A 56,362-nucleotide genomic window follows, 5' to 3' on the forward strand; every position below is an offset into this window, starting at 1 on the left:
AGGGGGCGCTCCGCGAGGCCGGCACGCACGGCAGCGTCGGGCGGCATCTGGTCGACAGCGGCAGGCTCTCCGGCGGGGAGCTGGAGATCTGCCACCTCGGGGCGCTGTTCGACGCCGCGTACTTCGCGCTCGCGCCCAACAGCGGGCCCTCGCGGTTCCGTTACGGGGTCGCCCACTGGATGGGGGCAGTGCGACCCGTACCGGCGGACGCCGTCCAGCGCGAGACCCTGCGCCGCAGGGCGCTGCTCGACCGGCTCTGGGCGCACCCGGAGACCGACACCGCTCCTGTCGTCCCCATCACCCGGCACCCCGGCGACCGGGTCGTCCCGCGCCGGGCCGCCGTGCTCGAACTGGCCGACGGCGTGCGGACCCCGGGCGACATCGCCCGGGCCCTGGGCAGGCCCGCCTTCCACACCCTCGTCGACGTACGCCGGCTGGCCGCGGCCGGGCTCGTCGAGACCCCCGCCACCGCCGCCCCGCCCGAACCGCCACCCGAAGTCGCACGGGTCATGGAGATGTCCGCGGACCCGGACGTCGCCCTGCTCCGCCGACTGCGTGACGCCCTGGAGGCAACGCTGTGATGCGCACGCTGAGGCAGCGCGCCGAGAGGAGACAGCTGATGACCGCGAGCCCCGGAGTCCTCGACGAACTCAAGCGGCTGAGGACCCGGTTACCGCAGCTCACCGGTGCCCTCGCGGCCAGCGTGGACGGCCTCGTCCTGGCCCGGGACACCCCGGACTCGGAGGCGGAGACCGTCGCCGCCCTCACCGCGGCGGCCCTCGGCGTGGCCGTGCGCCTCACCGATGCCACCGGCCAGGGCGGGTTCCGCGAACTGCTCGTGCGCGGTGAGAGCGGATACGTGGCGACGTACGCGGCCGGGGCCGCGGCCGTGCTCACCGTCACCGCCGAACCGCGCGTCAACGTCGGGCGACTGCACCTCGAAGCCCGCCGCGCCGGGGCGCGCATAGGCGAACTCGTCGAGAGCGCGCTCGACCGCCATGACCGTCATGACCCCGACACCACACAACCCAGATGAGTCCATCGAGAAGGAAAGGCACCACCATGGCCAACACCGAAACCGCCCTCAAGGAAGCGATGACCTCGATCGAGGGCGTCATCGGCGTCGCGCTCGTCGACTACACGAGCGGCATGGCGCTCGGCACGCTGGGCGGCGGCAAGCAACTCGACCTGTCCGTTGCCGCCGCGGGCAACACCGACGTGGTGCGGTCGAAGCTGCGCGCCATGGAGATGCTCGGCATCCAGGACCAGATCGAGGACATCCTCATCTCGCTCAGCACGCAGTACCACCTGATCCGTCTGCTCAAGGCGCGTGGCGGCAACGGGCTGTTCCTGTACCTGGCCCTGGACACCAAGCGCGCGAACCTGGCGATGGCGCGCCACCAGCTGAAGAAGATCGAGGCGGAGCTGGAGGTCTGACGCCCCGTCGTCCGACGTCCGGCGCCTGAATCCGCCGCTCCCGTCGCCCTTCCTCAGCGGCGCCGCGCCCCGCCGGGCGCGGCGTCGCCGACGACGGGTCCGGTCGTCCGACAGCCCGTCACCGCGGCACGCGCAGGCCGCCCCCGGGCCACCAGGTCGGTCCGCACGCAGAACAGGCCGTCCGCCGCACGTTCCCGCCCGCCGAGGAAGCGCGCGTTGAGTCACAGCCCGGTCCCTGCGCCCGCCGGCAGCATCCCGCCGGCGGCAGGCACGGCGAAGGCGCTCCCGACGGCTGCGGCGAAGGCTTGGAGCAGCCACCACCGTTGCGCCCGGCGCCAGTTCCGCACGGTGACGGCACGGTCCTGGAGGAAGTCGCCCTTGGCGGCCCTGCCGGCAGCGGCCTCCAGCGCCCGGTAGCGACCACGGTGGACCGACGCCACCACGGCCGCCGCGACGAGGAACAGTGCGGCTCCTGCGTACAGTCCGACCCGGCGCCGCGTCAGCCCTCCGGCACCAGCCCGCCGCCCGCCGCGACGGCGCCCAGCCACACCATCGGGGCCGCACCGGCCCGTACGATCACGCCACCACGCCGGCGTGTGCCCTCCGCGCCCCGTGTTCCGTACTCCCTTCGCACGTACGCCCCTTCGGGCGCGGAGGGTGGTCGGGCTTTCTGAAGAGCGGCTGAGAAGCGGCCCCGCGGCCGAGGGCCGCCGCCCCGGGGCGGCTACTCGGTGAACAGCCCGCGCTCCGCCGCCCGTGCGTCGAACTCCTCCAGCCGCGCCTGTGCGTCCGGCAGGTCGTCGCACATCGCCTCCAGCAGCACCCGCCCCAGGAGCATCGGCGCGCAGGCCGTGTCGAAGGCGAGGCCCGTGCCGACCGCCGCCGGGATCAGCAGGTCGCTGTGGGCGGCGACAGGAGCGAAGGCCGAGTCGGCGACCGTGACGACGGTCAGCCCGGATTCGTGCGCGTACGCCAGCGCCTCCACGACCTCCTTCGGGTGTCGCGGCAGGGCGAAGCAGAGCAGCGCGCTCGCACCCGCGCGCCGGGCGGCGTCGATACGGTCGGCGAGCATCGTGCCGCCCTCGTCGAGGAGGCGTACGTCCGGGTGGACCTTGGCCGCGAAGTACGCGAAGCCGCGGGCCTGGGACGAGGCGGCGCGCAGGCCGAGGACCGGGAGCGGGCGGGAGGCGGCGAGGATCCGGCCGGCCTGCTCGACGGGGGCCGGGTCCGCGAGCAACTCGGCGAGGTGCCGCAGGTTCTCGATCTCGGCGTGGACGGCCTGCTGGTACTCGTTGAACGTGTCCTTGTCCGCGGCAGGTTCGGCAGGCGTGATCTCGCGCAGATGGCGACGCAGCGCGGGGTAGCCGTCGAACCCGAGTGCAACGGCGAACCGGGTGACGGAGGGCTGGCTGACCCCGGCCAGCTCGGCCAGCTCGACGCTGGACAGGAACGCCACGTCGCCCGCGCGGCGCACCATGCAGTGGGCGATACGGCGCTGGGTGGGGGTGAGCCGGTGGCCCTCGAACAGCTGCTGCAGTCGTGCGGCAGGGCTGTTGTGGTTCTCGCTCATGCCGTCCCCGTCCCCCTTGTCACTCTTGCCAGTTCACCGAACGTCATCGTGCCGAAGGTGTCGAGCAGCGCGGCCGCCGACGTCACATCATCGGTCAACGGCCGGTCGGCGTGCTCGACGTCGAGCACCGCCTCGGCCAGCGCGAAGGCCCGCCCCACGGGCAGTTCCGGGTCGGGGCGCAGATCGCGCTGGCGCAGGGCCCGGACGGCGGCGACGAGTTCGCAGCCGACGACGAGCCGGTAGGGCTCGCTCACCCGCAGGGTCTGACGGGCGGCGAGCGAGGCGAAGCTGGCCTGCTCCTCGACGCCACGGGACAGTACCGCGTGGCCGAGCGAGGCGGGGGCCGAGCAGGCCCGGAGATCGCCGAGGGCGGCCCCGGCCGCGTACTCGAGGATCATCACGCCGGACGATGCGGGCTCGGAACCCGCCAGGAACGGCCGCAGGCGGGTGTAGGCGGGCTCGTTGAGGGCCGCGAGCCGGGAGGTGGAGAGCCGGGCGACCTGGGCGAGCGAGAGCCGGAAGTGGTCGAGCGCGAGGGAGAGTCCGGCGAGGTAGAAGCCGCCGTGATGGTAGGCGGCCAGGTCGTCGGGGGAGATCAGGGGGTTCTCGGCGGCGGCGTTGATCTCGACGGCGAGCGTGCGTTCCAGCGCGTCCGCCGCGTCGTGCGCTGGACCGTGTATCTGCGGGAGGCAGCGGAAGCCGTACGGGTCCTGGATCCGGCCCAGCGGTGGCGTCGGGCGCCCGGGCGCGCCGAGCAGCTCGCGCATCCGGCCTGCGACGGCGGTCGTGCCGGGGTGCGGGCGAGCGGCGTGGACCGGCTCGGCGTACGCCTCGTACGAGCCGTCGACGGCGAGGAGGGAGAGCGCGGCGACGAGTTCCGTGGCGTTGACGAGGCGGCGCAGTTCGTCGAGTGCGAGGGCGGCCTGCCCCAGCGTGAGCGCGTTGCTGCTGATCAGGGCCAGGGCGTCGTTGTTGTCGAGGGCCTGGGGGGCGGGCGCGGGCCCTGAACCCTGCCAGCGGTGCTCACCGGCGAGGGCGAGGCCCAGCTGGGCGAGCGCGGCGATGTCGCCGGTGCCGACGGAGCCGTACTCGTGGACGACGGGGTACGCGCCCGCCACCAGCGCCTCACAGAGTGCGGTGATCACGGTGGGGCGCAGTCCGGCCCCGCCCGCGAGCAGTTGGTTGGCGCGCACGGCGAGCATCGCGCGGACCTCGCGGGCGGGGAGCGGATCCCCTATGGCCCCGGCGTGGCTGCGGAGCAGCCGCAGGCCGTGGTCGGCGGCTGCCTCGGTGGGGATGTCCTCGCTCCGGTTGGCGCCGACGCCGGTGGAGCGGCCGTAGACGCGTCCGGAGGCGGCGAGCCGGCGGGCGGTGTCCCAGGAGTGCTCGGCGTGCTTCATCGCGTCGGCGTCGGGGACGGGGCGGACGGCTCCGTCGGCGAGCCGGACGATGTCGGCGACCGGGAGGCTCCGGCCGTCGAGGACGACGACGCCCGTGGGTGCGGGCACGGGCACGGGCCGGGACACGTGTGGGGGCGTGTCCATCATGTGGGACGACATCATGCGCGAACGCCTCCTTATCCGGACACCCCGTCTCGACGTGCGACCATCCGTAACCAGCGTTTCACCCCGGGGCATTGACAACTTATTCAGCTACACAGAACTCTGCATGACTATATGCAGGCCGGGCAAGGGACTCTGGTGATCAGATTCGACGCAGTGGACAAGCGCTTCCCCAACGGCACGACGGCGGTGCACAACCTCACCATGGAACTGCCGGAGGGCGGGATCACCGTCCTCGTCGGCTCCGGGCCCTCGCGCGTCTCGGCAACGCCCTCACCACCGAGGCCCTGACCGAGCTCAACCGTCAGGTCGACAAGGACAAGAAGGACCCGGAGGACGTCGCGAACGCCTGGGCCGCGGCGAACGGGCTCACCGCACAACAGGGGGGTTAGCCCCACTGACACCCCTGCCCGCGCTCCCTACCGTGGAGCGCATGGAAGCCCGCGACCATGAGCTCACGAAGGAGCTCGACGCCACCCTGCACGCCCGCCGCGAGCTGGGCACGGAGTACGAGTCCGCGCTGATCGAGTCCTTCCTGGAGAAGATCGAGCAGCGCATGGACGACACGATCGACCGCCGTGTGCGGCGCCATCTGGCCGAGCAGCAGATGGCCGCCGCCCGGGGTGGGCGCCCCGGGCGTTCCGGGGACGGCTTCGGGAGCTTCGCCGACCGGTTCGGCTTCGCGATGTTCTCGACCGTGCTCGCGATCCCGCTCTCGGCGATCGGCGCGGCGCACGCCGGCCTGGAGGGCCTGATCGTCGCCTGGGCCGGCATCGTCGGGGTGAACGCGATGCATGCGTTCCGGGACCGGATACGGCTCGACGGCCGCAGGAAGCCCGATACGGAGTGGGACGGCTGAGAGGCCCGAGGGCATCGGGGGGGCCGAAGCGCGCCGGTGCCGAAAAGCTCAGGCTGTCGCATCGGCAGGACGACGGCCCGCCGCAACGCGCGTCGGAGCGGGTGCGCCCGGGCGTACGGCTGCTGCCCGCCACCATCGGGGCAGCGGCCGCCTGCGTCGGCCCCGCGTGCCGCGGCCTCTGCCCGGATCGGGACGCGTTCGCCGCCGAGACCGCCGCTTTCCTGCGCCTGTCCGCGGGCCGCCACCCCGAGGACCGGATCGCGTGCCCCACGGTGGGCCCCGACGGCGGAGCGGCCGGCGCCGCCCGGCTCGGGCGCGGCTTCTCAAAACTGGTACGAGCGCGACACGTTGGCGCAGCACACGCTTAACACGCGTCCGGCACATTGAGGGGTGTCGGCGTCAAGGACCTCCGGAGCGGCTCCCGGACCTCCATGGACGCCCGGACGCGGGGTCGGCCCTGACCCGGCCCGCGTCCCACGCGGGGACCGCCGTCGTCCCGCCCCCCGGTTCGCCGGGGGTGCGGCGGTCCCCGCGCACGACATCCCGCGTGCTGCGGATCTCCCGCCCCGCGGCTACTTGGTCCCGGTCCTGGCCAGGAACGACAGCAGGTCCTGACGGCTCACGACACCCGTGGGCTTGCCCTCCACCAGCACGATCGCCGCGTCCGCCTGGCCGAGCACCGACATCAGGTCGCCGACCGGCTCACCGGAGCCGACCTGCGGCAGCGGCGGGCTCATGTGCTTCTCCAGCGGGTCGTTCAGCGACGCGCGCTGCGTGAACAGCGCGTCCAGCAGCTCCCGCTCCACGACCGAGCCGATGACCTCGGCGGCCATGACGTCCGGGTGTCCGGCGCCCGGCTTGACGATGGGCATCTGCGAGACGCCGTACTCGCGCAGGACGTCGATGGCCTGGCCGACCGTCTCCTCCGGGTGCATGTGCACGAGAGACGGCAGCGCGCCCTCCTTGTGCTGCAGCACCTCGCCGACCCGCGGCTCGTCGCCGGCCTGCTCCAGGAAGCCGTAGTCGTTCATCCACTCGTCGTTGAAGATCTTCGACAGATAGCCGCGACCGCTGTCCGGGAGCAGCACGACCACGACGTCGTCCGGCCCGAGCCCCTCGGCCACGCGCAGCGCGGCGACGACCGCCATGCCGCAGGAGCCGCCGACCAGCAGGCCCTCCTCCTTGGCGAGGCGGCGCGTCATCTGGAACGAGTCCTTGTCGGACACGGCGACGATCTCGTCGGTGACGTTCGGGTCGTAGGCGGTCGGCCAGAAGTCCTCACCGACGCCCTCGACGAGGTAGGGCCGGCCGGAGCCGCCGGAGTACACGGAGCCCTCGGGGTCGGCGCCGACGATGCGCACCTTGCCGCCGCTGACCTCCTTCAAGTAGCGACCGGTGCCGGAAATCGTGCCGCCGGTGCCTACACCTGCGACGAAATGGGTGATTTTCCCCTCAGTCTGTTCCCACAGTTCGGGACCGGTGGTCTCGTAATGCGAACGCGGGTTGTTGGGGTTGGAGTACTGGTCGGGCTTCCAGGCACCCGGCGTCTCACGCACGAGCCGGTCGGAGACGTTGTAGTACGAGTCAGGGTGCTCCGGGTCGACCGCCGTCGGGCAGACGACGACCTCCGCCCCGTAGGCACGCAGCACATTGATCTTGTCCGTGGACACCTTGTCCGGGCAGACGAAGATGCACTTGTAGCCCTTCTGCTGGGCCACGATGGCCAGGCCAACGCCCGTGTTGCCGCTCGTCGGCTCGACGATCGTGCCGCCCGGCTCGAGCTCGCCGCTCTGTTCGGCGGCCTCGATCATGCGCAGGGCGATGCGGTCCTTCACCGAGCCGCCGGGGTTGAAGTACTCGACCTTGGCGAGCACCGTCGCCTGAATGCCCGCGGTCACGCTGTTGAGCTTCACCAGCGGGGTATTGCCAACCAGACTGATCATCGAGTCGTGGAATTGCACCGTAAGTCTCCGGGATCTCCGTAGTGATTCCGTCAGCGTATGCCGTACCGGGGCGAGATTGGGCGACGGTCGTTACGGGGCAGTTAGCTCTTGTACGACAGCACGGCGACGCGGAGGTGGCGGGGACGGTGGCGGGGACGGTGTCGAGGGCGAGGGTGGCGCGGCGCATCGCGGCCGGCGCGGCATACGGCGGCGGCGGAATCGGCCTGCTCGGCGTGGCGGCCGTGGGTGTGGTGCTGGCCGAGGTGCAGCTGGCCAAGAGGTCCGTCGGCGGTGGTACGGCGCCGGTGCCACCCGCCCCGGACGGGCTGTACGGGACGGCGTCGTACGGCCCGGCGGACCCGCTGCGCCTCGTCCTCCTGGGTGACTCCACGGCGGTCGGCCAGGGGGTGCGGCGCGCCGGGCAGACGCCGGGTGCGCTGCTGGCGTCGGGGCTCGCCGCGGTGGCGGAGCAGCCGGTGGAGCTGCGGATCGTGGCGGAGCCGGGGGCCCAGTCGGACGACCTCGAGCGACAGGTCGGCCTGGCCCTGCTGGATCCCGGGCGGGCCCCCGACGTCTGCGTGATCATGGTCGGCGCGAACGACGTCACGCACCGGATGCCGCCGACGCAGTCGGTGCGCCATCTGTCCGCGGCGGTGCGCAGGCTGCGCACGGCGGGCGCCGAGGTGGTGGTGGGCACCTGCCCTGATCTCGGCACCATCGAGCCGGTGTACCAACCGCTGCGCTGGCTGGCCCGCCGGGTCTCACGGCAGCTCGCGGCCGCGCAGACGATCGGCGCGGTGGAGCAGGGCGGCCGTACGGTCTCGCTCGGCGATCTGCTGGGCCCGGAGTTCGCGGCGAACCCGCGCGAGATGTTCGGCGTGGACAACTACCACCCCTCCGCGGAGGGGTACGCGACGGCGGCGATGGCGGTGCTGCCGACGCTGTGCGCGGTGCTCGGCCTGTGGCCGGAGACGGACCGGCTGGACGCCGACCGCGACGAGGGGATGCTGCCGGTGGCGAAGGCGGCGGCGGAGGCGGCCTCGGAGGGCGGTACCGAGGTCACGGGCGCCCGCGCGCCCTGGGCCCTGCTCAAGCACCGCAGGCGCCGCCGGCTCCCGGCCTCGGTGGCCCCGGAGCCCGAGCCCTCGGCGGCGGAGCGGGCCGAGGTCCACGGCTCGGACTGACGGTCGGGGGCGACTCGGAGCCGCGCGTCGCCGAGGCGAAGCGGGATGGCCGCGGCGCGGGCGAGCCCCGCCGCGGGGCCGGGGCGAAGCCCGGAAACGAGTCCGGGCGGAGCCCCGGTTCCGGACGGGGCGGGGTGGGGAACGAGTACCGCACAGGCCGCACCTCCCATGCCCGGCCCACCCGCGCGGCCGGCCGCACCGGCGCCCACCGGGCCACCCGCGCCGCCACGCGCCACCCGTAAGCGAGCGCTTAGAAAAGAGGCCCTCATCACACGGTCCGTACAGTGACCCGAGCGATACGTAGGGGTAACTTCCCAGACAGTCCTCCCTGACCGCCGCACTCCCTCTGGAGCCGTGATGCCCGAAGCCGTGATCGTCTCTGCCGCCCGCTCCCCCATCGGCCGAGCCTTCAAGGGCTCGCTGAAGGACCTGCGGCCGGACGACCTGACCGCGACCATCATCCAGACCGCGCTCGCCAAGGTCCCCGAGCTCGACCCGAAGGACATCGACGACCTGATGCTCGGCTGCGGTCTGCCGGGCGGTGAGCAGGGGCACAACCTGGGCCGTATCGTCGCCGTGCAGATGGGGATGGACCACCTCCCCGGCTGCACGATCACGCGCTACTGCTCCTCCTCCCTGCAGACCTCCCGCATGGCGCTGCACGCCATCAAGGCGGGCGAGGGCGACGTCTTCGTCTCGGCCGGTGTCGAGATGGTGTCCCGCTCCGTGAAGGGCACCTCCGACGGTCTGCCCGACACCCACAACCCCCTCTTCGCCGAGGCCGAGGCCCGCACCGCCGCCGTCGCCGCGAGCGAGGGCGCGAGCTGGCACGACCCGCGCGAGGACGGCCTGGTCCCGGACGCCTACATCGCGATGGGCCAGACCGCCGAGAACCTGGCCCGCCTCAAGGGCGTCACCCGCCAGGACATGGACGAGTTCGGCGTACGGTCCCAGAACCTCGCCGAGGAGGCCATCAAGAACGGCTTCTGGGAGCGCGAGATCACTCCCGTGACGCTCCCGGACGGCACGGTCGTCAGCAAGGACGACGGCCCGCGCGCCGGCGTCACCCTTGACGGCGTCCAGGGCCTGAAGCCGGTCTTCCGCCCCGACGGCCTGGTCACCGCCGGCAACTGCTGCCCGCTCAACGACGGCGCCGCCGCCCTTGTGATCATGTCCGACACCAAGGCGCGGGAGCTGGGCCTGACCCCTCTGGCCCGGATCGTCTCCACCGGTGTCTCCGGCCTCTCCCCCGAGATCATGGGATACGGCCCGGTCGAGGCCAGCAAGCAGGCGCTGAAGCGTGCCGGGCTGACCATCGACGACATCGACCTGGCCGAGATCAACGAGGCGTTCGCGGCCCAGGTCATCCCGTCCTACCGCGACCTGGGCATCCCGCTGGACAAGCTGAACGTCAACGGCGGCGCGATCGCCGTGGGCCACCCCTTCGGCATGACCGGCGCCCGCATCACCGGCACGCTGATCAACAGCCTGCAGTTCCACGACAAGCAGTTCGGTCTGGAGACCATGTGCGTCGGCGGCGGCCAGGGCATGGCCATGGTGATCGAGCGCCTCAGCTGACACCGCGGCGGCGGCCTCCCTGCCGCCGCCTCAGGGCCGCCGACCTGCTCGATCGGGCGGTCCGGCATCCCTCCGCAAGGGCTTTCTCAATCCCCTCGCGTCCCAGCCGTGACCGAATCTCCCCCAGGATGTGACCTATCTCCTGGGGGAGATGGTTTACCCAGGTCAGACGGCTCTGGCGCTAAACATCCACCCCAAAGTCCTGTCCATTTCGTGACGTAATGCACTGACACCTGGCATCGGCTCACGACAAGCTGATGTAGTAAGTCGGGGAATCCTTTGAAACCGGGAGTATGTCAGTGAGCGCCATGTCCCTCGCCCTGCTGCTGACGACGGCCGCTGCCACGGCCGTCGGCGCCGCTGCCCTGCACGCCGCTCACGGGCTGCGCAAGCAGGTCACGGCCCTGCGTACCGAGCTGGCCGACGCCACGAGCGCCGCCACCGGCTCCTTCGCCGCAGCCGTCCCGCAGGCCCGCACCGCCCCCTGCGACGAGATACGCGCCGCCGTCGCCGAGGCCCTCGCCGAGGAGCGTGAGCGCGAGCTGGCCGAGGCGCGCGCCTTCTGGGCCGCGCAGGAGGCCCGCGACGCCGCGGACGCCCCGACGCTGCTCGGTGGCTCGGGCGGCCTCGGCGACGACCTGCCTCCGCTGTTCATACCGCGCCAGGCCGACTTCGTCGGGCTCGAGGCGATGGACCTGGAGGCCGTCGAGGCCCTCGACGAGCTCGACAGGCTCGCCGGTCTGGCCGAGGTCGCGGAGACCGCGGAGCCGCCGGCCGAGTTCGCCGACGACTCCCCCGAGCTCGCCGCCGCCCGCCGCCGGCACCCCTCGCACCCGGACTTCGTCCCGGTCCAGACACCCGTGGTCACCGACCACGAGCGGACCGTGGCCCGCCTGGAGGAGCTCGCCGAGACCGGCACCGCCCTCTCCGACGTACGGCCTGGCCCGCTGGGCACCCTCGACGTGTACGTCTTCGCCGACGGCACGACGCTCTGCATGACCCCCGGCCACCGGGAGACCGCCGAGCGGCTCGCCGAGGCGCTGCGGAACGGCGAGGCGCCGGTCCTGCTGGGCGGCTCGGGCGTGTCCGGTGCGTACGCCCTGACCTTCTCCTGCGGCTCCGGCGAGAACGTCTACATCCTCGCGGACCGCGTCATCGCCTCGCTCTAGGCGCCGTCCCTCTCGGCGCCGTCCCTCTCGGCGCCGTCCCGCCGGGCGTCTCACGCCGGCCTCGCTGCCGACTGCCGGAGCGCCGCCACAGCGACGCTCCCCTGAGGCGCCGTCCGCGCTCCAACGCGCCCCCCGCGGGGACCGTGGGACTCGGGACGCGCTACAGCAACGGCCTCAGCCGCGCCCCCGTGTCCTCCACGAACCCCACGGCCTCGCCCAGCACCTTCGGCGAGGCCGCAGCCATGCGCAGGGCTTCGGCCAAATCAGTCCCCGCCACGACCAGTTGGTCCGCGACCGCGAAGAGGCCCGCGTCGGGCATGGTCCGCGGCTCGTCCTGCGGGGTCTCGATCCGCTGGGCCCGCAGCGCCAATTCCCTGGCCAGCGCCAGCCCTTCGGCGGCCGCGCCACGCTGCAGCCGGCTCTGCGGGGCGGCCCGCAGCCGGTCGGCGATCCGCTCCACCGCGGCGGTCAGAGGTGTCGTATCCAGCACGCCGCGACCCTACGCGCCGGTGCGGGACTGTTGCCAATACGCGAACGCTCAGGCACGGTGGCGTGAAGGACCACACGCGCAAAGCGTCCGGAGGCGCCGATGTCCCAAGTCTTCTCCGAAGAGACCCACCGCAATCTGCTCTCCCGCATCCCTCATTGCACCGGTCGTGAAGTAGCCGACTGGTTGCGCACCGTAGAGGAAGGCCCCGCTCTCTTCCGCTTCGAGGAGAAGGTCAGCTGGCTCCGGGGCGAGCACAACCTCGCGTACGGACATGCGAAAGCGATCATCCATGAGTACGACCTGAGGCGGGCGGCGCGAAAGCTGCTCTAGGACGGACGTGCGTTTCCGACAACGGGAAGGGCCCGCCCGGCAGTGCCGGAACGGGCCCTTCGTCGTCAGTCCTCACCGGCACCGACGTCAGTCGTCGCCCTGCAGGATCGACAGCACACGCAGCATCTCCAGGTAGATCCACACCAGGGTCATGGTGAGGCCGAAGGCCGCCAGCCACGACTCCTCACGCGGAGCGCCGTAGGCGATGCCGTCCTCGACCTGCTTGAAGTCCAGGGCGAGGAAGCAGGCACCGAGGATGATGCCGATGACGCCGAACAGGATGCCGAGGCCACCGCTGCGGAAGCCGAGGCCGTCACCGCCGCCGAAGACGGCGAACAGCAGGTTGACCGCCATCAGCAGCACGAAGCCCATCGCGGCCGCCATCACGAAGCCGTAGAAACGGCGGGTGACGCGGATCCAGCGCATCTTGTACGCGATCAGCACACCGGCGAAGACCGCCATGGTGCCGAGCACGGCCTGCGCCACGACACCGTCCGAGATGTACGTCGAGACGGCGCTGGAGATGACACCGAGGAAGACACCCTCGAACGCGGCGTACGCCAGGATCAGCGCGGGCGAGGCCTTGCGCTTGAAGGACTGGACCATCGCCAGCACGAACGCCACCAGCGCGGCGCCGATGGCGATGCCGTAGGACTTGCCGATGTTGGCGGGGTCCACAGGCAGGAGCACCCACGACAGGACGGCCGTGAGCACGACCGTACCGAGCGTCATGGCGGTACGCGCCACGACGTCGTCGATCGTCATCACGCCGGTGCGGGCGGGAGCCTGCGGCGGCGCGCCCACCTGGGCGTCCGACGGGGCGTAAGGGTTCGTGGCGTACGGGTTGCCGGCGCCCTGGGCGTACGGGTTGGCTCCGGCGTCGGGGCTCCCGGCCTGCGGCGCGGTGTTGAAGCCCGCGTGGCCGTTGTCGCGGCTGAACCCCCGTCGCGAGAAGACCGGGTTACTGCTCCTCATCTCACTCCTTCATGGCCACCCTGCGCGGCCTTGACACAAGAGTAATGCGGGGGCAAAGAGATCGGCCTAGTGCTGAGGGAGGATCTTTCCTGGATCGTGACGGTCCGGTCACCCTGATGGCGGCCCTGCGACGCCCGGCGGCCCGGGGCGATTCCCTGACCACGGTCAGAGAATCAAAAGAGGAGCCCATCGCCCGGACGAGGCGGTCAACCGGACGGTCACGGAGTCCGTGGCCGCGCTCCACCTGCTTCCTCGGCCGCGACCGGCCGATCTGCGAGACGCGCGGCGACGAACCGGCTGCCTCGCTCCTGGAACCGCTCGCGGCGAGCCTGTCGACTGCGCCCGCACCGCCCGACGGGCTGCGCGGAGGTCGATGCCTTCACCGGCGAGCCGCACGCCCACCACCGGACCGAGAAGCGGCTCACTCCCGTACAACCGAGCACCGCGCACCGCGCACCGCGCGGTCAGCTGCCGGCGTCGCGCCACCTCGTCCCGCACCGCTTCCCGTTGGTGCTCCTCCGGGCGGTCCGTATGGTGGGACGGAGGACACCCTTCACCACGACCGGTCCACCGGACGCCGTCCGACGTCACCGTCCGCAGCCCCTCCGACGGGTTGCGCCAGGCGGCCTCCGCCACAGCACGAGGGCCCCGCGAGAAGGAGGACCGATGCCTCATACCGAGCACGCGGCCCGGCACCTCGACGGCCTGCGGGACGCCCGCTACGGCGAGATCCTGCTCATCACCCCGGACGAGGACGGGCATCTCAAGGGGGCCGTCTACAACACACTCGGCCTCAACGACTGCCCACCGGAGCAGTGGAACGCGCTCGATCCCCCTGCCCTCGCGGAGCAGTTCCAGGTCCCCCTGGTCTTCCTGAACGGGCCCCGCTTCTGGGTGGTGGACGAGATCACGGCGTTCAAGGTGGGGGAGGTCACCGAGTTCGACGGCCTGGCGGCCCGGCTGGTGGCCGAGGTCCGCATCCCCCCGGAGCAGCTCGACCCGACCGGGACCACGCCCAAGCGGCACTACGTCGACACCACGGTCGAGCGGGACACGGAATACGTCCTGTCCGCCGACAGGCCCGCCTTCGCCCTGGTCGCTCCGGGCGACCGCACGTACGTCATGCAGACGTACGCCCATCTGGTGGACGACAGCCTGACACTGGACTCCCTGTCCACGCTCGGCGAGCAACTGAGCCTCCCGCGGGGCTGGGAGTACCGGCCCTTCACCCCTGAGGACGATCTGGTGGTCCGCACGGTCGGCGGCGAGGCCCACGTGGTGCAGGACGACCTGCAGAACACGTACATGCTCCTCGCGCGCTGAGTGCGGAAGCGGCCGTCTGCCGAACACACCCGCTCCAGGCCGGAGTTGTCTTCCGCCGCGACCGGCCGACGGGTGCCGGCAACCGGCGGCCGACGCCCTGCGGCGGGCGGAAAGGCGTGCCCGGAGCCGGACTCGAACCGGCACGGCCCGAAGGCCAGCGAGGTTTAAGCTCGCCGTGTCTGCATTCCACCATCCGGGCTTGGCGCGCGGCTCTGCGTTGGCACATGAGCCTATCCGGGCAGATCCCTCGAACAGCGGAACATCGACCCGATGTTGTCTTATTTTATTGACTCCTGAGGGTGTGTCAGTCCAGGTAACCGTCGGTTTCCACATGCCCTGGACCGGCCCTCGCGGGCCCGGCCCCGTACCCGGGAATGACGGAAAGTCGCCGCCCCGCCGCCGCCCCGTCCCCGCGCCGGGGACACCGGCGGCACCCCGAGGGCATCCGGGGGACGCCGTCATACCAAAGGAGGACGGACGGGCCGCGCCGTAAGACCCGAGAGGGCCCGGGAACGGGCTCCGGGACGGACGATCCGGCGCCCGACGGGCAGCACGATGGGGTGGTCCCTGAAGAACGCTGTGACAGGAGAGTCGTCTCGTGACCACCACCCCCATCGCCCACCGCGCCACCTCGGTGGCCGCCCGCGCCATGGATCTGTCCAAGGTCTACGGACAGGGCGAGACCCAGGTGGTCGCCCTCGACCGGGTCACCGTGGACTTCCGGCAGGGCGAGTTCACCGCGATCATGGGGCCCTCGGGCTCCGGCAAGTCCACGCTGATGCACTGCGTGGCCGGTCTCGACAGCTTCAGCAGCGGCTCCGTGCGGATCGGGGAGACCGAGCTGGGTTCGCTCAAGGACAAGCAGCTGACGCAGCTGCGCCGCGACAAGATCGGATTCATCTTCCAGGCGTTCAACCTGCTGCCGACACTGACGGCACTCGAGAACATCACGCTGCCCATGGACATCGCGGGCCGCAAGCCCGACAAGCAGTGGCTGCAGCAGGTCATCGACATGGTCGGAATGTCCGGGCGGCTCAGCCACCGGCCGGCCCAGCTGTCCGGCGGTCAGCAGCAGCGCGTCGCCGTCGCCCGTGCCCTCGCCTCGCAGCCCGAGATCATCTTCGGTGACGAGCCGACCGGAAACCTGGACTCCCGCTCCGGTGCCGAGGTCCTGGGCTTCCTGCGCAACTCGGTACGGGAGCTGGGCCAGACCGTCGTCATGGTGACCCACGACCCCGTGGCGGCCTCCTACGCGGACCGCGTCATCTTCCTCGCGGACGGCCGGATCGTCGACGAGATGCTCGCCCCCACGGCGGACGGCGTACTGGACCGCATGAAGGCGTTCGACGCCAAGGGCCGCACCAGCTGAGCCCCGGTTCCCCACACGACTTCCACCTCAGGAATCACTGACACCATGTTCCGTACCGCCCTGCGCAACGTGCTCGCGCACAAGGCCAGGCTGCTGATGACCGTACTCGCCGTGATGCTCGGCGTGGCGTTCGTCTCCGGCACCCTGGTCTTCACCGACACCCTCTCCCACGCGTTCCGCAACCAGTCCGCGAAGAGCTACGACAACGTCGCCGTCGCCGTCACCTCGTACGCCGACGAGAACGACCCCAAGGCCGAACCCGGTCTCTCCCAGCAGACCCTCGACAGGCTGAGCAGGCTCGACGGCGTCGGCGCCGCGTACGGCCGCGTCGACGGCTTCGCCGGGGTCGCCGACCCCGACGGCAAGCTCATCGGCGTCGGCTGGTCCAACAAGGGCTCCAACTTCGCGCCCGGCAAGGACGGCAAGGACCCCGCCTACACGTTCACCGACGGCTCGGGCCCGCTGAAGGCCGATCAGATCGCCCTCGACGATGCCTCCGCGGCCAAGGGCGAGTACCGGGTCGGCGACCGCGTGCGGGTCGCGACCAACGGGCCGGTGCAAGAGTTCACCCTCAGCGGCATCTTCACCACCAAGGACGGCGCCGTGAACGCCGGCGGCAGCCTGGTGCTCTTCGACACCGCCGTCGCCCAGAAGCAGTACCTCAAGCCCGGCTACTACCGGGACATCAGCCTCACCGCCGCCCCCGGCGCCGACGACGCGAAGATCCTCGACGCGGTCGAGCCGCTGCTGCCGGACATCGCCGAGGCCAAGACCGGCCAGGCGATCGCGGACGAGCAGGCACGGGAGATCGAGGAGGGCCTCGGCGCCCTGAAGCAGATGCTCCTCGGCTTCGCCGCCATCGCTCTCTTCGTCGGCGTCTTCCTGATCTCCAACACCTTCACCATGCTGGTCGCCCAGCGCACCAGGGAGCTCGCCCTGATGCGCGCCGTCGGTGCGTCCCGCAAGCAGATCACCCGCTCCGTGCTGATCGAGGCCGCGGTGGTCGGCGCGGTCGCCTCGGTGATCGGCTTCGTCCTCGGCATCGGTCTGGCGATCGGGCTGCGCTCGGGCATGGCCGCCTTCGACATGAAGGTGCCGGGCGGGCCGCTGGTCCTGTCGGCGACCCCGGTGCTCGCCGCGCTCGGCGTGGGCGTGCTGATCACGATGTTCGCCGCCTGGCTGCCGGGCCGCAGGGCCGCGAAGATCCCGCCGGTGGCGGCGATGAACAGCGTCCACGCGGTGGCCACCACCAAGTCGCTGGTGCTGCGCAACTCCATCGGTGCGGTCATCACCGGGCTCGGCGCGGCCGGAATCGTGGCGGGAGCGTCCGTCGCAGGCGACGACGGCCGGATCCTCATCGGGGCGGGCGCGTTCTTCTCGCTGATCGGCGTCATCATCCTGATCCCGCTGCTGTCCCGGCCCGTCATCGCGCTGGTGCGTCCGCTGCTCGTCGGCCCCTTCGGGATCTCAGGCAAGCTGGCCGGCCAGAACGCGGTCCGCAATCCGCGCCGCACCGGCGCCACCGCATCCGCCCTGGCGATCGGGCTGACCCTGGTCACCGGTCTGTCGGTGCTCGGCGTCACGGTCGGCAGGGCCGTCGACAAGATGACCACGGACAACATCAAGGCCGACTACATGGTCTCGATGGCGAACGGCGGGGCCCTCGACCAGTCCGCACTGACGGCACTGGCGAAGGCCGAGGGCGTCACGGCGGTCTCGCCGCAGCAGGCCGCCTACTTCGAGCTCGGGGAGGACGACTTCGTGTCGGCGTCGGCGGTCACGCCGGGCGCCATCGAGCAGGTCCTGAACGTCGAGACCGTCAGCGGCAGCCTCGGCTCGCTGGCCGAGGGGCGGATCGCGGTCGCCGAGAAGACGGCGAAGGGCAAGGGCTGGAAGGTCGGCGACAGCGTCCCCGTCACCTTCAACGACGACAAAAAGGGCACCCTGACGGTCGGCGCGGTCTTCAAGGACAGTGAGTTCCTCTCGCCCGTCCTCGTCGACACGAAGGTGGTGAACCCCCACCAGGTGAAGCCGTACATCCCGCAGATCTACGTCAAGACGGACGGCGGTCAGACCCCGGCGAACGAGAAGGCGCTGATCGACGCCCTCGGCGACAACCCGGCCATCACGGTGATGGACCGGCAGGACATCCGCGACCAGTTCGGCGGCTTCATCAACATCGCGCTGAACATCATGTACGGCCTGCTCGCGATGGCCCTGATCATCGCGGTCCTCGGTGTGGTCAACACCCTCGCGATGTCGGTCTTCGAACGTCAGCACGAGATCGGCATGCTGCGCGCGATCGGTCTCGACCGGCGCCGGGTGAAGCGGATGGTCCGCCTGGAGGCCGTGGTCATCTCGGTCTTCGGAGCGGTGGTCGGCGTCGGCCTCGGCTCGTTCCTCGGCTGGGCGATCGGCGAGACCTTCAGGTCGAGCATCCCGGGCTATGCGCTGGTCCTGCCCTGGGACCGGATCGCCCTCTTCCTGGTGGTGGCCGCGCTGGTGGGCGTACTCGCCGCGATGTGGCCGGCGCGCAGCGCCGCGAGGCTGAACATGCTGAACGCGATCAAGACCGAGTAGCCGCGGTCCGACGTGGAAGGGCCGGGCTCCCCCGTGACGGGAAAGCCCGGCCCTTCCGCCTCGCTTCCGGATCAGCGGCGCTCGGGCTCACTCCAGCTGCGCGCCCGCAGAGGCATCCCTGATACGCCTCCCTCGGGTGTCTTCACCGCCAGGATCTGGTTGACCCCGATCCTGTTCCGCTCGAAGGACACGGCGGACGCGGCCATGTACAGCCGCCAGACCCGCGCCCGCCCCGGCGAGACCTGGCGCAGCGCCCGCTGCCAGCCGGACTCCAGATTGGTCACCCACGCCCGCAGCGTGCGGGCGTAGTGCTCGCGGATCGACTCGACGTCCCGGGCCTCGAAACCGGCCTCCTCCAGGATCGACAGGGTCCTGCCGAGCGGCGCCAGCTCCCCGTCCGGGAAGACGTATGCGTCGATGAAGTCGTCCACGCGGTAGGCCTCTTCGTCCGGCGCGGGGCGGCGGGCGATCTGATGGTTCAGCAGCCGGCCGCCGGGCCTCAGGAGCCCGTACAGGACGTCGGCGTACTCCCGGTAGCGCTCGGAGCCGACGTGCTCGGCCATACCGATGGACGAGATCGCGTCGTACGGCCCGTCCTTGACGTCCCGGTAGTCCTGGACGCGGAGCTCGACACAGTCGGTCAGGCCCTCCTCGGCGACGCGCTTACGGGCGTACGCGGCCTGCTCGCGCGACAGCGTGATGCCGGTGACCTGGGCGCCGTACTCCTTGGCCGCGTGGATCGCCATCGAGCCCCAGCCGCAGCCCACGTCCAGCAGCCGGTCGCCCTCCTTCAGCGCGAGCTTGCGGCAGATGAGGTCGAGCTTGTCGCGCTGGGCGTCCTCCAGTGTCCCGCCGTCCTGGTCGTCCCCGTCGCCCCAGTAGGCGCACGAGTAGACCATGGACGGGCCGAGCACCAGCTCGTAGAAGTCGTTGCCCACGTCGTAGTGGTGACTGATCGCCTGCCGGTCGCGGCCCCTGGTGTGCAGGGGGCCCTGACGCCTGCGGACCTCCTCGGCAGGCGGAGGCAGCGGCAGCCAGACCCGGGGCCCGGCCAGCTCGAGCAGCTCCTTCGCCGCGGCACGCAGCCGTGGATCGCGTACCGGATGGAAGCCGGGGCCCTCGTCGGGGCCACGGTCCCAGAGCAGCCCGGCGATCCGGTCGAGGACCTCGTACAGATCCCCGTCGACATCGATCTCCCCGGCCACCCAGCTGCGGGCGAGACCGAGTTCACCGGGCTTCCAGATCATCCGGCGCAGGGCGCGCCGGTGGCGGACGACGAGGACGGGAGCGTCGGCAGGTCCTGCTTCGCTCCCGTCCCAGGCGCGGATACGGACCGGGGGCGGCGCCCCCAGCAGGGTCTCGGCGAGAGTGGTGAGCCGCGATGCGGCATCGGCCATGGCGCACACCTCCGTGATGACGGTTTCCGGAAATGCCCAACACCACGTAAACACCGTCGGCGTTTCGATGCAGTCCCCTGAGCACGCAAATGGACGGCAAAATAGATGTCTTAACCATGTTTCTCGGCGAACGGGAACGCCGAAGGGGCCGCCCGCACCACGGATGGCGGACGGCCCCTTCGGGGACTTCGAGTACTGCGGAGTGCTACGGCCGTGCCGGCCGGGTCAGGAGGCCTTGGCCTTCTCCGGCGCGGACGTGGCCACCGCCGGGGCCGGCTTGGCGGCCTCGTAGAACTCCTCGCGCGGCGACTCCATCGCGCCGAGCGAGACGACCTCGCGCTTGAGGAACATCGCGAGCGTCCAGTCGGCGAAGACGCGGATCTTGCGGTTCCAGGTCGGCATGGCCATGCCGTGGTAGCCACGGTGCATGTACCAGGCGAGCCGGCCCTTGACCTTGATCTTGACCTTGCCCATGACGATCATCGCGACGCCCTTGTGCAGGCCGAGACCGGCGACCGCACCCTTGTTCGCGTGCTCGTAGTTCTTCTGCGGGAAGCCGCGCATCCCGGAGATGACGTTGTCGCCGAGGAGCTTGGCCTGGCGCAGCGCGTGCTGGGCGTTCGGCGGGCACCAGGCGTTCTCGACGCCGGCCTTGCGCGCCGCGAGGTCCGGCACCTGGGCGTTGTCGCCGGCGGCCCAGATGTAGTCGGTGCCCTGGACCTGGAGGGTCGCCTGGGTGTCCACGTGGCCGCGCGGGCCGAGCGGCAGGCCGTAACGGGCCAGCGCCGGGTTCGGCTTCACGCCGGCGGTCCACACGATGGTGTTGGAGTCGACCTCCAGGCCGTTCTTGAGCACCACGTGGCCGTCGACGCAGGAGTCCATGGAGGTGTTGAGGTAGATCTCGACACCCCGGCCCTCGAGGTGCGCCTTGCCGTACTTGCCGAGCTTCGGGCCGACCTCGGGAAGGATCTTGTCCGCGGCGTCGACGAGTACGAAGCGCATGTCCTCGCGCTTGATGCTCTTGTAGTACTTGACCGCATCGCGGGCCAGGTCCTCGACCTCACCGATGGTCTCCGCGCCGGCGAAGCCGCCGCCCACGAAGACGAAGGTCAGCGCCTTCCGGCGGACCTCCTCGTCGGTCGTCGAGTCGGCCTTGTCGAGCTGCTCGAGGACGTGGTTGCGCAGGCCGATGGCCTCCTCGATGCCCTTCATACCGATGCCCTGCTCGGCGAGGCCGGGGATCGGGAAGGTGCGGGAGACCGCGCCGAGCGCGATCACCAGGTGGTCGAAGGGCAGCTCGTAGGCCTCGCCGACGAGCGGCGCGACCGTGGCGACCTTGCGGTCCTGGTCGATGGTGGTGACCCGGCCGGTGAGTACCTCTGCCTTGGGCAGCACGCGTCGCAGCGGGACGACGACGTGCCGCGGCGAGATGCTGCCGGCGGCGGCTTCGGGGAGGAAGGGCTGGTACGTCATGTACGACCGCGGGTCGACGACCGTGACGGTCGCCTCCCCGTACCGCATCTTCTTCAGAATGCGACGAGCTGCGTACAGGCCTACGTACCCACCGCCTACTACGAGGATCCTGGGACGCTCCGTGGTGCTCATGCCATCGAGTATCCACCCCACCAGAGGGGGTCGCTCGTGAGCCCCTTCACAAGCACTCTCGGGCTCTCTGCTACACTCCGCCGCCCACGTGACCGAGGTCATGGCAGGGCAGGGGAACCACGCTGTGGCGGAGACCGTTGTCCAGGCCGCCTGAGCTGGCCCCATCCCATGCGCGGAAGGTGAACCACCACCCCGCTTCATGTGTACGTAACACGTCCGGCACATGCCGGACCGTGGGCCCACAGGCGGAGTTGGGCACAAAAAGAGGCCCGGAGGGCCGCCGAGGGACACTTTCGACGGCCGACCGGGCCCTTTTCCTTGTGAAGAACTTCACGAAGTTTTTCGCGGCGGGCTGCCGAGGCGGCGGTGCTAGGCGATCGACCAGGCGATTCCGTCCAGAATGTCGTGTTCGCTCACCACGACCTCGGCGATGCCGATGCGCTCCATGATCTCCAGCAGGACCAGCGCCCCGGCGCCGATCACGTCCACCCGGCCGGGGTGGATCACGGGGATCGCGGCACGCTCGTCGTGCGTGGAGGAGAGGAGTCGGCGGGTCACCTCGGCCACCTGCTCGCGGGAGATCCGGGAGTGGTGGATGGCAGTGGAGTCGTACTGCTCCAGGCCCAGCGCGATCGCGGCGACGGTCGTCACCGAGCCGGCCAGGCCGACGAGCGTCTGCGCCTCGCGGATCGGCACGGTCTCTCCCGCGAGGTCGAGCGCGGCGGCGATGTCGGCGCGCACGGCGGCGACCTCGGCGGCGGTCGGCGGATCGCTGCGGAAGTGCCGCTCGGTCAGCCGTACGCAGCCGATGTCCACGGAGCGGGCGGCCTCCACGTGGTCGTGGCCGACGACGAACTCCGTCGAGCCGCCGCCGATGTCCACGACCAGTCGCTCCTCGTGGCCGGGCAGCTCCTGGGTGGCGCCGGTGAAGGAGAACTCGGCCTCCTGGTCGCCGCTGATCACCTCGGGCTCGACGCCCAGGATGTCGAGGACGCCCCGGACGAATTCGTCCCTGTTCTCGGCGTCGCGCGAGGCGGAGGTGGCGACGAAGCGGACCCTCTCGGCGCCGTACCCCTTGATCGCCTCGGCGTACTCGCGACAGGCGGCGAAGGTGCGCTCCAGCGCCTCGGGCGCGAGGCGGCCGGTGCGGTCGACGCCCTGGCCGAGACGGACGATGGTCATCCGGCGGTCGAGCTCGGCCAGTTCGCCGGTGGCAGGGTCGGCGTCGGCGACGAGCAGGCGGATGGAGTTGGTGCCGCAGTCGACGGCGGCGACGCGGGTCATGGGGGCTCCTTGGGATTCCGAGCCCGTCCGGCGATTGAGGACAGGCACACGGGCCCACCGGACGGTACCGGGGGTCTGGGGCAGCGCCACGGGAAAGGGCGAGGGGGACTTCTCAGGCTTCGTCCGCGTCCGGCGCGACACAAGGGCCCTTCGCCCACCACTCCGGGAGCATCGCGATCGCCTCGTCGCCGAGGGGGTTCACGCCCGGTCCCGCCGCCAGCGAGTGGCCGACCAGGACGTGGAGGCACTTCACGCGGTCCGGCATGCCGCCCGCGCTCGGGAAGCCCTTCAGCTCCTCGATCGCGTCGCGCCGCGCGATGTAGTCCTCGTGCGCCGCCCGGTACGCCGCCGCCAGCTCGGGGTCGGTCCGAAGGCGCTCGGTCATCTCCTTCATGACCCCGTTCGCCTCCAGGGTGCCGATCGCGGACGCCGCCCGCGGGCAGGTCAGGTAGTACAGCGTCGGGAACGGCGTGCCGTCCTCCAGCCGCGGGGCCGTCTCGACCACGTCGGGGTTGCCGCAGGGGCAGCGGTGGGCGATCGCCCGCAGACCGCGCGGCGGCCGGCCCAGCTGGGCCTCGAACGCGGTGATGTCCGCCTCGGTGGGCGGGGTGTGCTCCGTCGTGGGAGGGGGCGTGTCCATATATATGTGTCCGTACGTCTCTTCGTTCGTTTTCGTGACTTCGCTAGCGGCCCGCGTCCGCGTGGTCGACGCCGTCCCACACGTTCGAGTACCAGGGACGGGCGGCGCCGCCCTCCTCGGCTCGGGGCTGCCGGCCGGCCCGCGGGTCGATCATGGTGTAGCCCGTCTCGCCCGGCAGGACCATGTGCAGATGCTCGCGCGCCAGACGCATGATGTACGCGTCGTCCTGCAGCCGCGCCTTCTCGTCGCGCAGCTGCTCCACGCGTGCGCGGGCGGCGGCGGCGAGCCGCTCCTGCTCGGCGATGTCGTTCCGCTGCGACACGTACTGCCGTATCGGGTACGCGAGCGCGACGATCAGCGAGCAGACCACCAGGGCGAGGAAGGCCGCCCGGCCGGTGAGCCGGGAGCGGCGGGCCTGGCGGCGGTTCTGCGAGCGGTAGACGCGGGCGGCGGTCTGCTCGCCGAGCAGCCTCAGTCGGGTCGCGGTGGAGAACCGGTCCCGGGCCATGTGCGCGCCTCCCCTTTACGTACGTACGTCCCCGCACACGGTACGGGACCGGGTGCGGGGACGTACGGAAGCAGGGGTGTCAGCCCTTGAAGCGCGGGAAGGCGCTGCGGCCCGCGTACACCGCCGCGTCGTCGAGGATCTCCTCGATGCGCAGCAGCTGGTTGTACTTGGCGACGCGCTCGGAACGGGCCGGGGCGCCGGTCTTGATCTGGCCGCAGTTGGTGGCGACGGCCAGGTCGGCGATGGTGACGTCCTCGGTCTCGCCGGAGCGGTGGGACATCATGCACTTGAAGCCGTTGCGCTGGGCCAGCTCGACGGCGTCCAGGGTCTCGGTCAGCGAACCGATCTGGTTGACCTTGACCAGCAGCGCGTTCGCGGCGCCGTCCTCGATGCCGCGGGCGAGGCGCTCCGGGTTGGTGACGAACAGGTCGTCGCCGACCAGCTGCACCTTGGCGCCGAGCTTGTCGGTGATGACCTTCCAGCCGGCCCAGTCGTCCTCGAACAGCGGGTCCTCGATCGACACGAGCGGGTACGCGGAGACGAGCTCCTCGTAGTACTCGGTCATCTCGGCGGCGGAGCGCTCCTTGCCCTCGAAGAGGTACTTGCCGTCCTTGTAGAACTCGGAGGCGGCGACGTCGAGCGCGAGGGCGATGTCCTTGCCGGGCGCGTAACCGGCCTGCTTGACGGCCTCGAGGATGAGGTCGAGGGCCTCACGGTTCGATTTCAGGTTCGGGGCGAAGCCGCCCTCGTCACCGAGACCGGTGGAGAGACCGCGCTCCTTCAGGACCTTCTTGAGGGTGTGGTAGACCTCGGTGCCCCAGCGCAGCGCCTCGGAGAAGGACTCCGCGCCGATCGGGGCGATCATGAACTCCTGGATGTCCACGTTGGAGTCGGCGTGCGAGCCGCCGTTCAGGATGTTCATCATCGGCACCGGCAGGAGGTGCGCGTTCGGCCCGCCCAGGTAGCGGAAGAGGGGGAGGTCCGCGGCCTCGGAGGCGGCGTGGGCGACGGCCAGCGAGACGCCGAGGATGGCGTTGGCACCGAGGGACGCCTTGTTGTCGGTGGCGTCCAGGTCGAACATCGCCTGGTCGATCAGGCGCTGCTCGGTGGCGTCGTACCCGACGAGCTCGGGGCCGATCTGCTCGATGACGGCGAGGACGGCCTTCTCCACGCCCTTGCCCTGGTAGCGGTTCTGGTCTCCGTCACGGAGCTCAATGGCCTCGAACGCACCGGTGGAGGCGCCGGAGGGCACGGCAGCACGACCGGTGCTGCCGTCGTCGAGGCCGACCTCGACCTCGACCGTGGGGTTGCCTCGGGAGTCCAGGATTTCCCGGGCTACGACGACGTCGATGGACGGCACGAGCATCTCCTTCTGGGATGTGACGCTAAATGTGACGCATGTGGTGCAGGGTCGCTTCGGCCTTGCGACATGAGCCTATCCGGCCCCGGGGCAGCGGCCGGCCGCTGCCCGCCCCGTGGGACGAAAAAGGGAATGAAACAGACAGAAACCCCGGCCTGGCGGCACCTCCCTTGCCCACAGGGCTACGGGGAACCTACGGGGGAAGGTGCGCCGGGCCGGGGTGGCTGGGGGCGGGGGTGCGTGCGTCCGGTGGTCCACCGGGTCCACCGGGGTACGGGAGCGTGGGGACTACGGGCGTCCCGGGAGTCCGGGTCGGGGAGCCCCGGAGCCGGGATCGGTCCCGGAGCCGGGTCGTCAGCTCAGGTGGAGCTTCTGGCCGGGGTGAATGACGTCCGCGTCGTCGATGACGTCCTTGTTCAGGTCGAACAGCTTCTTCCAGCCGCCCTTGACGTTCTCGGCCCCGGCGATCCCGCTGAGTGTGTCGCCGGCCTTGACCGTGTACTCGCCGTCGCCCTTCTTGACCGGGGCGGCCGCGCGAGCGGAGCGCGTGGTCGGGGCCTCGGAGCGCTTCGGCGCCGGGGCGGGGGTCTCGGACTTGGGCGCGGCGGGCTTCGGGGCGGCCTCGGCGGCGCCACCGGTGTACGCGGCGTTGGACAGGCCCACGCCGCAGTGCGGCCACGCGCCCTTGCCCTGGCCGGCGAGGACCTTCTCGGCGACCGCGATCTGCTGGGACTTCGAGGCCTGGTCGGCGGAGGCGGCATACGCCGTGCCGCCGTACGCGGCCCAGGTGGAGGCCGAGAACTGCAGACCGCCGTAGTAGCCGTTGCCCGTGTTGATGGACCAGTTGCCGCCGGACTCGCACTGGGCGACCGCGTCCCACTCGGAGGCGGTGGCGGCGGACGCCGTACCGGTCACGACGAGCGGCGCGGCTATCGCGGCACCCGTGACACCGGCGAGCGTTACGAGGCGGATCGCCTTGGACGGGCGGCGGTGCGTGCCCTTGCCGGAAAGCAGCATGGAGTTTCCCCTCACCGACGCCTACGAGGTGAGCTGTCGGGTTCGGGCCAAGTGAGTTGCCCGGCCACGCGCGACCATTGCGCGCGGCTTCACCCCGAGCCGTGACCGTCCCTCATGGGGCGGACGCGGCACCTACCTTGGGTCCCCCGCTCCTGCCTACGGCGCTTGACGCGACGACTGTTCCCTTCGACCGACGGCAGGATTCGGCGTGACGGTCGACGGGGCCCGCGGTGGCGAGCGGTTCAGACCGTAAACGCACTTCTCCCCGATGTTCAAAGTCGAACATCGGGGAGAAATCGCCCTTACCCACCCTGGACAGATGTCCGTTTTCGCAGGTGAGAAGCGGGATGACCGGACTTGGCAGCCACAGCACGCCAGTTGACCGGAAGAGACTCATGTCTCACTTGCACAGAAGTGGACATAAGCACCCTAACTACTTCTTCAACTGCTTCTCCTTCAGGCCCAGATCGAGACTCTGGCCAGGGAGGATGAGGTCCGGGTCGGAGCCGACGGTCTCCTGGTTCGCCTCGTACAGAGCGGGCCAGCCGCCGGGCACCTCGTTCGCGTCCGCGATCGCCCACAGGTTGTCGCCGGGGCGGACGGTGTACCCATCTGCCGCAGCAGCGCCGTCTCGTGCCGATGCGTCATCCCGTGAGGCATGTCGACCGGATTCCCGGTCATTGCCCGAATTGCCCGCCTCGCGCTCCTCGGCGGCGGAACCGCGGTGCTTGCCGGAGCCGCTCTCGGCGCCCTCGGTCACGTCCTGGGTGGACGCCGTCGACTCGGGGGTGGCGGACGTCTCGGTGGACGCCCCGCCCGAGGGCTTCCCGGAGGACTGCCCGGACCGGCTGGGCGCAGACGAGGCCGGGGCGGAGGGCGGGGTCGAGGCGTCGGCCCCGTCGCCGAACGACGGAGGGTCCACCTCCTCGTCCGCCGAGCCCGTCGAGTCGCCCTTGGTGTTCACGCCGGGCGTCAGCCCGGGGTCGACCTTTGCCTTGCCGCCGTCGATCGCGAGGCCGGTGATCACGGCGCAGCTCGCCCATGCCGACGGGCCCTGGGCGGCGAGCACCTTCTCGGCGACCGCGATCTGCTGCGAACGGCTGGCGAGGTCGGCGCGCGGCGCGTACGCCGTGCCACCGAACTCCTCCCACGTGTCCTGGGAGAGCTGCAGTCCGCCGTAGTAGCCGTTGCCGAGATCGGCGCTCCACATGCCACCGCTCTCGCAGTCCGCGACGCGGTCCCAGGTGGTGGCGTCGGCGGCGGTGGCGGAGCCCGCGCCCAGCAGCGGGATGGCGATGGCCGAGCCGGTCACTCCTGCGGCGACGACGAGGGCGGGAGCCTGGCGGGGGCGGCGGTGTCGACCGTTCCCGGAGAGCATGCGCGTGACCTTCCGTGTGACTGCAGGGGACCCGTGAGCCCCCAGGGGACCGAGGAGTCCCGCGTTGACGGTGAACGTAGCCGCATTCGAACGTCAGTCACAAGTCGATGCAGCGGAGATCACGTGAAAGTCACAGAGTTGATGATCTGTCAGCTCGTTTGAGAAGTGAACCGAACGGGCAGAGTGCGCAATCCACGCATGATGAGCCCCCCACGCCACCGCAATTCGGACGGATCGACCGCAAGTTGCAAGTCGGGCAGACGGGTCAGCAGCGTCGCCAGCGCGGTCTGCCCCTCCAGGCGGGCGAGCGGCGCACCGAGGCAGTAGTGGATGCCGTGCCCGTACCCGAGGTGCTGGTTGTCCCGGCGCGCAAGGTCGAGGACGTCAGGGCCCGGGAACCGGTCCGGGTCGCGGTCCGCCGCCGCGAGGACGACGAGGACCGGGTCGCCGACGCCGATGTCCTGCCCGCCCAGGGTCAGCGGCTCGGTGGCGAACCGCCATGTGGCCAGCTCCACGGGACCGTCGAAGCGCAGGAGCTCCTCGACGCCGGTCTCGAGGAGCGTGGAGTCGCCGGCGGCGAGGGACGCCTGGAGCCGCGCCCGCTGCTCCGGGTGCCGCAGCAGCGCGTACACACCGTTCCCGATGAGATTGACCGTGGTCTCGAAGCCGGCGAAGAGCAGGATGAAGGCCATGGCGGCGGCCTCGTTCTCGGTGAGGTGCTCGCCGTGGTCGGAGGCCTTGATGAGCCCGGAGATCAGGTCGTCGCCCGGCGCTTCCCGCTTCCGGTGGATCAGCTCGGCCAGATAGCCGCGCATCTTCTTCACCGACCGTGCGACCCCGCCGCGCGGCCCGCCGCCGTGCCGGATCATCATCCCCGCCCAGTCCCGGAAGTCGTCCTGGTCCTCCGGCGGGACGCCGAGCATGTCGCAGATCGCGTAGATGGGCAGCGGGAACGCGAACTCGTGGATGAGGTCGGCCTCTCCCTGGGCCGCGCCGTCCTGTTTCGCGACGATCGTGTCGATCAGCCGGCCCGTCAGCTCCTGTACGCGCGGCGCGAATTCGGCGACCCGGCGCGGCGTGAAGGCCTTCGACACCAGCCGGCGGAGCCGGGTGTGGTCGGGCGGGTCGATGTTCAGCAGATGCGTCATCAGCTCCGCCTTGCGCTCGCCCGGGATGCCCGTCTTGCCCTTCGCGTGCGCCGGCTCGTCGTGATGCGCGGGATTCTTGCTGAGCCGCTGGTCCGCGAGCGCCTGCCGGGCATCGCCGTACCGGGTCACCAGCCAGGCCTCGACCCCGCTGGGCAGCCGGGTCCTGTGCACGGGCGCGTGCTCGCGCAGCCAGGCGTAGGCGGGGTAGGGATCGGTGGCGAACTCCCAGGTGAAGAGTTCGGGAGGTTCGGGTGCGGCGTCGTTCACCCCTCGACGTTAGCCCGGTCCTCGGCGGCCCGGATCGCGTCGCGGTACGCACGTGCCGCAGCCCGCAGCGCGGCCTCCGGGTCGTGCCCGTCGGCCTCGGCCCGAACGGCCATGGCGAGCAGCTCGTACCCGATGCCGCGGTCGCCGCGGTCGCCGTCGCCGGTCGGCAGCTCCACATCGAGCCCGGCCGTCCGGACGCGGCTCGCCAGCTTCGCGGACAGGGCGAGGCCGGGCTGGCCGAGCGGGACGCCGTCGGTCACCGACTCGCGCTGCTTCTCGACAGCCTTCGTGCGCAGCCAGTGGGCCTTGACGTCCTCGGGGCTCTCGGCGTCCGCGTCGCCGAATACGTGCGGGTGGCGGTGGATGAGCTTGTCGACGATCGTCCCGGCCACGTCGTCGATCGAGAACGGCTCGTCCGCATCCTCCTGCGCGATGCGCGCGTGGAAGACGACCTGCAGCAGCACGTCGCCGAGCTCCTCCCGCAGCTCGTCGCGGTCGCCGTCCTCGATGGCCTCGACGAGTTCGTACGCCTCCTCGATGCCGTACTTCGCCAGGCCCTTGTGGGTCTGCTGCGAGGACCATGGGCACTCACGGCGGATCCGGTCCATGACCTGGACGAGATCGAGCAGACGAGCGCCGGGCAGGTCGTACGAGCCGGGCAGCAGCTCCAGGTCGGGCATCTGGACCCGGCCGGAGCCCGCCATGCGGGAGAGGCCGTCGGTGAGGGCCTGATCGCCCTCACCGGCCGCGACAACCACGACGGTCCGGCCTCCCGCGCACGCGTCGACGAGCTCCTGGGCGGAGGGCGCGGCGATCTCCACGCCGACCCCCGCCTCCCTCAGATACGGCAGCTGCGGATGGCCGCCGTCCGCACACAGCACCCGGTCGGCTGCGTGCAGCGTCTGCCACGCGGGCCAGGACAGCAGTCCGGGCGCGACGCGGTGGCTGGCGGTGATCAGGACGATACGGCCGGGCTCGACGGGGGCTTCAGCGTTCACGTCTCGACCTTACGTCGCTCCGCTCCCAGGCCGGTCCGGGCCCCTCTTCGAGGAGAGGGCGGCCGGCTTCGAGAAGAGGGTGACCGGCCGTTCCTGGCGTTCTCCGTCGACGATGACGTCGACGAACTCGTTGTAGAAGGCGACCAGGCCCTTGACGGCATGGACGGCCGGCAGCGGATCGGGATAACTCCAGGCGATGTCGGGCCGTACATCACCGCCGCCCGCCCACGACCAGTACTCGGTCGCCACGCCCTTGTAGGGGCAGCGGGTGTGCGTGCCGGTCGCGGTGAACAGATCGAGACGGACGTCCTCGCGCGCGAAGTAGTAGCGGACCGGCAGCCCCGTCTCGAAGAGCAGTACCGGTCGTCGGGTGTCCGCGACGACCGTGCCCTCGATCTCGACCTGAACATGGCGCGTGCTGGGCAGGGCGTCCACCCGCTTGTGCGGGTCACGGGGGTGTACGAAGATCTCCTCCTCCTCTTCGTACCAGTGGTCCAGCACCTCGCGCCCGAACCACTCGAAGCCGATGTGACCGGCCAGCTCCTCGCCGGGGTACGTCCAGGCCGCGGCCCGGACGACCTGGTCGCCGACGACGAGGTCGTAGAAGACGGTCGCTCCCGCGTGCCGCCTGGCCGAGGCGGGCCGTTCGGTCCTGCGCAGCAGGTCGGTCCGCACGTCCTCGGCCGGGAAGGCGTACAGCGGCACGGGGCGGCCCGGCTCCCAGACCAGAAGCGGCCGGCGGCTGTCGACGACGGTGACGCCGTCCCTGGTCCCGCGGACCCAGCGTTCGCAGGGCTCCCAGACCACGTGATCGGCCGGATCGGGCCGGCGGCGGACGACGACGGGTACGGCTTCCGGCTTCCCTCGTGGTGCGGTCATGAGCGTCTCCTCCTGCCGGCACCGTGGCCGCGGGGCGCGGCCGGAGCGGGACGGGGATCAGGAGCCGCCCGCAGTCCGGCTCGCTAGGCCCCGGCCTGGACGGCTTCCGGCTCCTTGGTGATCTGGGTGATCCACGGGGCCTTGTACTCGCCGAGCTGGATCTTCGCGTCGTCCCAGGCGCCGTAGCGCGGGCTCACCTCGATGTCCAGGGCCTTCGACGCGGCGGTGAGCGCCTCGCCGACCTTCTGCTGGCCCTGCGGAGTGCCCAGGTCGGCGCCGAGCGCCTGGGCCAGCTTCGTCAGCAGGACCTCCTCGCGGACGGCCTCGTCGATCTGCCCGGGCGCGACCCCGCGCTGCTGAAGCAGCATCGCCTCGAGCTGGTCCTCGCCCCCGGACTGCTGGACGGCCGCGGCGCGCGCGTCCTGGAGCTCCTTGCGCGAGACGGTGACCCCGGCGTTGTCCGCGGCCGTCTCCAGAACCCGGTCCAGGATCAGGGCGTGCAGCTTGGCCCGGGTCAGCTGCCCGGTGTTCTTGATCATCTGCGCGGCGTCCGGGGATTCCTCCTGGGCCGCCCGTACGTCCTTCACCTGCGACTGGAGCGCGGCCACCTCGATCCGCTCCCCGCCGACCACGGCCGCGGCGCCTGGCCGCGCCTCGCTGCCGCAGGCGGCCAGCAGGGGGGCCGCTGCGACGAGCGCGGCGGACAGGGCGAGCGCAGTGCGACGGCGGCGGTGCAAGGGGGCCTCCCGGCGTGCGGTGGTTTGTGCGAACAGTAGGTGCGGCGCGCAGCGCCTCGTTGAGGGGTGATGGTCGGGCGACGGGCGGGATCACAAAGACCTGCGGTGATCGATGGTAGGCAGTCGGCGTGGCGCAGGCCACTACTTCGTGCCACTGATTCGGCCGGCGATCCGGGAGGGCGTGGGGGTGTGCGTCACGGTCCGGACCTGGCAGTCCGCGACGGCCCGTGGACACAGGCGGGCCCGACACGCCTGATCGCCGCATGCGCCCCTGAGGGGTGCGCGGGTCAGCCGACCGGCGCACGCTCCGGGCCCGGACCGCGGGCCGGCTCCGGCCGGAGCATGATCATGCGGGAGACCGCGAACGTGATCGGGATCGCCGCCGCGGCCGCGACGAGCGGCGACCAGCGATCGCTGTAGCCGCCGATGTCGACCAGCAGGTAGACGCCACCGGTGGTGATCACGAAATTGGCCGCGTTGGTGAGCGGGAAGAGGAGGAACTTCCGCCACGTCGGGCGGGTGCGATAGGTGAAGTACGAGTTCAGGAAGAACGAGCCCGTCATGCTGAGCGCGAACGCGAGGGTGTGTGCGGCGATGTACGGCAGCCAGGTCAGCAGGAGCAGGTAACAGCCGTAGTACGTACCCGTGTTGACGACGCCTACCAGGGCGAAGCGGAACATCTGCCACCGAACCCTCATCGCCGGACGAGCTCCCCCTGCTCTTCTCCCTGGCCGGCCCTGCTCCGCTGCTGCCTCGGCAGGCCGGCGTTGGTCGCCGCCACCAGATAGTGCGGGCGGCGCTTCACCTCGTAGTAGATACGGCCGACGTACTCACCGACCACGCCCAGCATCACCATCTGGACGCCGGCGAGCGCGACCACCGTCACCAGAAGGGTGACATAGCCGGGTGAGTCCACGCCGTTGACCAGCGCGGCGCCGACGATCCAGGTCGCGTACGCCATCGCGACCGAGAGCAGCAGAAGGCCGAGGTAGACGGCCGCCCGCAGGGGCTTGTTGTTGAAGGAGAGCAGCCCGTCGAGGCCGTAATTGAGCAGCTTGCCGAAGCTCCACTTGGAGCGGCCCTGCTCACGCACCGCATTCTCGTACTCGAAGGTCGTGGTGCTGAATCCCACCCAGGCGAAGAGACCCTTGGAGAACCGGTTGTACTCGCTGAGTCCGAGGATCGCGTCGACCGTGCGGCGCGAAAGCAGCCGGAAGTCACCGACACCGTCGACGAGTTCCACGTCCACGAGCCGGTTGATCAGCCAGTAGTAGGCGCGCGCCGTGACGGTGCGGGTGACCCGGTCGCCCTTGCGCGTGCGGCGGGCGATGACCTGGTCGAATCCCTCCTCGTGGAGGCGGAGCATGCGGTGCACCAGCTCGGGCGGGTGCTGGAGATCGGCGTCCATGATGACCACCGCGTCGCCGCAGGCGTGCTGGAGTCCGGCCAGCATCGCGGCCTCCTTGCCGAAGTTCCGGCTGAAGGAGACGTAGCGGGTACGGGAGTCGGCCGAGGCGATCTCCTCGAGGAGAGCGAGCGTTCGGTCGCGACTTCCGTCGTCCACATAGACCAGTTCGAATTCATGGTCGAGGGACGCGAGTTCTTTGGTCACGTGTTCATGGAAGCGGTTGATGATCTCCTCTTCGTTGAAACAGGGGACCACAATCGAGATCAGCACGGAAAGACCTTAGGCGACGTCATATGTCCGTTGCGGATTCCGCACATGGCGGACAGACGACCATTACGTGAACTGGCCCCGCACGGACCGAATTCACGCCCCGTCCTGGCATATACGAAGAATCATGGCGACCTTGGACCTCGCGCGGATCACCGTTGCCCGCCGCCGCGCGAACGCAAACCCCGGGCGGGCATCCGCTCGTCGGGCAGCCTCCGTGAGCACGTCCGCCGTGGCCGCGCTCCTCACGGCGGTGGCCGTGTGCGTGGGTGACGCCGTCGCCCGCAGCTTCCCCTTAGGCCCGAGGACCCGCAGCGTCAACGACCTGGGGAATCAGTTCGTCCCGTTCCATGCCCATCTGTGGGACCTGCTGCACGGCCGGGCCCGCGGCGGGGTGCTGCTCAACTGGCAGTCCGGGTACGGCACCAGTTTCCTTCCCGACCTCGGGACCTATCTGACCAGCCCTCTGTCCGTGCTCGTCGGGCTCTTCCCTCGCGAGGACATCGACCTCGCGGTGTACGTGATCACCGTGCTGAAGATGGCGGCGGCCGGGGCCGCCATGGCCTGGTTGCTGCTGACCCTGCACCGCGGCGCGGGCCTCCGGTGGATGGCCGCGGTGCTCGCAGCCTCGTACGCGCTCTGCGGCTGGTCCGTCATCGAGGCGACGTACAACACGATGTGGCTCGACGGGCTGATCGCCTTCCCGCTGCTCTGCCTGGTCGGCGAGTGGGTCCGGCGCGGGCGGCGGCCCGTCCTCGGCCCGGTCGTCGTCGCGGTGGCGTGGACCGCGAACTTCTACACCGCGTACATGGCGACGCTCGGCGCCGCACTGGTGGTGGTCCTCCGGCTGCTCCTGGACGAGGAGACGGGGGTGCGGGACCGGTTCCGGGTGCTGGTCAGGGCCGCCGCGACCGCACTGCTCGGGATCGCGCTCGCCGCGCCCGTACTGCTGCCCGTCTTCCTCGGCTCGAAGCACGCCTACCCGGGCATGACCTCGGAGTTCCGGCCCGCGGGGTGGGCTGACGTGCTCGCCCGTACGCTTCCGGCGACGTACAGCTTCGCCACCCCGGCCCTGTTCCTCGGCACGGGCGCACTGCTGCTCGCGTGTGCGCTGCTCTTCCACCGGGGCGTGCCGCGGCGTGAGCGCCGGTGGTGGACGGCGCTCACGGTGCTGGTCGCCGTGTCGTTCCAGTGGGAGCCGACCCATCTGGCCTGGCATGTCTTCGCCACACCCAACGGCAGCCCGTACCGGCAGACGTTCGTGCTCGCCGGAATCCTGGTGATCGCGGCCTGGATGTGCGTCGCACACGCGTGGCCGGGAGGGCGGGCGCTGCTCGCCGGCACGGGAGTCCTGGCGGTGATCGCGCTGGGCGCGGCGACCAGCGACCTCGTCACCGGGTGGTCGTTCCCGCTGTTCCTGGCCGGTCTCGCCGCGGCGGGCGGCGGGCTGGTGCTGGCGAGGCGCTCCCCGCGGCAGCGGCAACGGTACGTCGTCGTGGCCGCTGTGCTGCTGTCCGGCGCCCTGGTCGCGCAGGCGGCCGCGACCACCGCGTACACGGACCGCCGGCGGCTCGCGCGGCTCGACGACTATCCGGCCTGGGGCGCGGACCACCGCGCCCGGGCCGCCGCTGTCGCGGAGGCCGACGGCTGGCCCCGCTACCGGACCGACCCGGGGCACGAGCAGTTCACCGGCAACGACCCGATGCTGGTGGGCGGCGAGGGCGGCGGCTACTACAGCAGCCACACGCCCGACGTGCTCACCCGCACCATGTCGGCCCTGGGCGCCGGGTGGACCTCACGGGGCCGCAATGTGCAGAGCCTGGACAACCCGGTCACGGACGCGATCTTCTCCGTGGGCGCACGGGTCCGCTCGGCGGCAACGGGAGCGGCTCCCCGGGTGGTGCGCACGGCCGAGGTACTGCCGCTCGTGACCGTACGTCCACGGGGACCCGAACTCCGCTTCGGCGACTCGCCCTTCCGCAACCAGGAGCTGCTGCTCGGCTCCCGGGTGTACGGCGAACCCGTGGACGGTGTCTGCCCCGCTGGCACCGATGTCTTCCTCTGGGCGCCCGACCATGCGGGGACGGCCCGCCTCGGCGACGGCGAGCCTGTGAGACTGATCGGCCGGCCGCCCAAGCGGCGTGCGCCGATGACCCTGCTCGGCACGTCGGACGGGCCCGCCTCGAGGATCACGTTCACCGGCAGGGCTCCCTCCGCCTGGAGCGCGGGCTGCCTCGACCGCGGCAAGCTCGCCGCGGCGGTCGCCAGGCTCCGGTCCACGGCCGCGGTCTCCGTGGACGTCCGCGACAACGGCGTACGGGCCGAGCTGCCCCCGGGCTCCACCGGTACGGCCGTGCTCGCCGCCCCGCGCATCGCGGGCTGGAGCTGCAACGGATCACCGGCCGGCAGGCACCTGGGGCTGGTCGCCGTGCCGCTCGACGGGAGGACCACGGTCGTCGACTGCTCGTTCCGGCCGCCGGGGCTGCGCGCGGGCACGGCGGTCGGCGGGGCTGCACTGCTCGTGCTGGTGCTGGTGGGTGTCCTGCCCGCGGCACGCCGACGGGCACGGGGGACGGTTCGAGCATGTGAGCGTCAGCGTACGGCTACCAAGACTTCACCCGCACAGCACCCGCTGGTGGCCCCCTGAGCACGAAGCGCGGCGTACGCTCCCGGCCATGCCCTCCCTCCTGAGCAACCGGCTGACCAAGCGGGTCCTGCGTCCCGCGTTCACGCTGGTCGAGCAGCGCCTGGAGCGTGCCACCAACGCCCTCCAGGCCGATGTCGACGCCCTCCACCACGAGGTGGCCGACCTGCGACGTCAGAGCTACGGACTCGGGCTGCTGCTCGACCACGCCGGGCGGGACGCACACCGGATGCCCACGTCCACGCAGCTGGACATGCTGGTGCGCGAAGTGAGCACGGTGACGGGGGCGACCGACGATCACGCCCGGCGCGACCTGACGATCGCGTACCGCACGGTGGTGGCGCTGGAGGCGCTGGGCGTGGGCCGGATCGCGGGCTCCACCTCCGATGTGTGCGGCAAGTTGGCGACCGTTCCGCTCATGCCGCCGCCGAACGAGGACGTGCTGGAGATCGGCACCCGGCACGGGCTGTTCGCGACCGCGCTGCTGCGCATGCTCCACCGCGCGGGCGCCGAGCCGCGGCTGACGATCGTCGACCCGCTCACGGGTGCCGACCCGCTGACGGGCGTCGACCCGTTGGTGCGCGAGGACGTCGTACGCGCCAACCTGGCGCTGTGCGGCAGCCGCTCGGGCGCCCAGGCGCGCATCCGGCAGGGCGCCTCCGGCGACCCGGACGTCCGCGGCGCCGTCTCCGACCGCCGCTACGGGGTGGTCGTCATCGCCGGTGACCCCTCCGTGCAAGGAGTCCTCGCCGACCTGGAGTGGGCCGAGGAGCTCTCCGCCGAGGGCGCGGTCGTCGTCCTCGACGGCCACGGCGACGACGCCCGCCCGGGTGTGGCCGAGGCCCTGGCGAAGCACCTCGCGAACGGCACCCGGCTCACGCTCGCCGGGCAGGTCGCGCGCACGGCGTTCCTCCGCGCGGGCTGAGACAGGCCGCTCGGATCAGCCGGCTGCCCCGTGCGGGCAGCCCGCTCCCGTGTGGGTCACCCGGCGCCGTCCCGTCAGCCGGGCCGGAACTGACGCTGGCGGTCCAGTGCGCGCCGGAGTTCGACCGCGTGCGGGTGGCCCGGGCCGTACAGCCGCTCCATGTCGTGGAGCAGGCTCTGGAGTTGCTGGTGGCCGGCCGCGTGGTCGCCCATCGCGAGGAGCAGATGGCCGATGCGGTGACGGATGTCGAAGGCACGGGACGGGTCGGCGACGCCGGGCGCGTGGTGGTTCTCGTAGTACGGCAGCACCGCGCGGTACTCGGCGAGCGCGGCGGCCGGCTCGCCCAACTGCTCCAGGCACAGCGCCGCGTCGTAGCGGAACTGCAGCGTCTGCGGATCGCCCACCCCCGCCTCGGCCGCCCGGTCGTCCGCCAGTCGGCGCAGCTCGGGCAGGGCGCGGCGGTACTGCCCGTCGTCCATCAGCGTCGTCGCGTACTGCTTGCGCAGGATCCTGACGACCGGTGAGTGCTCGCCGTGCTCGGCTGCCGCGGCCGGAAGGATGCCGCCGAGTATGTCCACGGCCCTGGTGATGCTGCCCTCGCCGAGGAGGCGCTTGACCTCGTCGACGGCCCCGGCGACATCCGGGCGCTCCACCACGACGGTCGCGGGGGCCTGACGCGGAACCGGCGCGGGCGCGCCCACCCGATCCGGCCAGGGGGCGTGCGGGCGCAGAAAGGGGCGGGTCGGGTCGAGCGGGCCGGTCGGCGTGCCACGGCTCGGCAGCAGCGGAGCCAGGTGCTCGTACACCTCCTGCGCTCCGGCCGGGCGGTGCTGCGGGTCCTTGGCCAGGAGCCGCAGCACGAGCGCCTCCAGTTGCTCGGGCACCTCGGGCCGCACCTGACGCACGGGGAGCGGCGGTTCGTAGAGGTGACGGTGAAGCACCCCGAGCGCGGTGGAGCCCGCGAACGGCACGTTCCCGCTCAGCAGTTCGTGCAGCAGCACCCCGAGCGCGTACAGATCGGTGTACGGGCCGACGGCCCCGCCCATCGCCTGCTCGGGTGCCATGTACGCGGGGCTGCCGATCGGGGAGCCGGTGTGCGTGAGCCGGGTGGTGTCGGTGTCGAGCACGGAGGCGACGCCGAGGTCGAGGACGGTGACCGTGCCGTCGGGCTTCACCATCACGTTCCGCGGCTTGAGGTCGCGGTGGACGATCGGCACGGCGTGCACGGCGCCGAGCACCGCACACAGCTGCGCGGCGATCGAGACGGCCCACTGCCAGGGGTACGGGTCGTGCTCGGCCAGATGGTCGGCGAGGTCCGCGCCCTCGACGTACTGCATGACGAGGAACAGGTCGTCGCCGTCACTGCCCGCGTCGTGGACGGTGACCAGACCGGGGTGCACGACCTGGGCGGTGACCCGGCACTCGCGGACGAAGCGGCGGCGCATCTCGTCGGCCGCGGTCGCGGCCGCCATGAGGTCGGGGCGGAGCAGCTTCACGGCGACCCGGCGGTCGAGCCGCTGGTCGTAGCCGGTCCACACCTGGCCCATGCCACCCTGGCCGATGACCGTGGAGAGTTCGTAACGGCCGGCGATGACCCGTCCGTTCACCGACCGCCCTCCCGCTGGTCCTTGCTCTTGCGGAGGATGTCGCTCAGCTCGTCGAGCTCGGCGCGGACCTGGTCGATGCGGGGGTGGTGCTGCTGCTGCGGTTCGGCGGCGGCCGGGGGCTGGTGGGCGGGCGGCGTGTACTGCTGCGGGACGGGGGGCTGAACCCGCTGCTGCGCGTACGGGTTGGGTACGGGCGGCTGCGCGACCGGCGGATAGCCGTAGCCGGTGACCTGGTGCAGCCGCGGAGCGACCCGCTCGTAGTGCCGGCTCTCCGCGGTCACGTAGTAGGCGATGACCCCGACCATGACGACGGTGACCCAGCCGAGGAAGGTGAGGGCGGTCGCGTCGCTCAGCTCGTCCTCGTCCTCCGGGACGGCGATGCCCAGGAAGACCATGATGCCGATGCTGGACAGGAGCGTGGTGACGAGCAGTGCCCAGTCCAGCGCCTTGCGGGTCAGGATGGCGAGCCGCAACATGGGCGTCCACGCGAGGAAGCTGCAACTCAGCACCGTCAGCGCGATGAAGACCACACGCAGCGCGATCAGCGTGCCGTCGGCGGGGCGCCCTGGCTGTGGTGGCGCATAGCCGTGGCCGTGCATGCGTGCTCCTGAGAGGTGAACTGCCCTTGACGGGATCGGACGAGGTTTCGAGCGTATACACCGACACCGACACCCCGCTCCGGGTTGCGCCGAACCGTTGTCGAACCGATCACGCCTCGACAGTGCCCTCCGTCAACCCGTCGTACAGCCCCTGCGCCAGCTGTTCGCCGAGCCGGCCCGCGAGCCGCAGCGCGTCCTCGAAGGCGGCGAGCGCCCTGAACCGCTCCCCGTACCGCTGCTGCTCGGCCAGGGGCAGCCGGGGCAGCTGAAGCCTGCGGACGTCGAGCCGGGTCGCGGTGGAGGCGTAGCTGCTGGCCTGGCGGTTGTTCGCGGTACTGCGCAGGAAGCCGACGAGGAACCAGGGATCGAGCGCGGCCGGGTCGGGGCGCAGCAGCTGGAGATTGCGGCCGAGTGCGGCGCCCGCCGTTGCCTCGTCGACGACGCGTGCGGCCGAACCGCCGCCGAGGACGGAGACGACGACGTCGCCGGCCTGGACGAGGACGGGCTCGACGTGGTCCTCGCCGGGGCCGGGAGTGTCCGGGAGAGCTCCGGACGGGGCGGTGCCCGTGAGGACGTCCTGCTCGGTGAGGACCGGCGCGGAGCCCGTTCCCGCGCCGCCTGCGCGCAGCTCCAGGGCTCCGGCGCGGACGAGTTCGCCCACGCTGGTGCCGGTCCAGCGGGCGAGGGCGGGCGCGACGGGCTCGGCGGGCGGCGGCGTCAGGTCCCCGGTCAGGCGCAGGGTGTCGGTGAGCCGTTCGCGTACGCCTGTGAGCTCGGCGGCGCTGCCCCCGGCCGCCGGGGGCGGCAGATGGCGGGCGGGGGCCAGGTCGACGTCGTCGTCGAGGAGTTCGATGACGGGCACGCACCGGCTGGTGCCGGGCTGTTCCTCGACCGTGCCGTGCCGGTCGAAGGGCTGCCAGGCGTCGAGCACCGCGCCCTGTACGGCCTGCCAGTCGAGCTTGTCGCGTCCCCCGCCCGGTTCCGCCAGTTCGGCGGTGTCCACGAACAGCAGCTCGGGTACCGGGCGTTCTCCGAGGGCGGGGCGGCGCAGCACCCAGAGGTGCAGCGGGATTCCGTACGGGGGCGCCGCTCCCGCGGGCAGGGCGATCACCGCACGGAGGGCGCCGCGGCGCAGCAGGTCGGCGCGGATACGGCGGCCGGAGCGACGGGACGCTGCTGCGGGCGGCATCAGCAGGACGGCCGTGCCGCCGGCGCGCAGCCGAGCCAGCGCGTGCTGCACCCAGGCCAGTTCGGATTCGGTGCGGGCCGGAAAGCCGTACTCCCAGCGCGGGTCGTAGGCGAGTTCGTCGTGGCCCCAGTTGCGCTCGTTGAACGGCGGGTGGCAGAGCACGGCGTCGGCGGTGAGCCGAGGGAAGGCCTCGGCGCGCAGTGAGTCGCCCGCGCGGGCGTGCACCTCGGCGTCGGAGTGCAGGGCGAGGCGGAGCGCGGCGAGCGCCGCGAGGTCGGGGTCGGCCTCCTGCGCGTACAGCACGGCGGGCTGCGCGACGGCCCTGAGCAGCGCGCCGGTGCCGCAGGCCGGGTCGAGTACGACGGCGGCGGGGCCCGCCAGCGCGGCCATCAGTGCGGCAGGACCAGGCGGAGTGAGCGTGTACTGGCGGGGGTTGGCGTCGAGGTACCGGCCCACGAGGAACTCGAAGGCCTGGCGTGCGCCCAGTTCGGCTGCGAGCTCGGCGGCGCCGCGCAGCAGCGGGACCGAACGGCGCAGGGCGGAGGTGTCGGGCGTGGGCACGGCCCGGTCGTCGGGCGGCCCGAACCGCGGGCTCAGCACCGCATCGATCGCCGTGGGCAGCATCGTCGCCATGCGCTCGTCGGAGACGGCGGCAAGCTCCAGCCAGGCGGTGTGGCGGTCCCGTACGAGCAGCAGGGCGCAACCGGCGTGAACGAGGGCGGCGACCGCGCCGTCGGGGTGTCCCGAGACCTGCTGCCAGACCCGCTCGCGGAGCGGTACCTCGGCGAGTTTGCCCTGGTCCCGCAGCCACCGCTCGATCTCCGCGAGGGCGAAGGACGGGCTGGTCTCGGTGCCGCCGACGGGCTTGGGGAAGTCGGCGTGCCGCCGACGCCAGTTGCTGACCGCGGCACGGCCCACACCCGCGAGCCGGGCGATCCCGGCAGCGGTCACCTCGGCTGCGTTGTCGGGCACGGGCGGCCTCCTGTTCTCCGTCGACGGTTCATGTCAGCGCTGATGTGACACCGAGCATAGCGATGCGCGCGAGGCAAATCGCTTCACAGTGTGAGTGAACTCGTTTTCTGTGAACCAGGTTGACTCGGTTCACAGGCTCTGTTCTGATTGTCCTGTCGCTGCAGAGGGCTGGTGAACGGTCCCGGCAACAGGACGACGCCACGGTGGCGTTGTCCCAGCGGCGTCCGCTCACGACGTCCTCGGAGGACACGAATGTCCCAGCACACACAGCAGCCCCCGTTCTCCCAGCCGCCCGTCCCCGCCCCGCAGCAGCCCGCCCGCAACGGCCTCGGCACCGCCGCGCTGATCCTCGGGATCATCGGAGCGCTGTCCGGAGTAATTCCGTTCTTCTTCTGGCTGGCCGGAATCCTCGGTCTCATCGGGCTGATCCTCGGCTTCTCGGCGCGCGGCCGGGTCAAGCGCGGTGAGGCCACCAACAAGGGAGTCGCCCTGACCGGCGTCATCCTCGGTCTGGTGTCCCTGGTCCTCTCGGTGGTCGGCGCGGTCATCACCTTCAAGGCCGTGGGCGACGCGGTCGACGAGATCAACAAGGCGACGTCCGGCACCTCCGCGTCGAAGAAGCCGGGGAGCGACAAGCCCCTGGAGAAGGCGGAGGACGGCGAGGACGCGACCGGGAAGGCTCTGGCGGCCGGCGACTCGGCGGTCTACGACGACGACCTGACCGTCACGGTGTCCGAGCCGAAGGCGTACACCCCGACCGAGTACGCGGTGGGCCACACCAAGGGCAACAAGGCGTACAAGATCACGGTCACCGTCGAGAACGCCGGCAAGGAGAAGTTCGACGCCTCGCTCATCACCGGGGAAGCCCGTGCCGGCAAGGACGGCGTCAAGGCCGAGGAGATCTACGACGACAAGGTCGGCGACCCGATCACCGGCACCATCCTGCCGGGCAAGAAGGTGACGGCCACCTGGGCCTTCGACGCTCCCGCCGACGCCAAGAACCTGACCGTCGAGATCAGCCCCGGCATCGAGTACAACGCGAGCGTCTGGGACCTGAAGCTCTGACCCACCCGGCCGTCGGCCCGGCACAACCCCCGCGCTCCTTCCCTTCCCCCCGCAGCCTCACCCCGGAGATGACCGATGTCCGCCACCGCACCCGCCCGCCTGAAGCGCGCCGCCCTCGCCGCCGCCCTGTGCACCGCAGCCGGACTCGCCCTCACGGCGTGCGGCCCGCTGGGCGCCCTCGACGGCGGAACGGGCGAGGAGAACACCGACTCGGGACCCTATGCGGACCTCTCGGGTCCGGAAGTCCTCAACCGGGGGCTGAAGGCGACGAGGACCGCGAAGTCCCTCAGACTCGAACTCACCATGCGAACCGCCGCCGATGGACCGATGAAGGCGTATCTCGCCGTCAACACCAAGGGGGACTGCGCGGGGACCATATCCGTGGGCGACTCCGGCACCACGGAGCTCATCAAGACCGGCGACACCGTCTACACGCGCTTCGACGAGGCGATGCTGCGCAAGGAGGGCGAGGGCCGGCCGAAGGAAGAGACCGACGCCGTCGTGAAGATGCTGCTCGGCAAGTGGGTCAAGGACGCGGCCGGCGGTGCGGACGCCAAGGACCTGGTGCACTTCTGCGACCTGGACAGCTACCTCGACGGCTTCCGGGCCAACGACAACATCGCCCGCAAGGCCGGGGAGTCGACGGTGAACGACACACCGACCCTCGTGCTCACCGAGACGTACCGCGACGAGAAGTACACGGCGCATGTGGCCACGAAGGGCGCGCCGTATCTGCTCAGGGTCCAGGTGGCCGGGGGCGCCGAGCCGATGTCCCTCACCTTCTCGGAGTTCAACAGGCCGGTTCCGGCGGAGAAGCCCGCCGCGAAGGACATCGCCGACATCGACTGACCGTGGGCGAGGGGACAGCCGGGGAGGCCGCCGGAGGGGGCGGCCTCCCCGGCTGTCCGTTCTCCGCTCTCCGTGCCGGGCGGAGTCCGGCGGGTCAGAGCCGGTGCCGCACCCACACGTTCGGCTCGACGTACACCGCGTACCCGTGCCCGAGGGAGCAGTGCACCGGGAGCAGCGCGCCCGGGACCTGCACCGGGCCGTCCGTGTCGAAGGGGAGGCCGGTCCAGCCGCGCCACTGCTCGAGTGAGCCGGAGACGGTCATGGAGGCCGGGGCGACCGCCTCGACGACCGCGCCGGCCCGGACGTGGACGCGCAGCCACGGGTCGTGCGGGAGGCCGTCCGCCTCGCGGGTACGGAAGGCGTACTCGGCCATCGGCGCCTCCGGTTCGAGGTGCTTGGCGCTCGGCCGGACCGGGGCGACGAGTTCCTTGAATCCGCGCGCCCGGGCGTTGTCCCGCATGGCGGCGACCATCCGGGCGGAGATCCCGCGGCCCAGCATGCCGGTCGTCACGGTGATCTCGATCGCGCTCACCGTGTCCGGGGCCCGGCCGTGCCGCAGATCGGAGAACGCCCACAGCAGCGCCTGGTCCCAACCGGTGCCGGGCAGCTCCCGCCGCCCGTCGACGTCCAGCGCGAACGGGACGCTGAACGCCCGGGCCACGACGGTGCCTTCGGGATCGGTCGCGACCAGGACGTACTCGGGCAGCTCGGCGACGACACGGTCCATGTTCGCCCAGCCCACGGGGTCGTGCAGGATGAACTCCGGCCAGGTGTCGAGCATCCGCCACATGGGGGTCCGCAGTTCGGGCCGCTCGGCGAGGGTGGTGATCGTCAGCTCCAGGCTGCGGTCTGTGTCCATCCGGCGCAGGCTAGCGGGGGACCGCCCGCTCCCCAACCGGTTTTCCGTACGGGTGCGCGAGCCCCGCGCGACGTGCCGCTCAGCGGGGCAGCGGCTGCTCCTCGCACCCGCCGAGCACCCGCTTCATGGCGTCCCGCTCCCCGCTGGTCACCCACAGCCCGTACTTCCTCTTCACCGCGACCTGCCGGGCCACATAGGCACAGCGGTACGCGGTGTTCGGTGGCAGCCAGGTCGCCGTGTCGCCGTCGCCCTTGCGGCGGTTGGTGGAGGAGTCGACGGCGAGCAGATTGAGCGGATCGTTTATGTCGGCACCCGTAACTGTCTCACCAGTCTGTCAGTTATGTGCGCGTACAGCTTGTCTCACGCAGGGAGGGTGGCTTGCGCACGACGGACTCAGGTGACGAAGCGGATGCCGGTTCCGAGGCAACGGTCCTGCTGCACAGAACAGCACTCGGGACACTGCCCGCCGAACCTCTTCCGTTCGACGGGGACTCGGTGCTGCGACGTACCGGCGTCGACGATGGCAGGCCCTTCATCCTCGGCTCGGACGGCAGTTACGACCTCCACCTGAACCGCTGCCTGCGGGACCTGGAGAACTGGGGTGTGCGATCGGAGAACAGCCGCATCGCCTACAGCACCGACGTCATGCTCTACTGCCGGTTCCTCCACGAGTCCAGGGGCGGCAAGTCCATCTGGGACACGGACGGTGCCGACCTCCGCGCTTACAAGGCCGTTCGGCTGCACGGCAGCGGGCCGGGCAGCGTGTCGGTGGCGACCTGGAACCGATCGATCGCCGCGCTCGACAAGTGGGTGCAGTGGTCGCTGCACGAGGAGCTGTTGCCGGCAGAGCCGTTCCGGTATGTCGACAAGACCGTGGTGTCGCCGCAAGGACCGAAGCGGGTACGGGTCAACGCCGACGCCGAACCCGAGGTGCCCCGGCAGCCGATCCGGTTCCTGTCGCACGAAGACTTCATGCTCTGGCGGGACGTCGGGCTGCGCGGGCTGCTGCCGGACGGCTCCCCGGATGCCAAGTGGCGCGGGCGCAACGGCGAACGCAACGCACTCTTCGCCGATCTCCTGGTCTGCACCGGCATGCGGCTGGGCGAGGCCGCAAGCCTGCTGACGACGGAACTGCCGCCGGTGAACGGCAGACGCCTGATCGGCGACATCACCGTCTCGGCCGCCGTGGCCAAGCGAGGCAAGGCGCGCACGGTGTACGTCCGCCCCCGGGTGGCCCGCGATCTGCACCACTACGTCGGTATGGAGCGTGACGAGCTGGTTCAGCGGCGACGCGTCCAAGGCGTGTACGAAGCGCCTGCGGACCCACTGCCGGTGCGCCGGGCGAACCGGCAGGCGCTGGTGATCGAGAACGGAACCAGCCGGTCGTACTCGCGGATCGCCGCGGCGGACCGGACACGGCTCGTCCAGGTCGACGGCCGAGGAGGCGTGGTCGGCCCCCTGTGTCTGTGGCTCGGTGAGAACGGGCTGCCGCTGCGGAGCAGTACCTGGCAGTCGGTCTTCCAGCGGGCGAACGAGCGGTGCGTCGCCTTCGAGCTCGACTTCGATGTCCACCCACACACCCTGCGGCACACGTTCGCGGTGCACATGCTCGGCCTGCTGCTGCGACAGACCGTCCGGGCGCTCGGCATGCGCGAGGACCACCGGTTCACCCACGCGGAGGTGAAGCGCCTGCTCATCGGCAATCCTCTGCGCAAGCTCCAGCTCCTGCTCGGTCATCGCCACGAGGCGACTGTCTACACATACCTCGACGTGCTGGACGAGGCCCAGGAGATCGTGCTCGCGGCGCTCGACGACTGGGACGAGCAGGCCGCCGCCTTCGAGCGGATCCGCTTGGATGCGGAGGATGACCGGTGAGCCCGCGCCGCGTGCGCTTCCGTGCCGCTGTCGAGACCCCTGCCGCGGCCGAGCCCGTGCCGACGATCGGCCCCGTGATCTTCACCGTGGATCTGCACGGAAGTCCCGAGCGCATCGACCTGTCGGGGCTTCCGTGTCCGCGCCTCACCCGCGCCCTCGCGACCGCGCTCACCGAGGTCGTCCGTGCTCCTGGCACGCTGCGCGACCGCGGCAGTGTGCGTTACGTCGTCAAACGCATCAGGGAGTTCGTCGAGTTCACCGCCGCCGCCCTGCCCGGCTCCGCCGCCGACCTGCGCCTGAGCGACCTCGAGGCCGATCTCCTGGACGCGTTCGAGACGCGTCTGATCACTCAGTACGGAGAGACGAGCAAGGAGCCGTACCTCACCATGACGTACCTAGTGCGGCTGCTGAAGCTGGTGCACGAGGCGCACCCCGACGCCTTCGGGGCCGCCTTTCACGCCCGCCTGGGCTTCACGTCGGCGTCGGCCCATCGGGCGTCCAAGCCGCTCGACGCGTATCCGTTCCCGGTGCTCGACGCATTGGAGACCGCCGCCCGGGATGACGTGGCCCGCATCCGCGACCGGATCCTGGAGGGCGAGAAGCTCGCGGCCTCGGGCCGTGACCCGCGCCGCTACGGCTGGGACCGGCTGGAGAACGTCCTCTGGTACATCGCGCACGACAGCCCGCTGACCGCCGACGACGCCTCGTACAAGATTCTGCGCCCCTGGGGCGGCAGGGAGGAGCTCAACGGTCGTCTCCACCTCACCGCACGGGACCTGGTGCCTTTCCTCCTCCTTCTCGCCTGTCAGACGGGCATGGAACCCGAGTGCATCCGGCAGCTGCGCTCCGACTGCCTGGCGAGTCCGGCCCGCGGCTACGTCAGCATCGCCTACGTCAAGAAGCGCGCCCCGAGTTCCCCGCACAAGACGGTCAGGGTCACCGACGGGGGCTCGCTGCGCTTCCCCGGTGGCGTGATCCGGCTGGCCCTGCGTCTGACGAAACGCACTCGTGAGCTGATCGGCAGCGACGCGCTGTGGTGCGACGTCGGTGGTCATGGACAAGCTCGTGCGCCCTTCGACGGTCCGCACGGCTGGTCGGCCGTGACCCGGCAGTGGATGTCCGAGCGTGGGCTCGACCGCCTCTCCGACCGCGACGGCAGTTCGGTCACCCTCGACCTGCGGCGGGTGCGCAAGACCGTCAAGTCCCGTCAGTACCTGCGGGTCGGCGGAGTTCTTGAGGACTTCGCCTCCGGCCACAGCCGGCCGGTCGCCGCGAAGCACTACGCGGATATCGACGCCCACGAGGAGACCCACGAGCAGGCGGTGGAGGCGGGCCTTGAGCAGGCGCTGGGCGCGGCGCTGGCCCCACCGGTGGTGCTGTCGGACGACGGCGCCCGGCTCGACGACGGCCAGGCCGCGCTGACCGCGCGGGAGATCGAGTCGGCGCTCTCCGGCGAGCAGGACGTATGGCTCGCCTCCTGCCGCAACTTCTTCGCCTCGCCGTTCGCGCGCAAGCCCGGGGCGGCCTGCCCCGTTCCCGCCTGGGGGTGCCTGGAATGCCCGAACGCGGTGTTCACCAGCCGCCACCTGCCGAGTCTGCTGTCCTTCCTGGACTTCCTGGAGCGACAGCGCGAGGAGTATCCCGCCGCTGAGTGGACCGCGCGGTTCGGTCTCGCGTGGGACCGCGTAGTCCACGGTGTCCGCGCCCGCTTCAGCACGCGCCAGATCGCCACGGCGCAGGCCATCGCCGAGGCCGACGGCGATCGCCTGCTGCTGCCCGCTTCGTTCCTGGAGGTCATCGCATGACTGCCGTCCCCATGCCGAGGACCGGTGATCACGACCTGTCCTCGGCCTCGGAGTACGTGCTCCCGGAGCGGCTCACGCTGGGCCTGCCGAGCCGGGGCCCGCTTCTGTCCGAGGACATCTGGGATCTGCGGTGCGTGCTGCCCCGCACCTGGCGGACGTGGCGGCTCGACTTCACGCAGATCAGCGATCCGGTGACACGGCGCACGGCGAAGGAGTACGTCGCCTCCCGCCTCCACCGGGGCTCCCTGGGCCTCGGCCCCTTGAAGGCAACGGCGGCAGCCGGAGAGCTGCGCGTCTTCATCGCCGTGATGAAGGACCTGCGGGAGGTGGGCGCCCCACGGTTATCCGCCGTCGGCCGCACGCACCTGGACGCCGTGCTGACGAGGTGGAAGCCCAGCCCGAGCAATGCCGTCCGTAACATCACGCTTCTCAAGCACCTGGCGGCGCACGGGCCGTTCCTGTCCCAGGACCGGCTGGACGTCCTCCCCTGGAACGGCCGCAGCGCCTACGGCGTAGCCGGGATGCAGCGGGTCAAGGGAGAGAACGTCACCCCGCGCATCCCCGAGGAGATCCTCGCGCCGCTGCTGCGGGCCGCGGTCTTCTACGTGGAGAAGGCCAGTGGCGACATCCTCGCCGCCCAGCGAGAGGTTGCCGCGCTCGAAGCAGCACGCAAGGGCCAGAACCTCGGCCCCGGCCAGGCGCACGAACGAGTGCTGGCCTTCATCGCCGAGCGCCGCGCGGCCGGCCGGGGCATCCCCGCGCTCCCCCGCGAGACCGCGCACACCGTGCCCGACGCCGTCACCGTCGACGGCGTACCGCAGAGCCCCAACCACCGCCTCGTCTCCCTCCTGACCGGCTGCGGCAACGCCGCACACCTGCGACCGCTGATGGCCGAGGCCGGCGAGGACATCGGCTACGAGGAGGGTGGCCTGGACACCCTGATGTCCGAGTGGCCGGCCTCCGGCAGGCCGTGGCGACCGCGGCTCAGCCCTTTCACGTTGGCCAACGAGCTGTCGTTCCTGCGAACGGCGTGCTGGATCGTCATCGCCTATCTGTCGGGGATGCGGGACGCAGAGGTCCGTGAGCTGGACCGCGACTGCGCCGCCACCGAGACCGGAGCCGACGGGCGTCCCCGGCACAAACTCCGTGGACGGGTCTACAAGGGGAAGGACCGCAAGCTCAGCGGGGACGAAGCCGAGTGGGTGGTACTCGACGTCGTACACCGGGCCGTCGCCGTTCTCAGGGAGATCAACGACGACCCCGGCCACCTCTTCGGCTACGACGGCGGCGGCCGCAACGGGTACGTACTCCTCAGCAACATGCCCCGGCGCATCAGAGCCTTCCGCGACCACCTCAACGAGCTCTTCAGCACGGCGGATGAGCTCTACATCCCGCTGACGACGACGCCCCCGGACGAGCACCTCCCAGACGAGGAAGACGATGTCGAGGAAGACACGCCGGAGCCCACGGCGCTTCCCTGGGCCTTCGACACCAGGCAGTTCCGGCGCACCCTCGCCTGGCACATCGCCCACCAGCCCTTCGGGGTGGTCGCGGGCGCCCGCCAGTACAAGCACGCCGCTATCACCATGTTCGAGGGATACGCGGGCACCTCCGCCTCCGGCTTCGCCGACGAGGTCGCCGCCGAGGAGGCCGTCGCCAAACTCGACTACGTCGAGGACCTCTACCATGACTGGAACGAGGGCGGACGCTCCGCGGGCGGCGCCGCCCAGCGCATCGAGGCCGAGTTCGACCGCATCCGCAGCGAACTCGGTGACCTGCCGGGCGCGGTGGCCAGCCCCGCACGGCTCAGGACGCTGCTGCACCACCTGACGAAGACCCTGCACCCTGGTGTCCTCAACGACTGCTTCTACCAAGCCGAGACGGCCGTCTGCCGCAAGCGCGCCAAGCCTCTGGGACGCCCCGTCCCCATGCTCGATATGTGCATGCGCTGCCCCAACTCACGTCGTGCCGCCGTTCACATGCCCCGTCTGGAGCGAGCACGTGCCATGGCCCAGGCCGAACTCGGCGAAGCCACCGGCCTTCCGCAGCTTCAGCAACTCGCCATCACCGAGCACCTGGCCACGCTCACCCGCCTGATCGCCGAGATCGACCACGAGGACACCCGCCGATGACCGACTCCACGGACGAGACCCTCCGGGCCGCCCGCACCGCCTTCGCTCGTCTGGCCCGGGACAACCCCGGCCTGACCGACATCGACCGAAAGATCATGCGTGCCTTCGAGCAGCTCATGCTCGGGCGGCCCGAGATCACCGACGGCCGGACCTCGGCGGTGAACATCTGCACCGAGGCGGGCGTCTCCCGAGCCTCGTACTACCGCTCACCTGTCTCGGCGGCGATCAAGGAAGTCCTCGGCGCCCCGCAGGCCAAGCGGCCCGAGGCCGACGAACTCAGGCAGGAGATCGCCAAGCTGAAGAAGGCCCTGCAGGAGCTCCGCAGCGACAAGGCCGCTGAGATCCGCGACCTGCGATCGACGGTCGCGGCGTACGCGAACCAGATCCAGATCCTCACACTCAGGAACGCCGAGCTGGAAGCGGACTCCCGTCGCCTGCAGTCCCGGATCGCGGCGGGCCAGGACGGTGTGGTCAGGCAACTTGAGCGCAGGCGCGAACCTGCTCCATCGTCTCCGCCGGTTCAGACGTGACGTGTCGATAATCCGTCGGTCGACTGTCAGCCCTTCGGCTCTCCCCCTGGCCGCTTGCTCAGGAACTGCTCCGCGGCCTCGAGCGCTTCCCTGTTGAGTTCCTCGATGGAGACACCCCAGCTCTCCTCCCAGCCGTCCAAATTGTGCGCGCAGTGGACGAGTGGTTCGAGTTCTTCGGGATAGTCGAGGTCGTAGGCGATGTCCGCCCAGATGAGATGCGTGCCTGCGGCAGGATCGATGGATCCGTCGGCGATCTGACCAGCGATCCAGTGGGCCATGGCCCACTTTGCGGCCGTGGGGTCGGCAGGCGGGCGGAAGAGCAATCCCAGCTCCTCCAGCACGAGGTCGAAAAGCTCCGGGGCTTCGGGCTCTTCGCTCCGCAGGAGGCCTGCCAACATGGCGAGCGAGGGACTCTCGATCCCTGCGATCAGTGCTTCCAACCCGGCCTGGATTAGCCGGTCAGACCCAACATGCCTACCGAACGCCCTCTCGCGCGCGATATGGCTCAGCTGCTTAAGGGCGTCGTCTTGGGTCATTTTGGGCTTCTTTGCCGACGGTTGGGACAGCACCCTTGCACGGCCGCCACCGCTTTCGCCATCGAGTTTCCAAGCGTCCGGCTGGCGATCAGGACGTGAAGGTGCGCTTCCGCTGGCGGCCGAAGTTCGCACGGCCGTCCATCTGGCGCCTTGGGATGCTCAGGCGCCACACTGCTTGAGCATTACACTCTTGTCCGCCGCCGTCACAGAGAGCTCGTACTTCTCCGCCACCTGCGCGAAGCGAACCGCATACGAGCAGCGAATCGCCTTGCTGGGGGGCAGCCAGGACGCCGGACCTGAGTCCCGCTTGGCGGAGTTCGTGGATCCCGAGACCGGCAGCAGATTCAGCACGTCGTTGGCCAAGCGCTGCCGCTTCGGCCTGTCCCAGCGGGCAGCGCCCATCTGCCAGGCGTACGACAGCGGCACCACGTGGTCGACCTGCACCTCGGTGGCCTTCGCCTTCTTCCAGGCGATGTCCTTGCCCGTATACGGGTCGTGCAACGTCATCGACACGACCACGCAGTCCGAACCGGTACGGAACCTGACCTCTTGACCAGCGAGTTTCAGCAAGTCGTTCCGCGTGTCGCAGCCGTTCCGCGCCAGCGGCACGCCGTCCGCCGTGTCCATCCAGGCATAGCCGAACTCATCACGGGCGTACCCCGTCTTCGGACCCCGCCCCTTGGTGGACAGCTTGGAGATCAGCCCACGCGCCGCCGCCACGTCCTCATCGGAGGAGATCGCGGCCAGCCCCGGCTTCGTTCCGTCCGGATTGACCAAGGGGCTGGCTCCCTGCCCACCTGAGGCCGATGAGCCCTCGCCCGATGAGCCGCTCTCGCCGGACAGACCGCTTCCCGTGCAGCCCGCGAGCGCCACGCCGAGAACCAGTACGGCGGCGACGGCACGCCCCCGCGCAGCCCGGATCGCACGTCCCGTCACTTCCGTCCCCCTGCGTCGGCCATCCGGCGAGAGACCGCCTCGTGTGAGACACCACCCGGTCGCTCGACTACCCCGCCCCTGAGACACATCACCGTGAGACATCTACACCGCCAACATAAGATCGTTCGCGAAGGCCTGCCGCCGGTCGCGGTCCCATTTCTGCGCGCCCTTCTGCCAGGCGTCGGAGAGTGCGACCACATGGTCGATGTCGACCTTGCTGCGGCCGCGTTCGTACACCACGGACTTTCCGGTGTACGGGTCGCCGGTGAGCGTGCCGGAGGTCACCTTGCAGTGGCCGTCCTTGAAGGTGACGTCCTCGAGGTCGCGTTTCAGTATGTCGTCGCGGGTCCCGCAGCCGTTGTCGTCGGTGTCCGCCCAGGCCGGTCCGAACTCCTCGCGTTCGTAACCGGTTCTGGGTGCCCGGCCCTTGACGGTGAGGGACTCCACGGCGGCGAGCGCGGAGCCGGGTGCTCCGGCGGGGGCATCACCGTCGTCGCCGGGGTGCGGTGTGCAGGCGGTGAGGAGGGCGAAGGAGAGGGCTGCGACGGCAGCCGCGCGCGATATGAGACGAGGAGTCACGCCCGCATCCTAGGTCGCCATACTCCCCTTCCTGAGGGTTCGCCCCGGCGGCTTGGAGGAGCAGCCATGACCTAGTTCACTGTGGTCCCCGTCCCGGCGGAGTCCGATACCGGACGTCGAGAACGCGTTCCAGGGAGCCGCGGACACACGGGAGGCGGCGCGCGGTCTTCCCAGCGGCTCGCTGGTCAGGATCGTCCCGGGTTCGGCCTGCAGGTGACCACGCCGGTCGGCGTGCTGGTGCGCTCGCTCAAGGAGTCCGTGCGGCAGGCCCTCGCGCGGCCGTTCACCAACCCGGCCTTCTGGGAGCAGGCCGAGCGTGCGCTCGCCGGTGCCTTCACGGCCTGAACGGGCAGATGGGCACGCCGCATCTGACGTTCCGTGATGAGGGCGCGGAGAGTACGAGATACACGTACAACCTGTTGTTCGTTGCTGGAGGACGAGGGACCGGGGACCGTGCGTACGTCACCGCCTTCTGTCTCGATGTGACGTTCGCGCTGGGCAGGGAGCGGGTGGGCGCCCTGACGCTCGAGGACACGGCTTCCCACGCGATCCGGCTCGACGCGATCACCGTACGCGTCCCCGTGCGGCAGGAGTTGTCAGACCTTTCCGATGCCCAGTGTGGTCTCGCGGGGCAGCAGGCCTGAGCCGAGCACCTCCAGCCAGAGGGGGCCGAGGAGTTCGGCGAGCCGGCCGGTGTCCTCGGCTCCGAGGGCCTGCCAGGGGGCGGCGGCCAGTTCGTCGGTGCGGCGCTCGACCTCGGTGCGCAGGGCACGGCCCGCGTCGGTGGCCGCGCCCTCGGCGTCCAGCAGTCCGCGGACGGAGAGCCGGTCGCGTGCGGCTGCCCACTCGTCCTCGCTCCAGCCGCGGCTCGTGAAGACCTGCGCGGGAGCCGCCCCGATCCCGGCGAACGACACCAGGGCCTCCACGGGGTCCAGTCCGGCGGCCAGCAGGGCGGCGAGGTGGCCGTCGCCGCGGTGCTCGCGCAGGACCGTGGCGGCCTGCCAGAGCACCAGGTGCGGCTCGTCGGGCCACGGCAGCGCGGCGTTGGCGGCGGCGAGCGGGCGGCCCTCGGTGTTCACGGCATCGGCGGCGCGTCGGGCGAGTGCGGCGGCCTCGGCGAGCTCAGGGCCGGCGGTCCGCTCGCCGATGAGCGCGCGGTACGCCCGGTCGACGCCGCGCGTCCGGGCCACCAGCACCTTGGCGGGCGCGGCGACGTCCCAGGCGGCGGGGATGTGCTCGGCGACCATGCGCGGGCTGAAGCTGTAGAACGCGGAGGCCACCTGGCGGGCGCCGGGTGTCCCGAGGGGCGCGGCGCGCCAGGCGAAGTAGCCGGGCCAGCGCTCGGCGGTGTCGAAGCCGAGGGCCCCGGCCTCGTCGAAGACCTCGGGTGCGTAATAGAGGACGGCGTGCAGGGGCTCCAGGAGGTGCCACATCTGACGTACGCGTCCGTTGTCGATGCCCATGACGTCCCTCTCTTCGCGACCACATCAATCTTGTCGTTGACTAGATTGCGCCCGACGCCTGAACTTGTCAATGCCTAGATTGGGCGTAACCTGCTGACCATGACCACCGAGCGCACGTACCACCACGGCGACCTGCGGCGCGCTGTCCTCACCGCGGCTCTCGACGTCATTGCCGCGGAGGGCCCCTCGGCCCTCTCGTTGCGCGATCTGGCCCGCCGCGCGGGCGTCTCGCACGCCGCTCCCGCGCACCACTTCAAGGACCGCGCCGGGCTCCTCACCGCGATCGCGGCCGAGGGTCACGCACTCCTGGCGGCCGCCCTCACCGAGGCGTCGGACCTGCGCGACCTGGGCGTGCGGTACGTGCGCTTCGCACTGGCGCACCCGGCGCACTTCCAGGTGATGTTCCGCCCGGAGCTGCTGCGCGCCGACGACCCGGAGCTCGTCGCGGCCAGACGGCGGACGCGGGACCTGCTCCGCACGGCGGTGGCCGCGCGAGCGGGCGGCGGAGCCGGGGCGGACGACAGCGGGACCGGTTTCATGGCGGCCTGGTCGCTGGCCCACGGCTTTGCGACGCTGCTGCTCACACACAACCTGGACGGTCCGCTGGACGGGCGGGACCCGGAGAAGGTCTTCCGCTCCCTCGCGGGGGAGTTGTTCCGTCCTGCCGGGAACTCCCCGGCGGGCTGAGCCGTACGAACGGGCAGAAGGGAGCGACGCGCATGCAGTTCGTGGTGTTCATGACACTGCCGGGCCTGGTCATCCTGCTGACGGCGCTGGCCGTCGTCGACCAGCTCGCGCTGCGGGCCGGCCGCTCCGGCCTCCTCCCGTGGCGCAACGCGGCCCGCCAGGGCCAGATCTCGGCCACCGGCTTCGAGCAGCTCCATGCGAGCTTCTCCCCCGGCAAGCAGTCCGAGCTAAAGGAGCGCCGGACCGCTCTGCTCCTCCGCCACGACGCCCCGGACGCCGCACCCCCGCGCTCCAGGGTCGACCTCACCGGGGGCACGGCGGTGATCCGCGTCCCCCGGTCGGCCGTGCGCGGCCGCTGGGGCCCGTCTTCCGGATGCGGCCCTGGGACCCCCGGGATCAGGACCCCAGGATCGTCGTCAGGAACTCGCCCGTCCACGCCAGCAGTTCCCGGCCCACCACCGGCTTGCCGCCGATCTTGCCGGTCGTCGGGCGCGGCACCAGGATCTGGTGGACCGCCGGCTTGATCACCGTGCGGGGGTAGAGCCGCTTCAGGCGCAGTTCCTGCGACTCGCGCAGCTCCACCGGCGCGAAGCGGATGTTCGGCCCCTGGAGCACCATCTCGCCGACGCCGCAGGCCCGGGCCAGCATGCGCAGGCCTGCCACGAGGAGCAGGTTCTCCACGGGCTCCGGGAGCTTGCCGTAGCGGTCGGTGAGCTCCTCGCGGACGGCCTTGATGTCGTCCTCCGAGCTGGCGGAGGCGATCGCCCGGTACGCCTGGAGCCGCAGCCGCTCGCCCGGCGCGTAGTCGTGCGGGACGTGCGCGTCGACCGGGAGCTCGATCTTGACCTCGAGCGGGGGCTCCTCCTCGACACCGCCCTCCAGCGAGGCGCGGTAGTCGGCGACCGCCTCGCCCACCATGCGCACGTACAGGTCGAAGCCGACGCCCGCGATATGACCGGACTGCTCACCGCCGAGCAGATTGCCCGCGCCGCGGATCTCCAGGTCCTTCATCGCCACGTACATGCCCGCGCCCATCTCGGTGTGCTGGGCGATCGTCGCGAGCCGCTCGTGCGCGGTCTCGGTCAGCGGCTTCTCCGGCGGGTAGAGGAAGTACGCGTAACCCCGCTCCCGGCCACGGCCCACCCGGCCGCGCAGCTGGTGCAGCTGAGAGAGACCGAAGTTGTCGCCGCGCTCGACGATCAGGGTGTTCGCGTTGGAGATGTCGATGCCGGACTCGACGATCGTCGTCGAGACGAGCACGTCGTACTTCTTCTCCCAGAAGTCGACGACGACCTGCTCCAGCGTGCCCTCGCTCATCTGCCCGTGGGCGGTGGCGATCCGGGCCTCCGGCACGATGTCGCGGAGCCGCGCCGCCGCCCGGTCGATCGACTCGACGCGGTTGTGGATGTAGAAGACCTGGCCCTCGCGCAGCAGTTCACGGCGGATGGCGGCGCCGATCTGCTTCTCCTCGTACGGGCCGACGAAGGTCAGCACCGGGTGCCGCTCCTCCGGCGGGGTCGTGATCGTCGACATCTCGCGGATGCCGGTGACCGCCATCTCCAGCGTCCGCGGGATCGGGGTCGCGGACATCGTCAGCACGTCGACATTGGCGCGGAGCTTCTTCAGCTGCTCCTTGTGCTCGACGCCGAACCGCTGCTCCTCGTCCACGACGACCAGGCCCAGGTCCTTGAACTTGGTCTCGGACGAGAAGAGCCGGTGCGTGCCGATGACGACGTCGACCGAGCCGTCCCGCAGCCCCTCCAGGGTCGCCTTCGCCTCCCCGTCGGACTGGAAGCGGGACAACGCCCGCGTCACCACCGGGAACTGGGAGTACCGCTCGGAGAACGT

Annotated in this window: 49 protein-coding genes, 1 tRNA gene, 6 pseudogenes and 1 riboswitch (2 of these 57 cut by a window edge); of the genes and pseudogenes, 25 read left to right on the forward strand and 31 right to left on the reverse strand. The window is 71.1% G+C overall.

Annotated elements, in window-relative coordinates; translation table 11 throughout:
- The 3 genes in view from ABT078_RS15630 to ABT078_RS15640 are tightly spaced (at most 38 nt apart) and all read left to right on the forward strand, a layout consistent with a single transcriptional unit that may run on beyond the window.
- Positions 1 to 581, forward strand: the 3' portion of a protein-coding gene (locus ABT078_RS15630; protein ID WP_351227853.1) for a transcriptional regulator. Its footprint begins 163 nt before the window's first position; only the last 581 of its 744 coding nucleotides appear in the window; its start codon lies off the left edge, out of view; it ends in the stop codon at positions 579 to 581.
- A 38-nt stretch (positions 582 to 619) separates the two neighbouring features.
- Positions 620 to 1,036, forward strand: a complete 417-nt coding sequence (locus tag ABT078_RS15635) for a roadblock/LC7 domain-containing protein (protein WP_351227855.1) — start codon at positions 620 to 622, stop codon at positions 1,034 to 1,036.
- Positions 1,037 to 1,062: 26 nt separating this feature from the next.
- A complete protein-coding gene (locus ABT078_RS15640; protein ID WP_351227857.1) occupies positions 1,063 to 1,437 on the forward strand; it encodes a hypothetical protein in 375 nt (124 codons plus the stop codon).
- 53 nt (positions 1,438 to 1,490) lie between these two features.
- Here ABT078_RS15640 and ABT078_RS15645 read toward each other — a convergent pair.
- From ABT078_RS15645 to ABT078_RS15655, 3 genes and pseudogenes are all read right to left on the reverse strand, one after another.
- Positions 1,491 to 1,990 (reverse strand): annotated as a pseudogene (locus ABT078_RS15645) (hypothetical protein).
- Positions 1,991 to 2,161: 171 nt separating this feature from the next.
- Positions 2,162 to 3,007: a MurR/RpiR family transcriptional regulator gene (locus tag ABT078_RS15650; protein WP_351227859.1), complete on the reverse strand. Its 846-nt coding sequence runs from the start codon at positions 3,005 to 3,007 to the stop codon at positions 2,162 to 2,164.
- Positions 3,004 to 4,566 (reverse strand): aromatic amino acid ammonia-lyase, encoded by a 1,563-nt coding sequence (locus ABT078_RS15655; protein ID WP_502981228.1) that lies wholly within the window; start codon positions 4,564 to 4,566, stop codon positions 3,004 to 3,006. Before ABT078_RS15655 ends, ABT078_RS15650 begins: the two co-directional genes overlap by 4 nt.
- 117 nt (positions 4,567 to 4,683) lie before the next feature.
- Between ABT078_RS15655 and ABT078_RS15660 the strand changes: the two are divergent.
- The 3 genes and pseudogenes from ABT078_RS15660 to ABT078_RS15670 form a co-directional block, all read left to right on the forward strand.
- Positions 4,684 to 4,815 (forward strand): annotated as a pseudogene (locus tag ABT078_RS15660) (ABC transporter ATP-binding protein); the annotation flags it as partial.
- Positions 4,815 to 4,961: pseudogene (locus ABT078_RS15665) on the forward strand (glycine betaine ABC transporter substrate-binding protein); the annotation flags it as partial. The pseudogenes ABT078_RS15660 and ABT078_RS15665, both read left to right, overlap by 1 nt.
- A gap of 41 nt (positions 4,962 to 5,002) precedes the next feature.
- Positions 5,003 to 5,428, forward strand: coding sequence for a hypothetical protein (locus tag ABT078_RS15670; RefSeq protein ID WP_351227861.1), 426 nt, complete (start codon positions 5,003 to 5,005; stop codon positions 5,426 to 5,428).
- 572 nt (positions 5,429 to 6,000) lie between these two features.
- On the opposite strand, the gene ABT078_RS15675 is transcribed toward ABT078_RS15670, so the two are convergent.
- Positions 6,001 to 7,389, reverse strand: a complete 1,389-nt coding sequence (locus tag ABT078_RS15675; protein WP_351227863.1) for a cystathionine beta-synthase — start codon at positions 7,387 to 7,389, stop codon at positions 6,001 to 6,003.
- A gap of 155 nt (positions 7,390 to 7,544) precedes the next feature.
- Here ABT078_RS15675 and ABT078_RS15680 point away from each other — a divergent pair, with 155 nt between their 5' ends.
- The 3 genes from ABT078_RS15680 (at position 7,545) to ABT078_RS15690 (ending at position 11,302) form a co-directional block, all read left to right on the forward strand.
- Positions 7,545 to 8,555 (forward strand): SGNH/GDSL hydrolase family protein, encoded by a 1,011-nt coding sequence (locus ABT078_RS15680; protein WP_351227975.1) that lies wholly within the window; start codon positions 7,545 to 7,547, stop codon positions 8,553 to 8,555.
- Between the two features lie 357 nt (positions 8,556 to 8,912).
- Complete coding sequence (locus tag ABT078_RS15685) at positions 8,913 to 10,133, forward strand: acetyl-CoA C-acetyltransferase (protein ID WP_351227865.1); 1,221 nt, start codon at positions 8,913 to 8,915, stop codon at positions 10,131 to 10,133.
- Positions 10,134 to 10,426: 293 nt separating this feature from the next.
- Positions 10,427 to 11,302 carry a hypothetical protein gene (locus tag ABT078_RS15690; protein WP_351227867.1) on the forward strand — a complete coding sequence of 292 codons (876 nt, stop codon included), beginning with the start codon at positions 10,427 to 10,429 and terminating at the stop codon, positions 11,300 to 11,302.
- Between the two features lie 160 nt (positions 11,303 to 11,462).
- Here ABT078_RS15690 and ABT078_RS15695 read toward each other — a convergent pair whose 3' ends face one another.
- A complete protein-coding gene (locus ABT078_RS15695) occupies positions 11,463 to 11,792 on the reverse strand; it encodes a hypothetical protein (protein ID WP_351227869.1) in 330 nt (109 codons plus the stop codon).
- A gap of 99 nt (positions 11,793 to 11,891) precedes the next feature.
- Between ABT078_RS15695 and ABT078_RS15700 the strand changes: the two genes are divergently transcribed.
- On the forward strand, positions 11,892 to 12,122 hold the full coding sequence (locus ABT078_RS15700) for a DUF4287 domain-containing protein (RefSeq protein WP_351227871.1): 231 nt from the start codon (positions 11,892 to 11,894) through the stop codon (positions 12,120 to 12,122).
- An 87-nt stretch (positions 12,123 to 12,209) separates the two neighbouring features.
- Here the strand turns inward: ABT078_RS15700 and ABT078_RS15705 are convergent, their stop codons facing one another.
- Positions 12,210 to 13,097 carry a Bax inhibitor-1/YccA family protein gene (locus tag ABT078_RS15705; RefSeq protein WP_351227873.1) on the reverse strand — a complete coding sequence of 296 codons (888 nt, stop codon included), beginning with the start codon at positions 13,095 to 13,097 and terminating at the stop codon, positions 12,210 to 12,212.
- Between the two features lie 666 nt (positions 13,098 to 13,763).
- Between ABT078_RS15705 and ABT078_RS15710 the strand changes: the two genes are divergently transcribed.
- Positions 13,764 to 14,420, forward strand: coding sequence for a hypothetical protein (locus ABT078_RS15710; protein ID WP_351227875.1), 657 nt, complete (start codon positions 13,764 to 13,766; stop codon positions 14,418 to 14,420).
- A gap of 117 nt (positions 14,421 to 14,537) precedes the next feature.
- On the opposite strand, the gene ABT078_RS15715 is transcribed toward ABT078_RS15710, so the two are convergent.
- Positions 14,538 to 14,619: transfer RNA gene (locus tag ABT078_RS15715), tRNA-Leu, on the reverse strand.
- A gap of 399 nt (positions 14,620 to 15,018) precedes the next feature.
- Here ABT078_RS15715 and ABT078_RS15720 point away from each other — a divergent pair.
- Both ABT078_RS15720 and ABT078_RS15725 read left to right on the forward strand, forming a co-directional pair.
- A complete protein-coding gene (locus ABT078_RS15720; protein ID WP_351227877.1) occupies positions 15,019 to 15,789 on the forward strand; it encodes an ABC transporter ATP-binding protein in 771 nt (256 codons plus the stop codon).
- 45 nt (positions 15,790 to 15,834) lie between these two features.
- The gene (locus tag ABT078_RS15725; RefSeq protein ID WP_351227879.1) at positions 15,835 to 18,369 is read left to right on the forward strand and encodes an ABC transporter permease; all 2,535 of its coding nucleotides are present in this window, start codon (positions 15,835 to 15,837) and stop codon (positions 18,367 to 18,369) included.
- Between the two features lie 71 nt (positions 18,370 to 18,440).
- On the opposite strand, the gene ABT078_RS15730 is transcribed toward ABT078_RS15725, so the two are convergent.
- The 14 genes from ABT078_RS15730 to ABT078_RS15795 all read right to left on the reverse strand — a co-directional run bounded on the left by ABT078_RS15730 (position 18,441) and on the right by ABT078_RS15795 (position 33,265).
- Positions 18,441 to 19,766 carry a class I SAM-dependent methyltransferase gene (locus ABT078_RS15730; protein WP_351227881.1) on the reverse strand — a complete coding sequence of 442 codons (1,326 nt, stop codon included), beginning with the start codon at positions 19,764 to 19,766 and terminating at the stop codon, positions 18,441 to 18,443.
- A 225-nt stretch (positions 19,767 to 19,991) separates the two neighbouring features.
- Entirely contained in the window at positions 19,992 to 21,371 is a 1,380-nt protein-coding gene (locus tag ABT078_RS15735; protein ID WP_351227883.1) for an NAD(P)/FAD-dependent oxidoreductase, read from the reverse strand.
- Between the two features lie 369 nt (positions 21,372 to 21,740).
- Positions 21,741 to 22,655: a Ppx/GppA phosphatase family protein gene (locus ABT078_RS15740; RefSeq protein WP_351227885.1), complete on the reverse strand. Its 915-nt coding sequence runs from the start codon at positions 22,653 to 22,655 to the stop codon at positions 21,741 to 21,743.
- A gap of 112 nt (positions 22,656 to 22,767) precedes the next feature.
- Positions 22,768 to 23,295: a DUF501 domain-containing protein gene (locus tag ABT078_RS15745; protein WP_351227887.1), complete on the reverse strand. Its 528-nt coding sequence runs from the start codon at positions 23,293 to 23,295 to the stop codon at positions 22,768 to 22,770.
- Positions 23,296 to 23,338: 43 nt separating this feature from the next.
- The gene (locus ABT078_RS15750) at positions 23,339 to 23,803 is read right to left on the reverse strand and encodes an FtsB family cell division protein (protein ID WP_351227889.1); all 465 of its coding nucleotides are present in this window, start codon (positions 23,801 to 23,803) and stop codon (positions 23,339 to 23,341) included.
- A 79-nt stretch (positions 23,804 to 23,882) separates the two neighbouring features.
- On the reverse strand, positions 23,883 to 25,169 hold the full coding sequence (eno, locus tag ABT078_RS15755; protein WP_351227891.1) for a phosphopyruvate hydratase: 1,287 nt from the start codon (positions 25,167 to 25,169) through the stop codon (positions 23,883 to 23,885).
- Positions 25,170 to 25,517: 348 nt separating this feature from the next.
- On the reverse strand, positions 25,518 to 26,180 hold the full coding sequence (locus tag ABT078_RS15760) for a transglycosylase family protein (protein ID WP_351227893.1): 663 nt from the start codon (positions 26,178 to 26,180) through the stop codon (positions 25,518 to 25,520).
- A gap of 3 nt (positions 26,181 to 26,183) precedes the next feature.
- Positions 26,184 to 26,354: riboswitch (cyclic di-AMP (ydaO/yuaA leader) on the reverse strand.
- A 259-nt stretch (positions 26,355 to 26,613) separates the two neighbouring features.
- Positions 26,614 to 27,558: a transglycosylase family protein gene (locus ABT078_RS15765; RefSeq protein ID WP_351227895.1), complete on the reverse strand. Its 945-nt coding sequence runs from the start codon at positions 27,556 to 27,558 to the stop codon at positions 26,614 to 26,616.
- Positions 27,559 to 27,707: 149 nt separating this feature from the next.
- The gene (locus ABT078_RS15770) at positions 27,708 to 28,973 is read right to left on the reverse strand and encodes a cytochrome P450 family protein (RefSeq protein WP_351227897.1); all 1,266 of its coding nucleotides are present in this window, start codon (positions 28,971 to 28,973) and stop codon (positions 27,708 to 27,710) included.
- A complete protein-coding gene (locus tag ABT078_RS15775) occupies positions 28,970 to 29,971 on the reverse strand; it encodes a nucleoside triphosphate pyrophosphohydrolase (RefSeq protein WP_351227899.1) in 1,002 nt (333 codons plus the stop codon). Before ABT078_RS15775 ends, ABT078_RS15770 begins: the two co-directional genes overlap by 4 nt.
- 9 nt (positions 29,972 to 29,980) lie before the next feature.
- On the reverse strand, positions 29,981 to 30,850 hold the full coding sequence (locus ABT078_RS15780) for a DUF427 domain-containing protein (protein WP_351227901.1): 870 nt from the start codon (positions 30,848 to 30,850) through the stop codon (positions 29,981 to 29,983).
- A gap of 83 nt (positions 30,851 to 30,933) precedes the next feature.
- A complete protein-coding gene (locus ABT078_RS15785; protein WP_351227903.1) occupies positions 30,934 to 31,587 on the reverse strand; it encodes a SurA N-terminal domain-containing protein in 654 nt (217 codons plus the stop codon).
- Positions 31,588 to 31,874: 287 nt separating this feature from the next.
- Positions 31,875 to 32,285 carry a GtrA family protein gene (locus ABT078_RS15790; protein ID WP_351227905.1) on the reverse strand — a complete coding sequence of 137 codons (411 nt, stop codon included), beginning with the start codon at positions 32,283 to 32,285 and terminating at the stop codon, positions 31,875 to 31,877.
- Entirely contained in the window at positions 32,282 to 33,265 is a 984-nt protein-coding gene (locus tag ABT078_RS15795; protein ID WP_351227907.1) for a glycosyltransferase family 2 protein, read from the reverse strand. Before ABT078_RS15795 ends, ABT078_RS15790 begins: the two co-directional genes overlap by 4 nt.
- A gap of 214 nt (positions 33,266 to 33,479) precedes the next feature.
- Between ABT078_RS15795 and ABT078_RS15800 the strand changes: the two genes are divergently transcribed.
- Positions 33,480 to 35,909, forward strand: coding sequence for a YfhO family protein (locus ABT078_RS15800; protein WP_351227909.1), 2,430 nt, complete (start codon positions 33,480 to 33,482; stop codon positions 35,907 to 35,909).
- 28 nt (positions 35,910 to 35,937) lie between these two features.
- Positions 35,938 to 36,831, forward strand: a complete 894-nt coding sequence (locus ABT078_RS15805) for a class I SAM-dependent methyltransferase (RefSeq protein ID WP_351227911.1) — start codon at positions 35,938 to 35,940, stop codon at positions 36,829 to 36,831.
- Positions 36,832 to 36,905: 74 nt separating this feature from the next.
- On the opposite strand, the gene ABT078_RS15810 is transcribed toward ABT078_RS15805, so the two are convergent.
- From ABT078_RS15810 to ABT078_RS15820, 3 genes are all read right to left on the reverse strand, one after another.
- A complete protein-coding gene (locus tag ABT078_RS15810) occupies positions 36,906 to 38,438 on the reverse strand; it encodes a serine/threonine-protein kinase (RefSeq protein ID WP_351227913.1) in 1,533 nt (510 codons plus the stop codon).
- Positions 38,435 to 39,037: a hypothetical protein gene (locus ABT078_RS15815; RefSeq protein WP_351227915.1), complete on the reverse strand. Its 603-nt coding sequence runs from the start codon at positions 39,035 to 39,037 to the stop codon at positions 38,435 to 38,437. Before ABT078_RS15815 ends, ABT078_RS15810 begins: the two co-directional genes overlap by 4 nt.
- A 109-nt stretch (positions 39,038 to 39,146) precedes the next feature.
- A complete protein-coding gene (locus ABT078_RS15820; RefSeq protein WP_351227917.1) occupies positions 39,147 to 41,198 on the reverse strand; it encodes an N-6 DNA methylase in 2,052 nt (683 codons plus the stop codon).
- Positions 41,199 to 41,450: 252 nt separating this feature from the next.
- On the opposite strand from ABT078_RS15820, the gene ABT078_RS15825 reads away from it, so the two are divergent.
- Entirely contained in the window at positions 41,451 to 42,263 is an 813-nt protein-coding gene (locus tag ABT078_RS15825; RefSeq protein WP_351227919.1) for a DUF4190 domain-containing protein, read from the forward strand.
- A gap of 75 nt (positions 42,264 to 42,338) precedes the next feature.
- Positions 42,339 to 43,112 carry a hypothetical protein gene (locus ABT078_RS15830; protein WP_351227921.1) on the forward strand — a complete coding sequence of 258 codons (774 nt, stop codon included), beginning with the start codon at positions 42,339 to 42,341 and terminating at the stop codon, positions 43,110 to 43,112.
- Positions 43,113 to 43,206: 94 nt separating this feature from the next.
- Here the strand turns inward: ABT078_RS15830 and ABT078_RS15835 are convergent, their stop codons facing one another.
- Both ABT078_RS15835 and ABT078_RS15840 read right to left on the reverse strand, forming a co-directional pair.
- A complete protein-coding gene (locus tag ABT078_RS15835) occupies positions 43,207 to 43,953 on the reverse strand; it encodes an N-acetyltransferase (RefSeq protein WP_351227977.1) in 747 nt (248 codons plus the stop codon).
- A gap of 97 nt (positions 43,954 to 44,050) precedes the next feature.
- Positions 44,051 to 44,272, reverse strand: a pseudogene (locus ABT078_RS15840) (HNH endonuclease family protein); the annotation flags it as partial.
- Between the two features lie 77 nt (positions 44,273 to 44,349).
- Between ABT078_RS15840 and ABT078_RS15845 the strand changes: the two are divergent.
- From ABT078_RS15845 to ABT078_RS15860, 4 genes are read left to right on the forward strand one after another with little or no spacing between them, the layout of a single operon-like run.
- Positions 44,350 to 45,846, forward strand: coding sequence for a tyrosine-type recombinase/integrase (locus tag ABT078_RS15845; RefSeq protein WP_351227923.1), 1,497 nt, complete (start codon positions 44,350 to 44,352; stop codon positions 45,844 to 45,846).
- On the forward strand, positions 45,843 to 47,651 hold the full coding sequence (locus ABT078_RS15850) for a hypothetical protein (protein ID WP_351227925.1): 1,809 nt from the start codon (positions 45,843 to 45,845) through the stop codon (positions 47,649 to 47,651). Before ABT078_RS15845 ends, ABT078_RS15850 begins: the two co-directional genes overlap by 4 nt.
- The gene (locus ABT078_RS15855) at positions 47,648 to 49,783 is read left to right on the forward strand and encodes a hypothetical protein (protein ID WP_351227927.1); all 2,136 of its coding nucleotides are present in this window, start codon (positions 47,648 to 47,650) and stop codon (positions 49,781 to 49,783) included. The genes ABT078_RS15850 and ABT078_RS15855 overlap by 4 nt, the downstream gene beginning before the upstream one ends.
- Positions 49,780 to 50,313 (forward strand): coiled-coil domain-containing protein, encoded by a 534-nt coding sequence (locus ABT078_RS15860; protein WP_351227929.1) that lies wholly within the window; start codon positions 49,780 to 49,782, stop codon positions 50,311 to 50,313. Before ABT078_RS15855 ends, ABT078_RS15860 begins: the two co-directional genes overlap by 4 nt.
- Before the next feature lie 26 nt (positions 50,314 to 50,339).
- Here the strand turns inward: ABT078_RS15860 and ABT078_RS15865 are convergent, their stop codons facing one another.
- From ABT078_RS15865 to ABT078_RS15875, 3 genes and pseudogenes are all read right to left on the reverse strand, one after another.
- Entirely contained in the window at positions 50,340 to 50,849 is a 510-nt protein-coding gene (locus ABT078_RS15865) for a hypothetical protein (protein WP_351227931.1), read from the reverse strand.
- Positions 50,850 to 51,008: 159 nt separating this feature from the next.
- Positions 51,009 to 51,722 carry an HNH endonuclease family protein gene (locus ABT078_RS15870; RefSeq protein WP_351227933.1) on the reverse strand — a complete coding sequence of 238 codons (714 nt, stop codon included), beginning with the start codon at positions 51,720 to 51,722 and terminating at the stop codon, positions 51,009 to 51,011.
- A 183-nt stretch (positions 51,723 to 51,905) separates the two neighbouring features.
- Positions 51,906 to 52,364, reverse strand: a pseudogene (locus tag ABT078_RS15875) (HNH endonuclease family protein); the annotation flags it as partial.
- Between the two features lie 213 nt (positions 52,365 to 52,577).
- Between ABT078_RS15875 and ABT078_RS15880 the strand changes: the two are divergent.
- Positions 52,578 to 52,709 (forward strand): hypothetical protein, encoded by a 132-nt coding sequence (locus ABT078_RS15880; RefSeq protein ID WP_351227935.1) that lies wholly within the window; start codon positions 52,578 to 52,580, stop codon positions 52,707 to 52,709.
- 8 nt (positions 52,710 to 52,717) lie between these two features.
- Positions 52,718 to 53,008 (forward strand): hypothetical protein, encoded by a 291-nt coding sequence (locus ABT078_RS15885; protein WP_351227937.1) that lies wholly within the window; start codon positions 52,718 to 52,720, stop codon positions 53,006 to 53,008.
- Here ABT078_RS15885 and ABT078_RS15890 read toward each other — a convergent pair.
- Complete coding sequence (locus tag ABT078_RS15890) at positions 52,961 to 53,827, reverse strand: SCO6745 family protein (protein ID WP_351227939.1); 867 nt, start codon at positions 53,825 to 53,827, stop codon at positions 52,961 to 52,963. The two genes, ABT078_RS15885 and ABT078_RS15890, sit on opposite strands and share 48 nt — an antisense overlap.
- A 99-nt stretch (positions 53,828 to 53,926) precedes the next feature.
- On the opposite strand from ABT078_RS15890, the gene ABT078_RS15895 reads away from it, so the two are divergent.
- Positions 53,927 to 54,514 (forward strand): TetR/AcrR family transcriptional regulator, encoded by a 588-nt coding sequence (locus tag ABT078_RS15895; protein WP_351227941.1) that lies wholly within the window; start codon positions 53,927 to 53,929, stop codon positions 54,512 to 54,514.
- Between the two features lie 32 nt (positions 54,515 to 54,546).
- Positions 54,547 to 54,852: pseudogene (locus ABT078_RS15900) on the forward strand (DUF6191 domain-containing protein); the annotation flags it as partial.
- A gap of 58 nt (positions 54,853 to 54,910) precedes the next feature.
- Here ABT078_RS15900 and mfd read toward each other — a convergent pair.
- Positions 54,911 to 56,362: the final stretch of a transcription-repair coupling factor gene (gene mfd, locus ABT078_RS15905; RefSeq protein WP_351227943.1), read on the reverse strand. It continues 2,079 nt past the right edge of the window; only the last 1,452 of its 3,531 coding nucleotides appear in the window; its start codon lies off the right edge, out of view; the stop codon is at positions 54,911 to 54,913.

The sequence above is a fragment of the Streptomyces sp. NPDC002133 genome (assembly GCF_040296405.1).
In the GTDB taxonomy this organism is placed as follows: Bacteria; Actinomycetota; Actinomycetes; order Streptomycetales; family Streptomycetaceae; genus Streptomyces.

Coding starts and splice junctions, on each gene's coding strand:
- ABT078_RS15635 (WP_351227855.1), top strand. CDS start 620: ATGACCGCGAGCCCCGGAGTCCTCGACGAACTCAAGCGGCTGAGGACC.
- ABT078_RS15640 (WP_351227857.1), top strand. CDS start 1,063: ATGGCCAACACCGAAACCGCCCTCAAGGAAGCGATGACCTCGATCGAG.
- ABT078_RS15650 (WP_351227859.1), bottom strand. CDS start 3,007: ATGAGCGAGAACCACAACAGCCCTGCCGCACGACTGCAGCAGCTGTTC.
- ABT078_RS15655 (WP_502981228.1), bottom strand. CDS start 4,566: ATGTCGTCCCACATGATGGACACGCCCCCACACGTGTCCCGGCCCGTG.
- ABT078_RS15670 (WP_351227861.1), top strand. CDS start 5,003: ATGGAAGCCCGCGACCATGAGCTCACGAAGGAGCTCGACGCCACCCTG.
- ABT078_RS15685 (WP_351227865.1), top strand. CDS start 8,913: ATGCCCGAAGCCGTGATCGTCTCTGCCGCCCGCTCCCCCATCGGCCGA.
- ABT078_RS15690 (WP_351227867.1), top strand. CDS start 10,427: ATGTCAGTGAGCGCCATGTCCCTCGCCCTGCTGCTGACGACGGCCGCT.
- ABT078_RS15700 (WP_351227871.1), top strand. CDS start 11,892: ATGTCCCAAGTCTTCTCCGAAGAGACCCACCGCAATCTGCTCTCCCGC.
- ABT078_RS15705 (WP_351227873.1), bottom strand. CDS start 13,097: ATGAGGAGCAGTAACCCGGTCTTCTCGCGACGGGGGTTCAGCCGCGAC.
- ABT078_RS15710 (WP_351227875.1), top strand. CDS start 13,764: ATGCCTCATACCGAGCACGCGGCCCGGCACCTCGACGGCCTGCGGGAC.
- ABT078_RS15725 (WP_351227879.1), top strand. CDS start 15,835: ATGTTCCGTACCGCCCTGCGCAACGTGCTCGCGCACAAGGCCAGGCTG.
- ABT078_RS15730 (WP_351227881.1), bottom strand. CDS start 19,766: ATGGCCGATGCCGCATCGCGGCTCACCACTCTCGCCGAGACCCTGCTG.
- ABT078_RS15735 (WP_351227883.1), bottom strand. CDS start 21,371: ATGAGCACCACGGAGCGTCCCAGGATCCTCGTAGTAGGCGGTGGGTAC.
- ABT078_RS15740 (WP_351227885.1), bottom strand. CDS start 22,655: ATGACCCGCGTCGCCGCCGTCGACTGCGGCACCAACTCCATCCGCCTG.
- ABT078_RS15745 (WP_351227887.1), bottom strand. CDS start 23,295: ATGGACACGCCCCCTCCCACGACGGAGCACACCCCGCCCACCGAGGCG.
- ABT078_RS15750 (WP_351227889.1), bottom strand. CDS start 23,803: ATGGCCCGGGACCGGTTCTCCACCGCGACCCGACTGAGGCTGCTCGGC.
- eno (WP_351227891.1), bottom strand. CDS start 25,169: ATGCTCGTGCCGTCCATCGACGTCGTCGTAGCCCGGGAAATCCTGGAC.
- ABT078_RS15760 (WP_351227893.1), bottom strand. CDS start 26,180: ATGCTGCTTTCCGGCAAGGGCACGCACCGCCGCCCGTCCAAGGCGATC.
- ABT078_RS15765 (WP_351227895.1), bottom strand. CDS start 27,558: ATGCTCTCCGGGAACGGTCGACACCGCCGCCCCCGCCAGGCTCCCGCC.
- ABT078_RS15780 (WP_351227901.1), bottom strand. CDS start 30,850: ATGACCGCACCACGAGGGAAGCCGGAAGCCGTACCCGTCGTCGTCCGC.
- ABT078_RS15790 (WP_351227905.1), bottom strand. CDS start 32,285: ATGAGGGTTCGGTGGCAGATGTTCCGCTTCGCCCTGGTAGGCGTCGTC.
- ABT078_RS15805 (WP_351227911.1), top strand. CDS start 35,938: ATGCCCTCCCTCCTGAGCAACCGGCTGACCAAGCGGGTCCTGCGTCCC.
- ABT078_RS15815 (WP_351227915.1), bottom strand. CDS start 39,037: ATGCACGGCCACGGCTATGCGCCACCACAGCCAGGGCGCCCCGCCGAC.
- ABT078_RS15825 (WP_351227919.1), top strand. CDS start 41,451: ATGTCCCAGCACACACAGCAGCCCCCGTTCTCCCAGCCGCCCGTCCCC.
- ABT078_RS15830 (WP_351227921.1), top strand. CDS start 42,339: ATGTCCGCCACCGCACCCGCCCGCCTGAAGCGCGCCGCCCTCGCCGCC.
- ABT078_RS15855 (WP_351227927.1), top strand. CDS start 47,648: ATGACTGCCGTCCCCATGCCGAGGACCGGTGATCACGACCTGTCCTCG.
- ABT078_RS15860 (WP_351227929.1), top strand. CDS start 49,780: ATGACCGACTCCACGGACGAGACCCTCCGGGCCGCCCGCACCGCCTTC.
- ABT078_RS15865 (WP_351227931.1), bottom strand. CDS start 50,849: ATGACCCAAGACGACGCCCTTAAGCAGCTGAGCCATATCGCGCGCGAG.
- ABT078_RS15885 (WP_351227937.1), top strand. CDS start 52,718: ATGGGCACGCCGCATCTGACGTTCCGTGATGAGGGCGCGGAGAGTACG.
- ABT078_RS15890 (WP_351227939.1), bottom strand. CDS start 53,827: ATGGGCATCGACAACGGACGCGTACGTCAGATGTGGCACCTCCTGGAG.
- ABT078_RS15895 (WP_351227941.1), top strand. CDS start 53,927: ATGACCACCGAGCGCACGTACCACCACGGCGACCTGCGGCGCGCTGTC.